This window comes from Enterobacter soli (genome assembly GCF_964208575.1).
Classification (GTDB): Bacteria; Pseudomonadota; Gammaproteobacteria; order Enterobacterales; family Enterobacteriaceae; genus Enterobacter; species Enterobacter soli_A.
On sequence record NZ_CAXOFU010000009.1, the window covers coordinates 1 to 55,941 of the forward strand.

At 57.1% G+C, this 55,941-nt stretch carries 56 protein-coding genes (1 of these 56 only partly in view); 27 read left to right on the forward strand and 29 right to left on the reverse strand.

What is annotated here, in order from left to right:
• Nucleotides 1-43: 43 nt before the first annotated feature.
• From AB6V08_RS11035 to AB6V08_RS11055, 5 genes are all read right to left on the reverse strand, one after another.
• Nucleotides 44-1,423 carry a carbohydrate porin gene (locus tag AB6V08_RS11035; RefSeq protein ID WP_368542696.1) on the reverse strand — a complete coding sequence of 460 codons (1,380 nt, stop codon included), beginning with the start codon at nucleotides 1,421-1,423 and terminating at the stop codon, nucleotides 44-46.
• A 143-nt stretch (nucleotides 1,424-1,566) separates the two neighbouring features.
• Nucleotides 1,567-1,869, reverse strand: coding sequence for a PTS lactose/cellobiose transporter subunit IIA (locus AB6V08_RS11040; RefSeq protein ID WP_014168006.1), 303 nt, complete (start codon nucleotides 1,867-1,869; stop codon nucleotides 1,567-1,569).
• Between the two features lie 17 nt (nucleotides 1,870-1,886).
• The gene (locus AB6V08_RS11045; RefSeq protein WP_368542697.1) at nucleotides 1,887-3,260 is read right to left on the reverse strand and encodes a glycoside hydrolase family 1 protein; all 1,374 of its coding nucleotides are present in this window, start codon (nucleotides 3,258-3,260) and stop codon (nucleotides 1,887-1,889) included.
• Nucleotides 3,261-3,277: 17 nt separating this feature from the next.
• Nucleotides 3,278-4,603, reverse strand: coding sequence for a PTS sugar transporter subunit IIC (locus AB6V08_RS11050; RefSeq protein WP_368542698.1), 1,326 nt, complete (start codon nucleotides 4,601-4,603; stop codon nucleotides 3,278-3,280).
• Nucleotides 4,604-4,614: 11 nt separating this feature from the next.
• Nucleotides 4,615-4,929 (reverse strand): PTS sugar transporter subunit IIB, encoded by a 315-nt coding sequence (locus AB6V08_RS11055; protein ID WP_368542699.1) that lies wholly within the window; start codon nucleotides 4,927-4,929, stop codon nucleotides 4,615-4,617.
• Between the two features lie 293 nt (nucleotides 4,930-5,222).
• Here AB6V08_RS11055 and AB6V08_RS11060 point away from each other — a divergent pair, with 293 nt between their 5' ends.
• Nucleotides 5,223-6,173 carry a LacI family DNA-binding transcriptional regulator gene (locus AB6V08_RS11060; RefSeq protein WP_368542700.1) on the forward strand — a complete coding sequence of 317 codons (951 nt, stop codon included), beginning with the start codon at nucleotides 5,223-5,225 and terminating at the stop codon, nucleotides 6,171-6,173.
• A 27-nt stretch (nucleotides 6,174-6,200) separates the two neighbouring features.
• Here the strand turns inward: AB6V08_RS11060 and AB6V08_RS11065 are convergent, their stop codons facing one another.
• The 6 genes from AB6V08_RS11065 to AB6V08_RS11090 form a co-directional block, all read right to left on the reverse strand.
• Nucleotides 6,201-6,497, reverse strand: a complete 297-nt coding sequence (locus tag AB6V08_RS11065) for a YicS family protein (RefSeq protein ID WP_368542701.1) — start codon at nucleotides 6,495-6,497, stop codon at nucleotides 6,201-6,203.
• An 83-nt stretch (nucleotides 6,498-6,580) separates the two neighbouring features.
• Nucleotides 6,581-7,738: a multidrug effflux MFS transporter gene (locus tag AB6V08_RS11070; RefSeq protein WP_368542702.1), complete on the reverse strand. Its 1,158-nt coding sequence runs from the start codon at nucleotides 7,736-7,738 to the stop codon at nucleotides 6,581-6,583.
• A gap of 49 nt (nucleotides 7,739-7,787) precedes the next feature.
• Nucleotides 7,788-9,152, reverse strand: coding sequence for an efflux transporter outer membrane subunit (locus tag AB6V08_RS11075; RefSeq protein ID WP_368542703.1), 1,365 nt, complete (start codon nucleotides 9,150-9,152; stop codon nucleotides 7,788-7,790).
• A complete protein-coding gene (locus tag AB6V08_RS11080) occupies nucleotides 9,152-12,262 on the reverse strand; it encodes an efflux RND transporter permease subunit (RefSeq protein ID WP_368542704.1) in 3,111 nt (1,036 codons plus the stop codon). The genes AB6V08_RS11075 and AB6V08_RS11080 overlap by 1 nt, the downstream gene beginning before the upstream one ends.
• Entirely contained in the window at nucleotides 12,262-13,383 is a 1,122-nt protein-coding gene (locus AB6V08_RS11085; RefSeq protein ID WP_368542705.1) for an efflux RND transporter periplasmic adaptor subunit, read from the reverse strand. Before AB6V08_RS11085 ends, AB6V08_RS11080 begins: the two co-directional genes overlap by 1 nt.
• A gap of 148 nt (nucleotides 13,384-13,531) precedes the next feature.
• A complete protein-coding gene (locus AB6V08_RS11090) occupies nucleotides 13,532-14,101 on the reverse strand; it encodes a TetR/AcrR family transcriptional regulator (RefSeq protein WP_368542706.1) in 570 nt (189 codons plus the stop codon).
• Nucleotides 14,102-14,287: 186 nt separating this feature from the next.
• Between AB6V08_RS11090 and AB6V08_RS11095 the strand changes: the two genes are divergently transcribed.
• The gene (locus AB6V08_RS11095) at nucleotides 14,288-14,707 is read left to right on the forward strand and encodes a GNAT family N-acetyltransferase (RefSeq protein ID WP_368542707.1); all 420 of its coding nucleotides are present in this window, start codon (nucleotides 14,288-14,290) and stop codon (nucleotides 14,705-14,707) included.
• On the opposite strand, the gene AB6V08_RS11100 is transcribed toward AB6V08_RS11095, so the two are convergent.
• Nucleotides 14,704-15,351, reverse strand: coding sequence for a TetR/AcrR family transcriptional regulator (locus tag AB6V08_RS11100; protein ID WP_368542708.1), 648 nt, complete (start codon nucleotides 15,349-15,351; stop codon nucleotides 14,704-14,706). The genes AB6V08_RS11095 and AB6V08_RS11100 overlap by 4 nt on opposite strands.
• Before the next feature lie 78 nt (nucleotides 15,352-15,429).
• Here AB6V08_RS11100 and AB6V08_RS11105 point away from each other — a divergent pair, with 78 nt between their 5' ends.
• The 4 genes from AB6V08_RS11105 (at nucleotide 15,430) to nlpA (ending at nucleotide 18,642) form a co-directional block, all read left to right on the forward strand.
• Nucleotides 15,430-16,938: an MDR family MFS transporter gene (locus AB6V08_RS11105; protein ID WP_439649877.1), complete on the forward strand. Its 1,509-nt coding sequence runs from the start codon at nucleotides 15,430-15,432 to the stop codon at nucleotides 16,936-16,938.
• Nucleotides 16,939-17,049: 111 nt separating this feature from the next.
• A complete protein-coding gene (locus AB6V08_RS11110; protein ID WP_368542710.1) occupies nucleotides 17,050-17,316 on the forward strand; it encodes an antitoxin in 267 nt (88 codons plus the stop codon).
• Nucleotides 17,313-17,711: a type II toxin-antitoxin system VapC family toxin gene (locus AB6V08_RS11115; RefSeq protein ID WP_368542711.1), complete on the forward strand. Its 399-nt coding sequence runs from the start codon at nucleotides 17,313-17,315 to the stop codon at nucleotides 17,709-17,711. Before AB6V08_RS11110 ends, AB6V08_RS11115 begins: the two co-directional genes overlap by 4 nt.
• Nucleotides 17,712-17,841: 130 nt before the next feature.
• Entirely contained in the window at nucleotides 17,842-18,642 is an 801-nt protein-coding gene (gene nlpA / locus AB6V08_RS11120) for a lipoprotein NlpA (RefSeq protein WP_368542712.1), read from the forward strand.
• Nucleotides 18,643-18,675: 33 nt separating this feature from the next.
• On the opposite strand, the gene AB6V08_RS11125 is transcribed toward nlpA, so the two are convergent.
• Nucleotides 18,676-19,356 (reverse strand): EAL domain-containing protein, encoded by a 681-nt coding sequence (locus tag AB6V08_RS11125; protein WP_368542713.1) that lies wholly within the window; start codon nucleotides 19,354-19,356, stop codon nucleotides 18,676-18,678.
• A 69-nt stretch (nucleotides 19,357-19,425) separates the two neighbouring features.
• Nucleotides 19,426-20,043: a helix-turn-helix transcriptional regulator gene (locus tag AB6V08_RS11130; protein WP_368542714.1), complete on the reverse strand. Its 618-nt coding sequence runs from the start codon at nucleotides 20,041-20,043 to the stop codon at nucleotides 19,426-19,428.
• 453 nt (nucleotides 20,044-20,496) lie between these two features.
• Between AB6V08_RS11130 and AB6V08_RS11135 the strand changes: the two genes are divergently transcribed.
• A complete protein-coding gene (locus AB6V08_RS11135) occupies nucleotides 20,497-21,162 on the forward strand; it encodes a LuxR C-terminal-related transcriptional regulator (protein ID WP_368542715.1) in 666 nt (221 codons plus the stop codon).
• Between the two features lie 25 nt (nucleotides 21,163-21,187).
• Here the strand turns inward: AB6V08_RS11135 and AB6V08_RS11140 are convergent, their stop codons facing one another.
• The 4 genes from AB6V08_RS11140 to AB6V08_RS11155 are packed head-to-tail and all read right to left on the reverse strand — an operon-like array spanning nucleotide 21,188 to nucleotide 26,105.
• Nucleotides 21,188-22,252 carry a fimbrial protein gene (locus AB6V08_RS11140; protein ID WP_368542716.1) on the reverse strand — a complete coding sequence of 355 codons (1,065 nt, stop codon included), beginning with the start codon at nucleotides 22,250-22,252 and terminating at the stop codon, nucleotides 21,188-21,190.
• Nucleotides 22,253-22,264: 12 nt separating this feature from the next.
• Nucleotides 22,265-24,760, reverse strand: a complete 2,496-nt coding sequence (locus tag AB6V08_RS11145) for a fimbria/pilus outer membrane usher protein (protein ID WP_368542717.1) — start codon at nucleotides 24,758-24,760, stop codon at nucleotides 22,265-22,267.
• Between the two features lie 15 nt (nucleotides 24,761-24,775).
• A complete protein-coding gene (locus AB6V08_RS11150) occupies nucleotides 24,776-25,468 on the reverse strand; it encodes a molecular chaperone (protein WP_368542718.1) in 693 nt (230 codons plus the stop codon).
• A gap of 52 nt (nucleotides 25,469-25,520) precedes the next feature.
• A complete protein-coding gene (locus tag AB6V08_RS11155) occupies nucleotides 25,521-26,105 on the reverse strand; it encodes a fimbrial protein (protein ID WP_368542719.1) in 585 nt (194 codons plus the stop codon).
• Nucleotides 26,106-26,480: 375 nt separating this feature from the next.
• On the opposite strand from AB6V08_RS11155, the gene AB6V08_RS11160 reads away from it, so the two are divergent.
• From AB6V08_RS11160 to AB6V08_RS11225, 14 genes are all read left to right on the forward strand, one after another.
• Nucleotides 26,481-27,284 (forward strand): transcriptional regulator, encoded by an 804-nt coding sequence (locus tag AB6V08_RS11160; protein WP_368542720.1) that lies wholly within the window; start codon nucleotides 26,481-26,483, stop codon nucleotides 27,282-27,284.
• 4 nt (nucleotides 27,285-27,288) lie between these two features.
• The gene (locus tag AB6V08_RS11165) at nucleotides 27,289-27,774 is read left to right on the forward strand and encodes a hypothetical protein (protein ID WP_368542721.1); all 486 of its coding nucleotides are present in this window, start codon (nucleotides 27,289-27,291) and stop codon (nucleotides 27,772-27,774) included.
• A gap of 230 nt (nucleotides 27,775-28,004) precedes the next feature.
• On the forward strand, nucleotides 28,005-28,628 hold the full coding sequence (locus AB6V08_RS11170) for a common pilus major fimbrillin subunit EcpA (protein ID WP_368542722.1): 624 nt from the start codon (nucleotides 28,005-28,007) through the stop codon (nucleotides 28,626-28,628).
• Between the two features lie 45 nt (nucleotides 28,629-28,673).
• Nucleotides 28,674-29,351 (forward strand): fimbria/pilus periplasmic chaperone, encoded by a 678-nt coding sequence (locus AB6V08_RS11175; protein WP_368542723.1) that lies wholly within the window; start codon nucleotides 28,674-28,676, stop codon nucleotides 29,349-29,351.
• Nucleotides 29,352-29,357: 6 nt separating this feature from the next.
• A complete protein-coding gene (locus tag AB6V08_RS11180) occupies nucleotides 29,358-31,952 on the forward strand; it encodes a CS1-pili formation C-terminal domain-containing protein (RefSeq protein ID WP_368542724.1) in 2,595 nt (864 codons plus the stop codon).
• Nucleotides 31,930-33,528: a receptor gene (locus tag AB6V08_RS11185; RefSeq protein WP_368542725.1), complete on the forward strand. Its 1,599-nt coding sequence runs from the start codon at nucleotides 31,930-31,932 to the stop codon at nucleotides 33,526-33,528. Before AB6V08_RS11180 ends, AB6V08_RS11185 begins: the two co-directional genes overlap by 23 nt.
• Before the next feature lie 3 nt (nucleotides 33,529-33,531).
• Complete coding sequence (locus tag AB6V08_RS11190) at nucleotides 33,532-34,188, forward strand: hypothetical protein (RefSeq protein ID WP_368542726.1); 657 nt, start codon at nucleotides 33,532-33,534, stop codon at nucleotides 34,186-34,188.
• Between the two features lie 71 nt (nucleotides 34,189-34,259).
• Nucleotides 34,260-34,454 carry a hypothetical protein gene (locus tag AB6V08_RS11195; protein WP_022646586.1) on the forward strand — a complete coding sequence of 65 codons (195 nt, stop codon included), beginning with the start codon at nucleotides 34,260-34,262 and terminating at the stop codon, nucleotides 34,452-34,454.
• Nucleotides 34,455-34,477: 23 nt separating this feature from the next.
• A complete protein-coding gene (locus AB6V08_RS11200; RefSeq protein ID WP_013094847.1) occupies nucleotides 34,478-34,663 on the forward strand; it encodes a hypothetical protein in 186 nt (61 codons plus the stop codon).
• A gap of 66 nt (nucleotides 34,664-34,729) precedes the next feature.
• Nucleotides 34,730-36,826, forward strand: a complete 2,097-nt coding sequence (locus AB6V08_RS11205; RefSeq protein ID WP_368542727.1) for a peptidase domain-containing ABC transporter — start codon at nucleotides 34,730-34,732, stop codon at nucleotides 36,824-36,826.
• A complete protein-coding gene (locus tag AB6V08_RS11210; protein WP_368542728.1) occupies nucleotides 36,823-37,572 on the forward strand; it encodes a hypothetical protein in 750 nt (249 codons plus the stop codon). Before AB6V08_RS11205 ends, AB6V08_RS11210 begins: the two co-directional genes overlap by 4 nt.
• 6 nt (nucleotides 37,573-37,578) lie before the next feature.
• The gene (locus AB6V08_RS11215; protein ID WP_368542729.1) at nucleotides 37,579-38,829 is read left to right on the forward strand and encodes an HlyD family secretion protein; all 1,251 of its coding nucleotides are present in this window, start codon (nucleotides 37,579-37,581) and stop codon (nucleotides 38,827-38,829) included.
• 89 nt (nucleotides 38,830-38,918) lie between these two features.
• Entirely contained in the window at nucleotides 38,919-39,698 is a 780-nt protein-coding gene (locus AB6V08_RS11220) for an MBL fold metallo-hydrolase (protein ID WP_368542730.1), read from the forward strand.
• Nucleotides 39,699-39,725: 27 nt separating this feature from the next.
• Entirely contained in the window at nucleotides 39,726-40,679 is a 954-nt protein-coding gene (locus AB6V08_RS11225) for a GlxA family transcriptional regulator (RefSeq protein WP_368542731.1), read from the forward strand.
• Between the two features lie 8 nt (nucleotides 40,680-40,687).
• On the opposite strand, the gene AB6V08_RS11230 is transcribed toward AB6V08_RS11225, so the two are convergent.
• From AB6V08_RS11230 to AB6V08_RS11245, 4 genes are all read right to left on the reverse strand, one after another.
• On the reverse strand, nucleotides 40,688-41,776 hold the full coding sequence (locus AB6V08_RS11230; RefSeq protein ID WP_368542732.1) for an AAA family ATPase: 1,089 nt from the start codon (nucleotides 41,774-41,776) through the stop codon (nucleotides 40,688-40,690).
• A 147-nt stretch (nucleotides 41,777-41,923) separates the two neighbouring features.
• Nucleotides 41,924-42,883, reverse strand: a complete 960-nt coding sequence (locus tag AB6V08_RS11235) for a YbgA family protein (protein ID WP_368542733.1) — start codon at nucleotides 42,881-42,883, stop codon at nucleotides 41,924-41,926.
• A 101-nt stretch (nucleotides 42,884-42,984) separates the two neighbouring features.
• Nucleotides 42,985-43,395: a hydroxyisourate hydrolase gene (uraH, locus tag AB6V08_RS11240; RefSeq protein WP_368542734.1), complete on the reverse strand. Its 411-nt coding sequence runs from the start codon at nucleotides 43,393-43,395 to the stop codon at nucleotides 42,985-42,987.
• A 99-nt stretch (nucleotides 43,396-43,494) separates the two neighbouring features.
• Complete coding sequence (locus AB6V08_RS11245; protein ID WP_368542735.1) at nucleotides 43,495-44,220, reverse strand: MerR family transcriptional regulator; 726 nt, start codon at nucleotides 44,218-44,220, stop codon at nucleotides 43,495-43,497.
• A 117-nt stretch (nucleotides 44,221-44,337) separates the two neighbouring features.
• Here AB6V08_RS11245 and AB6V08_RS11250 point away from each other — a divergent pair, with 117 nt between their 5' ends.
• Nucleotides 44,338-44,862, forward strand: a complete 525-nt coding sequence (locus AB6V08_RS11250; protein WP_368542736.1) for a lipocalin family protein — start codon at nucleotides 44,338-44,340, stop codon at nucleotides 44,860-44,862.
• Nucleotides 44,863-44,865: 3 nt separating this feature from the next.
• Here the strand turns inward: AB6V08_RS11250 and AB6V08_RS11255 are convergent, their stop codons facing one another.
• Genes AB6V08_RS11255 through AB6V08_RS11280 form a run of 6 tightly spaced genes read right to left on the reverse strand, consistent with a single transcriptional unit; the run spans nucleotide 44,866 to nucleotide 50,901 of the window.
• Nucleotides 44,866-45,873: a fimbrial protein gene (locus AB6V08_RS11255; RefSeq protein ID WP_368542737.1), complete on the reverse strand. Its 1,008-nt coding sequence runs from the start codon at nucleotides 45,871-45,873 to the stop codon at nucleotides 44,866-44,868.
• Nucleotides 45,873-46,391, reverse strand: coding sequence for a fimbrial protein (locus AB6V08_RS11260; RefSeq protein ID WP_368542738.1), 519 nt, complete (start codon nucleotides 46,389-46,391; stop codon nucleotides 45,873-45,875). Before AB6V08_RS11260 ends, AB6V08_RS11255 begins: the two co-directional genes overlap by 1 nt.
• A complete protein-coding gene (locus tag AB6V08_RS11265; protein WP_368542739.1) occupies nucleotides 46,382-48,907 on the reverse strand; it encodes a fimbria/pilus outer membrane usher protein in 2,526 nt (841 codons plus the stop codon). Before AB6V08_RS11265 ends, AB6V08_RS11260 begins: the two co-directional genes overlap by 10 nt.
• 23 nt (nucleotides 48,908-48,930) lie before the next feature.
• Complete coding sequence (locus AB6V08_RS11270) at nucleotides 48,931-49,608, reverse strand: fimbria/pilus periplasmic chaperone (protein WP_368542740.1); 678 nt, start codon at nucleotides 49,606-49,608, stop codon at nucleotides 48,931-48,933.
• Nucleotides 49,609-49,660: 52 nt separating this feature from the next.
• Complete coding sequence (locus AB6V08_RS11275; RefSeq protein ID WP_368542741.1) at nucleotides 49,661-50,245, reverse strand: fimbrial protein; 585 nt, start codon at nucleotides 50,243-50,245, stop codon at nucleotides 49,661-49,663.
• Nucleotides 50,246-50,298: 53 nt separating this feature from the next.
• The gene (locus AB6V08_RS11280; protein WP_368542742.1) at nucleotides 50,299-50,901 is read right to left on the reverse strand and encodes a helix-turn-helix transcriptional regulator; all 603 of its coding nucleotides are present in this window, start codon (nucleotides 50,899-50,901) and stop codon (nucleotides 50,299-50,301) included.
• A gap of 704 nt (nucleotides 50,902-51,605) precedes the next feature.
• Here AB6V08_RS11280 and AB6V08_RS11285 point away from each other — a divergent pair.
• The 5 genes from AB6V08_RS11285 (at nucleotide 51,606) to AB6V08_RS11305 (ending at nucleotide 55,572) form a co-directional block, all read left to right on the forward strand.
• On the forward strand, nucleotides 51,606-52,394 hold the full coding sequence (locus AB6V08_RS11285; RefSeq protein WP_368542743.1) for a transcriptional regulator: 789 nt from the start codon (nucleotides 51,606-51,608) through the stop codon (nucleotides 52,392-52,394).
• Between the two features lies 1 nt (nucleotide 52,395).
• On the forward strand, nucleotides 52,396-52,875 hold the full coding sequence (locus AB6V08_RS11290) for a hypothetical protein (RefSeq protein WP_368542744.1): 480 nt from the start codon (nucleotides 52,396-52,398) through the stop codon (nucleotides 52,873-52,875).
• 129 nt (nucleotides 52,876-53,004) lie between these two features.
• Nucleotides 53,005-54,003, forward strand: coding sequence for a GlxA family transcriptional regulator (locus AB6V08_RS11295; protein ID WP_368542745.1), 999 nt, complete (start codon nucleotides 53,005-53,007; stop codon nucleotides 54,001-54,003).
• Nucleotides 54,004-54,087: 84 nt separating this feature from the next.
• On the forward strand, nucleotides 54,088-55,086 hold the full coding sequence (locus AB6V08_RS11300) for a class I SAM-dependent methyltransferase (protein ID WP_368542746.1): 999 nt from the start codon (nucleotides 54,088-54,090) through the stop codon (nucleotides 55,084-55,086).
• A gap of 48 nt (nucleotides 55,087-55,134) precedes the next feature.
• A complete protein-coding gene (locus AB6V08_RS11305; protein WP_368542747.1) occupies nucleotides 55,135-55,572 on the forward strand; it encodes an acetyltransferase in 438 nt (145 codons plus the stop codon).
• Between the two features lie 93 nt (nucleotides 55,573-55,665).
• Here AB6V08_RS11305 and AB6V08_RS11310 read toward each other — a convergent pair whose 3' ends face one another.
• Nucleotides 55,666-55,941: the 3' portion of a helix-turn-helix domain-containing protein gene (locus tag AB6V08_RS11310; protein WP_315687450.1), read on the reverse strand. 24 nt of this gene lie beyond the right edge of the window; 276 of the gene's 300 nt are visible here — the last part of the coding sequence; the start codon falls outside the window, past its right edge — the gene reads right to left on this strand; it ends in the stop codon at nucleotides 55,666-55,668.

Below are 55,941 nucleotides of genomic sequence, written 5' to 3' on the forward strand. Positions count from 1 at the left end.
AAACACTAAAAACGGCAACGAGAGTTGCCGTTTTGCTTTTATTTCAGAACCACGCCTCCCACATCGCGCCGACGTTGAAGTCGTCGAGCGTCTCGTCTTTGGTGCCGTTCACGCGCGCGGTGCGTTCGTTATCCACTTTGCCGCCGGTCACGTAGAAGCGCAGCATCGGGCGGAACTCCGGCCCCATGGCGATGGACATGTTCTGCGACAGGGTCAGCTTCCAGCCCTTATTGTCGCCGCCGTTGTCGTAATCCACGTGCTGCCAGCCCGCTTCCAGCCAGGTGGAGTGAACGTCGTTCCACCAGTGCATCGGGCGCACGATGGCGTTGTAGTTCTTGCGGTTGTCGGTGCTATCGCGGCTGTTGTCGTAGTCGTGGAAGGCGAGGATGTACTCCACCTGCGTGGCCTGGGTGAATTTGTACAGCCCTTCGAAGCTGGCGTACACCGTGGTCAGATCCTCGGTTTTGTTGAACACGCTGTTGTCCGAGTTATCGGAGTAGCGGGCAATCACCTTGTTCACGCCGCTGTCGTTGGTGTGGCTCAGCACCACGCCGCCCTGCCACGCGTTGAGGCGCTCGTCGCTCTCGATCGCTTTGGAGTCAAAGCCGTAGTTGGCGTACAGCTCCAGATCCAGCGGGCCCACCTTCATGCCGTGGATTTTTGAGGTCGCGGCGTAGTTGCCTTTATCGCCCGTGCCGGAGCCGCCGGTACAGGTAATGCGCGACGGGTTGGCTTCGTCTTCCATCACCTCCGGGCTGCAGGATTCCACCGCCGCCACGGCGGCCATGTCAAACTGCACGCCGCCGATGTCGAAGTTCTTCACCCCGGCGCCCTGGCCGTCGTGGTTCATCCAGAAGTAATCGTTGATGCCCTGCTGCGGACGCTGGTGGAAATCGCGGCCCGCCCAGAAGTAGGCGTTCGGGTTGGAGGCCATAATATTGGTCACCCCGGCGTAGGCTTTTTTCAGGTTAACCTCGTCGCCCCAGTGGTCGATCATCACGTTGATGTCCCAGATGGCGCCGTTTTCACCCTTGAAGGCTTTTGAAAGCTGGAATTCACCGCCGTTGCCTTCGTTACCCAGACGACCAATCGCGGACGCGCCGTTGTAAGAGCCGTCTACCGCCACGTATTTCTGATCGGCGGCCTGGAAGTGCGCGCCGTAGCGGGCGTAGCCGGTAAATTTAATGCCGAAAGGAATCGCCATATCCGGGGACTGCGCCGCGCTTTGCGGCTCGGTCACCACGTCCGCTTTTTTCGCCACCGCGGCGTCCATTTTGGCCTGACGCTCGGCCAGCGCCTTATCCACCGCTTTGGCGACAATGGCGTCGATTTGCTCCTGGGTGAATTCTTGTGCGAGCACGGAAATTGGGCAAAGCGCGGCGATAACCGCCATTGTTAATGGAAGTTTTTTACTGTTTTTCATTGTCATCTCTATTAATTTACATTTTATTCAGACAATAACCATCCCGCTCCGATCTGACAGAGTATGTCGCTATCATCAGAAACAGATTGATATCTATTTGTAGGTACAGAGGTATTACACGAGCGTTTTTATTTCCCCATAGATTATCTCTGGTATAAATGAATTATTTCTTCGGATAATTCACGCGCGAGCAGGGAATTCATTAAATGATCCTGAGCGTGAACCATAATTAACGTCATCGGCTGGCGGGCTTCGCCCGCATCCTGTTCGATCAGTTTGGTTTGCATCTTGTGGGCCTGGCGCGCGTAACCGTCGGCTTCGCGCAGCAGGCTTTTGGCCTCGTCAAGGTTGCCCTGCCGCGCAGCATGCAGTGCTTCAAAGCACAGGCTGCGCGACTGACCAGCATTGACGATGATTTCCATTACCGCTTCTTCTAAGGCAATCATCATCTTTCACTCTTTCGCTAGATATCGAAACTATTATTCAGAGAGGTGGCGGCAAACCACTCCCCGCTCTTTTTAACGGTGCGCTGCTGGGTCTCTAAATCGAGCTGGATAAATCCGTAGCGATTTTTATACGCATTACACCATGACCAGTTATCAATAAATGTCCACATATGGTAGCCAAGGCAATTACTGCCTTCGCTAATCCCTTTGTGCAGCCATTTAAGATGGTTGGAAATAAACTCAATACGGTATTGATCGTTTATTTGGCCGTTTTCAATAAAGCGCTGTTCATTTTCAACGCCCATGCCGTTTTCAGAAATAAAGCAGCGAGGGTTGTCGTAATTATCGCGCAGGTTAATCAGGATATCGTAAATACCCGGCTCGTAAATTTCCCAGCCGCGGTACGGGTTCATCTTGCGGCCCGGCATTTCGTAGTTATCAAAGAACCACTCCGGCATAAACGGCGCCTGCGGGTTCACCGCGCTGTCGCGCGCCTTCACGCGACGCGGCTGATAGTAGTTAATGCCGAGCAGGTCGATTTTCCCTTCGGCAATCAGCGCGCTGTCTTCCGGCTTGCAGGCAGGGAGCTGATCGTAGGCTTTCAGCAGGCTGACCAGATCCGCCGGGTACTCGCCGCGCAGCACCGGGTCGAGGAAGCTGCGGTTAAACATCAGGTCTGCAATGTGCGCGGCCTTGACGTCAGCCGGGTTCTGCGAGCGCGGGTATGACGGGGTAAGGTTCAGCACGATGCCAATCTCACCGGCGTAATGCCCGGCGCGATAGGCGCGAACCGCCAGCGCGTGCGCCAGCACGGTGTGGAAGGCCACGGTCGCGGCACGGCGGAAATCCACCACGTTCGGATAGTGGAAGTCGTACAGATACCCACCTTCCACCGGGACAATCGGCTCGTTGAAGGTGAACCAGTGCAGCACGCGATCGCCAAACAGCTCGAAGCAAATCTGCGCGTAGCGGGCGTAAGCTTCAACCACATCGCGGTTTTCCCAGCCCCCAATCTCCTGCATCGCCATCGGCATGTCGAAATGGAACAGGGTGATAAACGGCGTGATGCCCTGTTCGATCAGCTCATCAATGACCTGATTATAAAAATCGACCGCCTCCGGGTTCACTTCACCGACGCCGTCGGGGATCAGGCGCGCCCAGCTAATCGAGGTGCGAAAGCTGTTGTGGTTCAGCTGCTTTAATAGCTGAATATCCGTTTTCCAGTGCTGGTAAAACGTGGAGGTGTGCTGCGGCCCCACGCCGTTGTGAAAACGGTTTGGCTCGCGGGAGAACCAGTAATCCCATGTGGTTTCGCCCTGTCTTGTCCCTTCGGTCTGGAGTGCGGAGCTTGCGCTGCCCCACCAGAAATGCTCGGGAAATGAATATTTCATAACGCTTCCTCTTTGACTTAATTGCTGGCTGTTTCAGCAGAACCTACAGAAGCCTGGGCTTTTTGCTCTTCGCTTTTCATCAGCGAACGCTCGTAAGCGCGCAGGAAAGGTAAATACATCACAGCTGACATCACCATACAAATGACGCACATCACAACTGGACTAAATGCCCAGTTTGCCGCCCAGGATGCACCGATTGGCGCAGGGGTGGTCCACGGCGTTAACGACACCACCTGTGCCAGCCAGCCGAGCCGGGTGGCGGCATACGCCAGGCAGGCGTTCACCAGCGGTACGCACACGAACGGGATGAACAGCATCGGGTTCATGATGATTGGCGCGCCGAACAGGATCGGTTCGTTGATGTTAAAGAAGCTAGGCACCACGCCCATTTTGCCGATGGTGCGCAGGTGGGTGACGCGGCTGCGCAGCAGCAGGAAGGCCAGCGGCAGGGTCGAGCCTACGCCGCCAATCAGCAGGTAGTGATCCCAGAAGCCCTGCAGATAGACGTGCGGCAGCGCCGCGCCCGCCGCCAGCGCTGCCTGGTTTGCCGACAGGTTCGCCATCCAGAACGGGTTCATGATGCCGGTGACAATCAGCGAGCCGTGGATACCGGCGAACCAGAAGATCTGGCACAGCAGGACGGAAAGCAGAATGGCTGGCAGGGAGTCAGACGCCGACACCAGCGGCTCCAGCAGGTGCATAATCGCCTGCGGGATAATCATCCCGGTCTGAGCTTCGATAAACAGGTTCAGCGGGTGCAGCGTGCCGATCACCACCATCACCGGAATGAGGATCTCAAACGAACGCGCCACGCCGGTGGGCACTTCTTTTGGCAGGCGAATGGTCACGTTGTTCTGCTTCAGCCACGCGTAAACGCGGGTGGCGTAGATCGCGGTAATCAGCGCGGTGAAAATACCCTGGCCGGAGAGATACTGAGTGGAGATTTTGCCGTCGGCGTAGGGGGCGGCCACCAGCAGGAAGGCCATAAAGGCCAGCAGGCCGGACATCACCGGGTCGAGATTAAACTGACGCCCGAGGCTTGCCCCAATCCCCACCGAAATGAAGAAGGTCATGACGCCCATGCTGAGGTTAAACGGCAGCATCAGCTGTTCACGGTAGGTCTGGGAGAAATCCAGCCAGCCGCGGGCGAAGCTGTTGGTGGTATCTGCCGAGAACGGCGGGAAGATAAACACCAGCATAAACGAGCCGATGATCATAAACGGCAGCGCGGCGGTAAAGCCGTCGCGGATAGCAATGACATACTTCTGCTGGCCGAGCTTTGCCGCCAGCGGGGTAATAGATTGCTCAATCACCGCGACCATTGATTGATATAACGAACTCATGTGAACACCTTTTAGTGTGCCGCTTCGATGAGCGACAGTGCAAAGTCCAGTACCTTGTCGCCGCGTTGCATCCCGTAGTCCATCATGTCGATGGGCTGCACCGGAATGCCCTGCGTCGCCGCCTTGTCTGAGAGTGTCTTTAACATGTATTTCACTTGCGGGCCGAGAAGCACGACCTGGTATTGCGGAAACTGCGTATCAAATTCGGAAACGCCGTACGCATCAATCTTCACCGCTAAACCGCGCTCTTTGGCAACATCGACCATTTTGCTGACCAGCAGGCTGGTGGACATCCCGGCAGAGCAGCACAGCATAATCTTGAACATCGACAACCATCCTCAAAGTGTAAAAAGTTATTGCGGAGATGATTGGACATCATACGGAAACCGGTTTCCATTTATAAAAGACAGAATTGTGACTCCCATCAAGAAGCTGTACTTATGGGGCTTATTACCACGATCGGCCTCACAGAATTTGGCGATCCTGACGTCATTTTGAGTGGAAACGGAAAATCGGTTTCCATGAAAAACGGAAACGGATATACTCCGTTCTGGCTATAATGTGAGCCGAAGCGGTAATGGAATTTGCAGGCGCGAGGACTGCCTGCCAGGGGAGAGAGATGTCTACAATCAACGATGTATCACGTCTGGCCGGGGTGTCCAAAGCCACGGTATCACGGGTGTTGAGCGGGTCGCGTGGCGTAAAGGAAGCCAGCCGTCAGGCCGTACTGAAAGCGGTGGACGAGCTGAACTATCGCCCCAACGTGATCGCACAGTCGCTGTTAAGCCAGTCCACCGGCTGTATCGGCGTGATCTGCGCGCACGACAATATCAACCAGACCACGGGGTACCTGTACGCGCTGGAAAAACAGCTCAGCCAGCATCAAAAGCACCTGCTGCTGCGCTTTGCGAATACCAAAGCGGAAGTGATGCACGCCCTCGACGAACTCTCCTGCGGCTTATGCGACGATATCCTGGTGATTGGCGCGCGTTTCCCGCTGGATATCGACATGGAAAACGTCATTCTGGTCGACTGCATGGCGTCGGATAACGCCAACAGCATCCAGTTCGATCACGCCTTTGCCGCCGAAACTGCCTGTAACTATCTCACCAGCCAGGGCCGCCGCCAGATTGCGCTGATCCACCCGCACGGCAGCGGTTTCGCTGACCTGGTGCTGCTCGGCTACAAGCACGCGCTGGAGAAAAATTTCCTGCCGTTTAACCGTAATCTCGTCTTTATGGACGCCACCTCCTCGTCCGTTGCGCTCCAGGAGCTGCTCAATAATGCCTCCACCCTGAACTTCAACGCCCTGCTGGTGGCGGACGAGCAGGAAGCCCAGCGGGTGATCCCGCAGCTGCAGGCGTTTAATAAGTCCGTGCCGGAAGACATTATGGTCTTTAGCCTCGCAGGATCGCTGCATCTGCCGGGCGTTCCGGTGATCCCGGCCATTGAGTATTCGATGGACGCCATGGCCGCGAGAATAGTGACCTGGCTGAATGAGAAAACGCAGATGCTGGGTTCGTATGTGCTGCGCGGGGACTTAATTATTCCGGATATCCGCAAGCGTTAAAAAAAGCGTGAAGCTCAGGCTTCACGCTTAGTAATCTTCCATGCAATCCACCTTACTCACCGCGTCCCAGTAGGCATCCAGATTGTCGCGCTTCACCGCGGTGACGGCGTTTTTGATCAGCAGCTGGTTGGCCTCCGACGACAAAATCATGGCCTGCCACGCCTTATCGCTCTGCTTCTTCTGCGGCGTGCAGGTTTTTTTCACATCTTTGAGCACCTGCTGTTTGATTTGCGCGTCCTTCGCCGGGCTCTCTTCATCCTGAGCGTGGACGAACGCGGCGAACAGCAGGCAAACCATCAGGCAAAAAAGGTGTGCGAATTTCATAGAAACCCCCATTAGAAAGCCACGTGCTTCCCATGAAATATATCGTTACATTCAGTGTAGCGACTCCATTCGAAAGTATGAATTTATGCATTCTGCGTACGGTATCCGATCGCCAGTGCAATGCCGTAGCTCACCCACACCGCGAGGCTCATTTTCAGCATCGTTTCTCCTCCGATACCCGCGAGAGGCGCTGCGATCCCGCCGAATAAAAACATCAGCATGCCCAGAATGGCCGACGCTGTGCCGGACTCCTTCGCGTCGACTGCGCTCATCGCTTCTGAACCCGCAAGAGTGCTGATCCCGCTGTTAAATGCGACGGTGAAAAAGAGAGCAATCAGTGCCGGAACGGAAAGCTGCATCCACGCTAAGAGCAACGTCAGCCCCGCGCAGGACACCGCCAGAACCAGGCCTGTTCGCATCAATCTTTCCGCCAGATGTCGGCGCGCCAGGCGGGAGAAAATCAGCGCCGAGACGATCAGCCCGATACCGTTCACACCGAACAGCAGGCTGAACTGCATTGCACTCAGGCCATACTCGTTTTGCATCACAAAGGAGGATGCCCCGATATAGGAGAACAGCCCCGCCAGCATGAAGGCCTGGATCAGGCAGTAGCGCATAAAGCGACGATTTTTAAGTACCGTCCTGGCGGTTTGCGCCAGCGATCCCCCGCTCTGTTTCTCTGTGAGGGACTCGCGGATAAAAAGCTGGCTGGCGATCAGCAGCGCGAGCCCCGCCCCTGCCATTATCCAGAACAGCATTCGCCAGTCGAAATGCGACGCGATATAGCCACCGAGGACCGGAGACACGACGGGCGCGATGCCGTTGACCGTCATCAGTAGGGCAAAAAATTGCGTTAGCATCGTGCCATGATAGTTATCACGCGCGATGGAGCGGGCCAGTACGGAGCCGCCCGCCCCGGCAATGCCCTGAACAAATCGCCAGCCGATCAGGGCGTAAATATTCTGCGTGATGGCGCAAAGCACTGAAGCCAGCACAAAAAGCAAAAGTGACAACAGCAGCGGCGCTTTACGTCCGATGCGATCGCTTAGCGGGCCGAAAAAGAGTTGTCCCAGCCCCAGGCCAATCAGCGCCGAGGTGAGAGAAAGCTGCGTCAGCGTTGTGGAGGTGTTGAGTTGGGTGGCGATCTCCGGCAGCGCCGGAAGATAAAAATCGGAACACAGCGGCCCGATCGCCGTCAGCAGGCCAAGGATGGCCGAGAAAGAAAAAGAGAGTTTTGCCATAGGTATCTACTCTGATGGCCGGGCAACGCTGCGCCGCCCGGCAGTGATGTTACTGAATCCCGCCGCCCAGCGACTGCCACAGCGTGATGCGGTTCTCCAGGTCGGTTTGCTGCAGCGCGATCAGCGATTCCTGCGCCGACCACAGCGACCGCTGCGCGGTGAGTACCGTCAGATAATCCCCGGCACCTGCCCGGTAGCTGCGGGTCGCCACGTCCAGCGTTTTTTGCTCCGCCGCCACGTATTCGCGCTGGGCGTCGAGCTGCTCGCCGAGCGTTTCACGGCGCGCCAGCGCATCCGCGACGTCCTTAAACGCGCTCTGGATAGCTTTCTCATAGGTGGCGATCAGCCCCTTCTTCTCCGCTTCCGCGTAGCGCAGCTGCGCCATATTGTTGCCACCGCTAAACAGCGGCAGGGTGATGGACGGCGCGAACGACCAGACCTTCATGCCGTGGCTGAACAGGGATGAGAGCGAATCGCTGCCGACGCCCGCGCTGGCAGTGAGCGAAATCGACGGGAAGAAGTTAGCGCGTGCCGCGCCGATACTGGCATTGGCGCTCAGCAGGTTATGCTCGGCTTCCTGAATGTCCGGACGACGCAGCAGCACGCTGGAGCTGACGCCCGCCGGGATCAGCGTGATGGCATTATCGCTCAGGCTCTCCAGGGTGCCGGGCAGCAGGTTGTCCGGCACCGTGTCGCCCGCCAGCAGGTTGAGGGCATTTTTGTCCTGCATCACCAGCGTCTGGTAGCTTGCCACGCTGGCGCGCGCCTGCTGGTAAACCGCCATCGCTTCGCTGACGTCCGTCGCCGCCGCCACGCCGACCTCCCGCTGGCGCTTCACAATCCTGAGCGAGTTCGCCGCGCTCTCCATCGTGGATTTCGCCAGCGCCAGGTTGCTGTTATCCGCCGCCAGCGTCACCCAGGCGGTGGTCAACTCGCTGACCATCGTCAGGCGCGTGTTCTGGGCGGTGAACTCGCTGGCGAGCCAGGTTTCACGCGCCGCGCGCGACAGGCTCTGGTTACGGCCAAACAGATCCAGCTCGAAGCTGGAGACCGCGCCGTTGGCCTCATCGCTTGTCGCGACGCCGCTGGCCAGCGTGCGGCTGCGGGTGTGGCTCAGCTCGGCGTCCACCGTCGGGAACAGGGACGATCGCGTTTCGCCGTACTGGGCTCGCGCGGCGTCGATATCGGCAATCGCTTTTTGCACGTCGCGGTTGCTGTTCAGCGCCATCGTCACCACGCTTTTCAGCCGCGCATCGTTCATCACCTGCTGCCACTGGCTCACCACGGCGGTGGCTTCGCCGTGCGCGCCGGGTAACGTCGCCGGGACGGGGGCGTCCGGGCGTTGATACGTTGGGTCTAACGACACACAGCCTGCGCTCAGCAGGGCTAACGCTAAAATAGATACACGAAACATTATGACCTCCGGTTGGCGTGCTTACCGGAGAACAGACGTTTCACCAGTACGAAGAATAGGGGAACGAAGAAGATCGCCAGCAGCGTTGCGGCCAGCGTCCCGCCGATGATGCCTGTCCCAATGGCCACGCGGCTGTTGGCGCCTGCACCGGTGGCTATTGCCAGCGGCGTCACGCCTGCGATAAACGCCAGCGAGGTCATGATGATGGGGCGCAGACGCGTTTGGGCGGCACGCAGCGCGGCGCGCGTCAGGGAGTAACCCTCTGCGACTTTGGCTTCGGCAAACTCCACAATCAGAATGGCGTTCTTCGACGACAGGCCGATGGTGGTGAGCAGCGCCACCTGGAAGTAGACGTCATTGCTCAGGCCGCGCAGTGAGGCGGCAAGCGCCGCACCCAGCACGCCAAGCGGGATCACCAGAATGACGGAAATCGGCACCGACCAGCTTTCATAAAGCGCCGCCAGGCACAGGAACACCACCAGGATCGAGAGGGCATAGAGGCTCATCGCCTGACCGCTTGCCAGTTTTTCCTGCAGGGACAACCCGCTCCACGCCCAGGTGCTGCCGGACGGCAGGTTATTCGCCAACTGCTCCATGGTGCTCATCGCCGTACCGGAGCTGGCGCCGCTGGCGTTTTCGCCCTGAATTTCATACGCCGCCGAGCCGTTGTAACGCACCAGGCTTTCCGGACCATACTCCCAGCGCGTGGTGGCAAAGGCGGAGAACGGCGTCATGGTGCTGTCGCTGCCGCGCACGTACCATTTGTTGAGATCCGACGGCACGGCACGGGTGTCGCTGTCGCCCTGAATGTAGACCTTTTTCACGCGGCCGCGGTCGATGAAGTCGTTCACGTAGGTTCCGCCCCAGGCGCTGGAGAGGGTGCTGGTAACATCGCTCAGGGACAGCCCCAGCGACACGGCCTTGTTGTTATCGATATCCACCTGAAGCTGCGGCATCTGCGGCAGATCGTTGGCGCGCACGGCGTGCAGCGAGCCGTTCTGATTGGCTTCACCAATCAGCTGGTTACGCAGTTTCAGCAGCGCGTCGCGGTCGGTGCCGCCGCTGGCCATCAGTTCAAAGGTAAAGCCGTTGCTCTGGCCCAGGCCGTCCACCGCCGGTGGCGTCATGGCAAAGATGGTGGCATCGCGGATGGTGCTCAGCTCCTGCGTGGCGCGCAGGGCAATGGCCTGAGCGGTGTTTTCCTCGCCCTTACGTTCGGACCAGTTTTTCAGGGAGACAAACGCCATCCCGGCGTTCTGGCCGCTGCCGCTGAAGCTGAAGCCCTCAATGGTGAAGATCACGTTGGTGTTGGCTTTCTCTTTGGTAAGGAACCACTCGCGTACCTGGCGGCTGACTTCGGCAGTACGGACCGTCGTCGCGCCTGCTGGCAGGGTGTACTGCACCATGATTTCGCCCTGGTCTTCCGTCGGCAGGAAGCTGCCGGGCAGTTTTAGCATCGCGAACCCCATCGCGCCGCAGAGCAGGGCGTAGATGACCAGCATGCCGCCGGAGCGGCGCAGCGCGCGCAGCACCTTGTTCTGATAGCCATGCTCGGTCCTGCTGTAGAAGCGGTTAAAGGCGCCGAAGAACCCTTTTTTGTGCGGGGGCGTATGTCTCAGAATCGATCCGCAGAGCGCGGGCGTCAGGGTTAACGCCACGACCACGGAGAGGAACATCGCGGAGATGATAGTGACAGAGAACTGACGGTAAATGACCCCGGTAGACCCGCCGAAGAAGGCCATCGGCAGGAATACCGCAGAGAGCACCAGCGCAATGGCGATCAGCGCGCCGGAGATTTCGCCCATTGATTTTTCGGTGGCCTCCCGGGCGGGCAGCCCCTCGTCGCGCATAATACGCTCGACGTTTTCTACCACCACGATGGCGTCATCCACCAAAAGCCCGATCGCCAGCACCATCGCAAACAGCGTCAGGGTGTTGATGGAATAGCCGAACAGCGCCAGTACGCCGAAGGTGCCCAGCAGAACGACAGGGACAGCCAGCGCCGGGATCAGCGTGGCGCGGAGGTTTTGCAGGAACAGGTACATCACCACCACCACGAGGATAATGGCTTCGAACAGGGTCTGAATGACGTCCTCAACCGAGATCTTGATGAACTCGGTGCTGTCTTTCGGGTAGGCCACGTCGTAGCCCTGCGGCATCGACTTTTTGAACTCGGCGATTTTATCTTTTACCGCCGTGGCGGTGTTGAGCGCGTTCGCACCCGGAGAGAGCATCACCGCCATACCCGCGGCCGGGTGGCCGTTCAGCTTCGCGGTGGCGGTATAATCTTCGCTGCCCATCTCCACGCGGGCGACGTCGCTAATGTGCACCACCGCGCCGTTGGACTGGCTCTTCACGATGATATTTTTAAACTGATCGACCGTTTGCAGGCGCGACTGGGCGCGGACGGTGGCGGTCAGCTGCTGGGCGTTCGACGAGGGCAGCGCACCGATTTTACCGGCGGAGACCTGAACGTTCTGCGCTTCAATCGCGCTCTGCACGTCGGACGGCATCAGCGAGTAGGAGGCCAGCTTCGCCGGGTCGAGCCAGATGCGCATCGCGTATTCCGCACCGAACACCTGAAGGCTCCCGACGCCCTCCACGCGCGCCAGCGGATCCTGCATATTACTCACCAACCAGTCGGCGATATCCGAGCTGCTGGCGGTATCGGTTTTATCGTACACGCCCATGATCAGCAGGAAGTTGCTCTGGGATTTCTCGACGGTAATGCCGGACTGCTGTACCTCGGTCGGCAGGCGCGATTCCGCCTGCTGAACCTTGTTCTGCACCTGTACCTGCGCGGTGTCCGGGTCGGTTCCCTGCTCGAAGGTGACGTTGATGCTTACCGACCCGTCCGAACTGCTGGTGGAGGTGAAGTAAAGCAGGTTATCCAGCCCGGTGAGCTGCTGCTCGATCACCTGAGTTACGCTGTTTTCCAGCGTCTGCGCGGAGGCGCCGGTGTAGGTGGCCGAGATTTTGATCGACGGCGGGGCGACGTCCGGGTACTGCGCCACCGGCAGCGTGCGGATCGCCAGCATCCCGGCGAGCATGATGAGAATGGCGATCACCCAGGCAAAGACCGGGCGGCGCACGAAGAAACGTGAAAACATCAGGCGTTCCCTCCGGCGTTTTTCATCTCTTCGGCCTTCACTTCCTGCCCGGCGGTCACTTTGTCGGTGCCTTCGACGATCAGCTTATCGCCCGCCTTCAGGCCGCTCAGCACCAGCCATTTGTCGCCGTAGGTGTCGCCCGTTTCCAGCTGACGCTGCTCGACTTTGTTGCTGGCGTTCACCACCAGCGCGGTGGCCGTGCCTTTGGCGTCGCGGGTGATGCCCTGCTGTGGCGCAAGGATCGCGTCATCCATCACGCCCTCATCCACTTTGGCGCGGACAAACATGCCGGGCAGAAGCTGATGCTGCGGGTTCGGGAAGACGGCGCGCAGGGTAACCGATCCGGTAGACTCATCCACTGCCACTTCGGTCAGCGCCAGGCGGCCTTTTTCACCGTAGGTACTGCCGTCTTCGAGGATTAAGGACACGCTTAGCGTATCGCTATTGGTGGCGAGGGTTTGCTTACGTAAGCGCAGCAGGTCGGCGCTGGAGCGCGTTAAATCGACGTACATTTGGTCCAGCCCGCGAATGGTGGCGAGCGCGGTGTCCTGCTGAGCGGTCACCAGCGCGCCGGGCGTGACGGAGGAGATACCGATGCGTCCGGCAATCGGCGCGGTGACGGTAGTCCAGTCGAGGTTAATGCGCGCGCTCTCCTGCGCGGCTTTCTTTGACTCTACGCTGGCCTTGTCCTGCGCGCAGGTCGATTTCGCGTCTTCGGCATCCTGACGCGACACGCCGTCGTCTTTCACCAGCTGCGCATAGCGCTGGGCTTTCTGGCAGTCGGCCTGCACCAGCGCCTGCGCCTGTTTCAGCGCCGCGGCGGCTTCATCAAATGCGGCGCGGTAGCTGGCAGGATCGATTTGATACAGCGCCTGTCCGGCTTTGACGGTATCGCCTTCGGTGAACAGCCGCTTCTGGATAATGCCGCCTACCTGCGGGCGCACTTCGGCGCTCATCGCGGCGGTGGTGCGTCCAGTGAGCTCGCTGACGACGGATACCGGCTGGCTTATGAGCGTGACAATCCCCACTTCCGGTAGAGGATGCTGGGGAGCAGATGTTTGTGCATTATCGCACCCTGTCAGGAGGAGTAATGCTGCGATGGAGGTTGTTATGGTTTTCATAATCTTTTTCCAGGGTGAACGAAGCCTGCCCTGTTAAATGCTTAACAGGGAGGAGGGCTATTTAAAGGCACAGCGATACCGCATCTCTGGCTGAACCAGAAATGTTAAAACGAGAAATGACTTATCTCATTTAATTATTCACATGCGATTACTTCGCAGTGAAAAGTAAATTTAAAATATCCTGATAAACGGGCTCTAATTGTTCTGACGGTACTTTTAATGGCGTGAGTCGACGATAAATGGTGCCTTCGATCATCACGGCGGTAATCTCCACGCAGCAGCGAATATGTTCATCGCTCAGGTGCGGAAACTGCTTTTTCAGGTGCGTACAGGCGTTGGCGAACATACGTGATTCGGCTTCTATCAGCATGGCGGCAACCTGAGGGTTTCGCGTGGCCTCGGCGGACATTTCCAGCATTAGCGCATCGTCGTCTTCGTTGAGCGTCTGTCGCCAGGCAAGCGCCTGCGGCATCCCCTCTACCAGCGTTTTACCCTGCATCTCCTCGATGCGTGAGTCGATGATGCGGCGGATCATCTCTTCAATAATCGCGTCTTTATTACTGAAATAACGGTAAATCTGCCCGACGCTGAGCTTCGCCTCGCTGGCGATCTGCGACATGCTGGCCGCGTGAAACCCGCTGGCGCGAAAGCAGCGGCGCGCGGCGGTGACGATCTCGTCCTGGCGCAGTTTTTGTCGTTCTTCCAGCGTTGTGCTCATCTTAGGCTACCGTGTAAAAGTGAGAATGATCGTTCTCATTATACGTTTTGAGCCCCTTTTGGAAAGGCTTTTTTTATTTACATATTGAATGAATATTTCCTGGTTTAAACAATGGAGGAAATAAGGAGTTTTTATGAAGGTTAAGCTGTGAGATATTCAGATTGCGCTGAAAATAAGGAGAATAATATGCACCTGAGCATTACCCATAAAGTTACACCCGACGAGAAAGAAGAGTTATTAACGGGATTAAGGGCTTTTAACAGCCGGTTCCTCGATATGGCCACCTTCAGCAATGATATTGGCGTCTACGTGCGAAACGACGAGGGCGTCATGCTTGGCGGGTTAATTGGCACCCGCAAAGGGGAGTGGCTGAACATTGATTATCTGTGGGTCAGCGATGACGTGCGGGGCTCCGGCGTGGGCAGCCAGCTTATTAAAGCTGCCGAGGATGACGCCAGGCGTCTGGGCTGCAGGCATTCGCTGGTGGACACCGCCAGCTTCCAGGCGCGTCCGTTTTATGAGAAGCAGGGCTATCAGCTGCTGATGTCGATTCAGGACTATCCGCATCAGGGAATGCAGCGGCACTACCTGACGAAGCCTCTCTAACCGCCAATCCCGCCGCTAATCACCGCCAAAGCGTGACGCACAACGATCTCCGGCGAGAGGGCTTGCAGCCTCTCGTCATTGCGCATGCGTGAAAACGGCACCAGCACCAGGCTTAGCAGGGTGGTAAAGAGCAGTTCCGGTGCCAGCGAGGGGTTAAGCTTCCCGTCCTGCTGCCAGCCTTTGAGGGTGGCGAGCGTCGCCTGATACTTCTCATCGCCAAACCGCGCGTGCAGATGGGTACGCAGCACCGGCATTTCGCCGATCACCTCCTGCATCCACAGCGGCGCAAACCAGCGGTGCTGTTCCGCCAGTTCAGCAAGCACCTTCACCATCTCCGTTAACGCATCGACCGGAGAATCCGGGTTTTCCGCGAAAATAGCGCCGATCCTGCTGCGTAACGGCAGGAAACGCTCCTCAATCATCGCATCCAGCAGCTGTTCCCGGGAGTTGAAATAGTAGTGCAGCATGGCCGGCGTCACGCCCGCTTCTTTGGCGATGGCGTTGAGCGAGGTGTTGGCGATCCCCTGACGGGAAAAGAGGTTCAGGGCGATATCCAGCAGCTGTTCGCGGCTGGCGGTAACGCGTTTGCCACCGCGCGGGCGCCCCGGGCGGCGGGGTTCAGAATTGTCCTTTTGTGCTGGCATGGTCACAGTATCTCTTGATCTTATTCATCACTTCCACAAATATTAATTATACGATTAATTAATTTCAAGTGATGTGTTATGGAGTCCGACGTAATGGCTCAACCCGCGCAGAAAGCGCCGTCTATCAAGCTGCTGTTCAGCGCCCTGCTGTTGGTGATGCTGCTTTCGGCGCTGGATCAAACGATTGTCTCCACGGCGCTGCCGACCATTGTCGGCGAACTGGGGGGCCTGGATAAACTCTCCTGGGTGGTCACGGCCTACATTCTCAGCTCCACCATCGTGGTCCCGCTGTACGGCAAATTTGGCGATCTGTTTGGGCGTAAAATCGTCCTGCAAATCGCCATTGTGCTGTTCCTGGTGGGCTCCGCGCTGTGCGGGCTGGCGCAAAACATGACCCAGCTGGTGCTGATGCGCGCCCTGCAGGGGCTGGGGGGCGGTGGCCTGATGGTGATCAGCATGGCGGCGGTGGCGGACGTGATCCCGCCTGCCGATCGCGGTCGCTATCAGGGCCTGTTCGGCGGGGTGTTTGGGCTGGCAACGGTGATTGGCCCGCTGATCGGCGGGTTTATCGTTCAGCACGCCTCCTGGCGCTGGATTTTCTACATCAACCTGCCGCTCGGCCTGTTTGCCCTGCTGGTGATTGGCGCGGTGTTCCACGGCAGCGCGCGGCGCAGCAAGCATGAGATTGACTATCTGGGGGCGATTTACCTCAGCATGGCGCTGCTGTGCATCATTCTGTTCACCACCGAAGGCGGCACCGTGCGCCAGTGGAGCGACCCGCAGCTGTGGTGCATTCTGGCCTTTGGCCTGACGGGGATTGCCGGGTTTATCTACGAGGAGCGGCTGGCCTGGGAGCCAATCATTCCGCTGTCGCTGTTCCGCGACCGCAGCTTCCTGCTCTGTAGCCTGATTGGCTTTATCATCGGCATGTCGCTGTTTGGCTCGGTGACCTTCCTGCCGCTCTATTTGCAGGTGGTGAAAGACGCCACGCCAACGCAGGCCGGCTTGCAGCTTATTCCGCTGATGGGCGGCCTGCTGCTGACCTCGATTATCAGCGGGCGCATTATCAGCCATACCGGGAGATACCGCCTGTTCCCGATCCTCGGCACCCTGCTCGGCGTGGTGGGGATGTTCTTACTGACGCGCATTTCAATCACCTCCCCAACCTGGCAGCTGTATCTGTTTACCAGCGTGCTGGGCATGGGGCTGGGTCTGGTGATGCAGGTGCTGGTGCTGGCGGTGCAGAACAGCGTGTCGGCGGATCAATACGGGGTGGCGACCTCGGGCGTGACGCTGTTCCGCTCCATCGGCGGGGCCATCGGCGTGGCGCTGTTCGGTGCGGTGTTCACCCATGTTCTTCAGTCGGGGCTGGCTAACAGTCTGCCGGAAGGCGCTGAGCTGCCGCGCGAGTTAAACCCGGTGGCGATTCACCATCTGCCAGATGCCCTGCGCCTGGACTACCTGGATGCGTTCGGCTCCGCCATTCATGCGGTGTTCCTGCTGGCGGCGGGGATCATGGTGCTGGCGTTTGCGCTGTCGTGGTTTTTACGCGAAGCGCCGCTGCGCAGAGGGGAGGCGAAAGGGTAGGCGTTCGTCTATTAATTGCGAGTCGCTTTCCGATTTTGAACGGCGGTGCTTGTCTTCCCGAGCGCCGCTGGCGCATGATGCGGCCTGGTCAATAAACCGACAGGGATAGCAATGGAACGCACAGCGAAACTGTTTAAAAAGGGTAAAAATCAGGCGGTTGTTCTGCCGGATGAGTTCGCATTTGATGCGGAGAGCGTCTACATCCGGCGGGATGAGGCGGGGAATGTGGTGTTGACGGCAAAGCCTGCTAAGGCAAAAAGTTGGGACAATTTTTTCAGGCTGCTGGAGAACACGACTGTCTCCGATTCATTTCTCAGTAAGGAGGAGAGAAATCAGAGCATGACAAAAAGGGATCCTCTCGATGGAGTTCAGGCATGAGGCATATGCTGGATACAAATATTGTGAGCCATCTTTTTAAAAAGCACCCTGGCGTAGTGAACAGAATGGCTTGCCTGACTCCAGATGACGTTTGCATTTCAAGCATCACGGAAGCGGAGTTGCTCTATGGTGCGGATAAAAAGCAGAGTCGCGGGCTGAAAGAAACGATACACGAGTTTCTGAGCACCATCACCATTTGCGACTGGGACAGCGAAGCCGCGGCCACCTACGGCGAGCTGCGTGCCGCAATGGAAAAGAGAGGGAAAGTGATGGGCGATCTCGACCAGCTGATTGCCGCACACGCCATCAGCCGGGGTACAACCATCGTGACCAACGATCGTGCGTTCGGGATGGTTCAGGAGCTTACCGTTGAGGACTGGACGACCGCAGCCTGACCCCTTCGCCCGGTGGCGCCGCGCTGACCGGGCATATAACCTATCCTTCTTATTGATTCTTTTTCGTTTTTTAGCCCGCCGCGCCGTTGTCGATATAGTCTGGAAAACGTTTATCAAAAGGAACTGTCTCGTGAAACTTAAACTGGGTGCGCTTCTCCTGACTGGCCTGCTGCTCGCGGGCTGTGACCAAAGCGGCAGTGATGCCAAACACATTAAGGTGGGCGTCATCAACGGCGCCGAGCAGGACGTGGCGGAGGTCGCCAAAAAGGTGGCGAAAGAGAAATACGGCCTGGACGTGGAGCTGGTGGGGTTCAGCGGTTCGCTGCTGCCAAACGACGCCACTAACCAGGGAGAGCTGGATGCCAACGTCTTCCAGCATCGTCCGTTCCTCGCAGAAGATAACAAGGCGCACAATTACAAGCTGGTCGCGGTGGCCAATACCTTCGTCTTCCCGATGGCAGGCTATTCCCGCAAAATCAAATCCGTGTCTGACCTGAAGGACGGGGCGACCATCGCCATTCCAAACGATCCGACCAACCTGGGGCGCGCGCTGCTGCTGCTGCAAAAAGAGAAGCTGATTACCCTGAAGCCGGACACCGGCCTGCTGCCGACGGCGCTGGATATCACCGCTAACCCCAAAAATCTCAAGATCATGGAGCTTGAAGGCGCGCAGCTCCCGCGAGTACTGGATGACCCGAAAGTGGATGTCGCCATTATCAGCACCACCTATCTTCAGCAAACCGGGCTGTCGCCGGTGCATGACAGCGTCTTCATTGAAGACAAAAACTCGCCGTACGTGAACATCGTGGTCACGCGCGAAGACAACAAAGACGCGGAGAACGTGAAGGAATTTATCCAGTCTTATCAGTCGCCTGAAGTGGCAAAAGCGGCTGAGACTATCTTCAACGGCGGGGCGGTACCCGGCTGGTAATAGGGTAAAATGCCAACCCGATGCCGCCGGATTTCACGCCGTCACGACGGCGTCTATCCGGCTTTCCGGCCAGAGAAAACCCTGGCCAAACTGGGCTCCCGACGCGCAGGCACGCTGCAGATCCTGCGCGGTTTCAATCCCTTCAACGACGACAGCCCCGGCAATCTTATCTCTGACGACGTGAACGAATGCGTCGAATCGGCCAGGGATGTTTAGCTCCGAGCGGTCAAGCTTGATGCCGTCAAACGGCAGGGCGAGTCGCGCATAGTCGTCTGCCAGCTCGTAGGTCAGATCGTCCAGCCAGATTTTCCAGCCCGCGGCTTTAAGCCGGTGCAGATTGTTATGGACGCTGCGTTGCTCAAGGCGACTCATGCGGGTCAGGGTGAGCGGGTCCTGAATCTCAATCGTTAATCGCCGCTGGTGGCGTAGCGCAAGCAGCAGTTCCATGGCGTTGGGATCAAGCAGCTTATCTGCCGGGAAGTTAAGCCAGTACTGGCCCTTATCCTGCATCTTTAAAAGCGTATTGGCCTGCCAGAAAAAGATTTGCAGCGCACAGCGGGTGGGCAACGAGGCGAAGAGCACATCAAGATTGACGTTGCGGATCTCCACAAGAACCTCATGCGCCACGGCCTGGCCGGAGTGAAAATCCACGATTGGCTGAAACCGCAGCCCCGTGATGGTATGCAGCATGGGTGAGGGAAGCACGGTATACATGACGAGACCTTCAGAAAAAAAGGTTCCCGCGGACGCGGGAACAAAGGCAAACGACACACGGTCGAACGGTCAATTCAATATCCAGCGAATGCTCTCGTAGAACGAGGGGCCCCGCACGGCCTTGAGCTTGTACATGGCGCTGTTTTTATAGAAGTAAACCAGCCTGACGTTGCAGCCCAGCTGGCGGGCAATTTGCTTGGTTTTCAGATTCGAGGAGTAACCCCTCAGCACGCTGGCTTCCTCATTAGAAAGTCTTGCAGGGCGCTGCTGCGTGGTGATGCTTACGTTGTAAGTGTTCAACGACCTGGGCGTCTGGCTCATCAGGATTTGCCACATCGCCTTGATATCCCCCAGCGAAACGCGCTTATTGATCACCCCGTCGACATGCTTAAACTTCAGGAAACCGGCGGATAACGAGTAAATATAAATTCTCGCGTCAGGCTGGGTTTCTTTAATGCGCAGAATGTCCTCATTCGGCGTAATCATAAAATTGCCGGTGTTCAGCGGATCGTATATGACGATATCCCAGGTCTGATTGCTGAGAAGAAAACTTTCAATGTTGCTGAACCCCTCGAAAACAATATCCCGATGCTCGTCAGGTTCGCGATTGCCAAGATATTGCAGGCCAATCATTGTGAATTCACAACTATCAACCACGGCAACATATATTTTTTCCTTCATGGTCATTCTCCTTTATCTGAGCACCATGTCCCTGTAAGAAAAACAGTCTTTGAATGTTGTGTTCACCCATTATTTGTTTGGTGGGATGATGCGTAAAATGTAAGTCAGAGAAACATATCGAGTAAAGGGGATGTTATTTATTGGTATGAAATAAAATTGAAAAGATATTTTAATGTCAGAACTAACACCTTTAATCTTATAATAACGTTAGATGTAGTATTTTATTCTAAAAAGTCGAGAAATTTAAGATTTGCTCTGGTTATGGAAGGCTTCGCAGGCCGCACCGGGCGGGTTTTATGCGTTTTTTTGGCTCTGGTTAACCTGATTTAAGAGAGTGGCGTTCCTCCGCTACAGATTTTTATCATTATGACCAGGTAAAATCCTGGCGGGAATAAGTTGTGAGCGCGGGTGTATTAAATTACTATCGCTCCCCTTTATTCGTGTTAATAATGAAATTATATGATTTGTACTGAGTTAACCGTCAGGGTTCTTGTGTTTTATCGAATCAATATTCTGCACGAGGCGATAGGCGATGCGCTGCAAAAACTACTGCCAGAATATTCTCTGAGCGTATCGATAGTGGAATCCATAGATCGGCTTTTTGATGCGATTGACGATCGCCAGGTTGATATTGTGATAGTCGAGTTCAGCCATCTTTTTAATCAGCGATCGTGGGGAGTGCAAACCAGCAACAGACTTCATGCGCTATGTAATATGCACAACGTAAAGCGCGTTCTTTTTGTTCCAGAATTACAGTACGGATTATTAAAAAAAGTCCTGGAGATGAAGTATGAGCTGACGCTCTCTTTGCAGGACACCCCCGCAGAGTTGAGAACGCAATTGCAGGCGCTGCTGGGAACAGAGGACGTTAAGCCGCGTATCTCTTCTTTTCTTAAGGGGGCGATGCGCACCGGCGCGCGTTCGCGTTCGGTGCTTTCCGCGCGGGAATGGGAGGTGCTGCATCTTATTGTGGAAGGCTACACGGTGACCGAAATCGCCCGGCTGCGAAGCCGCTCGGTCAGTACCATCGCGACGCAAAAGCACAATGCGATGAAGAAGCTCAACCTCGCCAACCACAGTGAACTGATCAAATACCTGCAGATGGCGGGGAAGATTGGGAGTTAAGCGACGGTGTTCCGCACGGTGCGCACTACGGATAGATAATATTCAGCGTGGCCGAGGTATTCAGCTTGCCCTGGCTGACCTTCGCCGGTGCCCAGACATAATACGACGCCGCCATTGGCAGGGTGAACGTCTTGTTCAATGCCCCACCCGCCGCCACGCTAAACAGCAGCGTTGCGTTGCCGCGGCTGGCGGTGGAGGTCGAAAAGACCACTGGCTGCTGCGGATTGTTGCGCTGAATCACCCGCAGGCCAACGCCCTGCGCGGCGCCGCTGCTGGTATCGACCAGCACCGTGCTGTCGGTGGATAGCAGCTGACTGCTGGAGAGGAACATCTCGATGGCCCGGTCAGAATTGCCGCTCGCGCTCAGGTTCTGGCAGCTCATGTTGAGCGTGAAGGGGGTCAGCCCCGGCTGCGCGGAGGCGCTAAGCTGGGGAATGCCGAGCGTAGGCAGAGCCACCGTTAGCCCCGCGTTGTCGAACGAGCAGGTCGTCAGCTTTGGCGCATATTTGATGGTCATCGGCTGACCAAACATATCGCGGTTATCGTAGGGCCACTTAAAGCCGTTAAACAGCCACTGCACAATTTTCACCAGCTGGTTTATCGGCCAGGTAATGATCTCCCACAGCGACATGCCGCTCATATCGCTGACGAACAGCACGTCGCTCATGTTTGCCGTGTCGCCCGTGAGCGTGGTGCCGCTCTGGTTTACCAGCGTAAAGCGCACGGTAAAAGGGGTATTCAGCTCTGATGCCGTATGGCTACCGCCGGCGGCCAGCGTCTTGTTGGGCTGCGTGCTGGTGATCTCCGCCCGCACCATATATTTATTGTTGCTGAAGCCCAGAACGGTGGCGTAATTACTGTCGGTTGAGAGGATCGGCGTGTAGGAAAACTCGCTGTTACCGGTTGAGCAGTTGAACGAGCCGCTGTACTGGGTGGTGAAGCTGCCGGTCCAGGTTGGCGTGGCCGGCGTGAGCTTATCCGACAGATCGATGTTGATTGGCGGGCCATAGGAAATGCTGCCCCCGGAGCAGGTGGCATAGCTTGCGCCGCTGACGCAGGTGAGAAACAGAAAGGTCAGTAACCGTATCATGGTGATGTTCCGTTAGTAATGGCAAACAGAAGGCGGGCTATCCAGCCCCCACGCCGGAGCGGCGATGGTGCAGTTTCCGCCGCGCAGGTGAACGTTTAGCGCGCGTGGCTGTTGCTCCGCGCGGATGTAAAGCACGCTGGCCTGGCCGACATAGCCCACAGACTCGCCGCCCTCGTTCAGCACCTCGGTGCCAAACGGCAGGGGAGCTCCGTCGGGACGGGTGGCGCGAAGCATCCAGGACTGGCGCTGGTCGGTGTCGAAGCGGATGTAATTCACCGCGCCATCGTATGGCGCCACGTTAGCGATGTTGCCGCGTATTTCTGCCCCGCGGCTGTTCGCCGTTTCGGACAGGGTGATGGCGTTTTTACGGTACGGCGTGGCATAAGGCACCAGCGCCACGCCGTCACTGTTGGTCACGATGCTTTCATCCCCGTTGATCATCAGCCCTTCCGCCTTCGGCGCATCCACAATCGTCATGGTGGTGCCGGTTTCGTTCGAGGCAAGCACATGCCACGGCACGGCCACCAGGCTGCCGCGCCCGTTTAGCCCGGTCTGGCGGTAGTCGGAGGATTCACTGAACGATCCGCCGAGCGTGGCGAAGTTCGCGCGATACGCGGTGTTCACGCTGGCCGTGTTGTTTCCGCCCCGGGCATTGCTGCCGGAGAGCGTATAGCTCAGGCGATTCGACTCCAGCGCGTTGCCGCTCATGCTGATATTGCTCTGCTCATAGTGCGAATCGCTGGCCGTCAGGCTGGAGGTGATCCACGCGTTGTTATCAAACAGCGAGAACGGCAGGCTGAGGGAGAGGTAAAAGCGCGTCTCTTCTTCACGCTCGCTGTTGCGCACCCGGCTGGCGGAAACGGTATAGCTGGCCCGGCCGATGGCGTTGGAATAGCCAGCCTGATATTCGCGCGAGGTTTGCGTGGCGTTCCAGTAGTCGCGCTGGGTGCCGGAAATAAAGACCGTGCCCCAGTTGTTGAGCAGGCGCTGGTTCAGGTTAAGGGTGAAGGTATTTTTAGGCTGCGCGGCGCGCAGGGCATCCCAGGTGCTCATCGTCATCTCCGGGGCGACCCCGAAGCGATCCTCATAGTCGTCATACTGCGCCTTCAGGCGCTGATACCCTTCCCGGGAGTAGAGCGCGTCGCTAAAGCTGTAATAGCCTTTAGTGGAATAGCGGTAGGCCGCCAGCGTGAAGTTGGTGGCCGTCGTATCGATAAACTTACTGTACGACACGCGAAAGCTTTGGCCGCTGTCGGTTCTGTCCTGCAGCGTCGTCTTGGCGTGGGTCACGTCCACGGAGACCGCCCCGAACGGCAAGTTCCAGCCGGTGCCGATCAGCCCGGCCTGGTAGTTATCGCTCATGATGGTGCCGGTATAGCCGGTCATCAGGTTATTAAAGCCGTAGCGCAGCGTGGCCTGCAGGAAGGCGGGCTCTGCCTCGAGGGTGTTTTGATGCACTTTTCCCGCGACCACGCTGTATTCGCTCACGCCCTCTTTAAGCATGCCGGGCACGGCAGAGAAGGGCACGGTGAAGGACTGCTGTGAGCCATCGGCTTCACGCACCACCACCAGCAGGTCGCCGGCCGACCCGGTGGGTTGAATGCTGTCGAGGGTAAACTGTCCCGGCGGAACGTTCTCCTGATAGATGACGTTACCGTTCTGGATCACTTTTACCAGGGCGTTAGTGCGCGCCACCCCGTGTACCACCGGCGAAAAGCCCTGCTGCGAGTTAGGGCGCATTTTCAGATCGGACGCCAGCGAAACGCCGCGCACGCGCAGGGAATCAAACAGATCGCCTGGAATATAAAAGTCGCCCAGCGTCAGGTTGGATTTCAGCGCCGCCAGCGGACGGCGCACGTAGCGGGTATTGTTCTCCCAGCTGCTGTCGCCGCTCGCGGACTTGCGCCAGGTGCTGCTGTCGCGAAACTGCCAGCCCAGCAGGTTAGCACCGGAATCCAGTCCGGCGTAAAAATCGTCGTTGGTCTCTTTCTCCGAGCCTTTCGTCCGCGTGTTGTACCAGGTGGTATTCCAGGAGAGCATGAGCGCCGGGATCCCTTCATCCCAGAACTGGGGGGCAACATAGCCCTCTTCGGTGCGCAACACTGCTGCCTGCGGCACGGTGAGCGCCAGGCTCAGGGTGCCGGTGTCGGTCTTCACCTCGCCGCCCTGAACCAGGTCGCGCAGCTGCACCTGCCCCTGCGCAATGGCGGGCGCCGGAATGGCTTTGGTGTTGATCCCCAGCATCCGGGCATCTTTCCACGCAAGGCGAACGTTATCCTGCTGCTCGCCGTAGGTCACCGTATAGCGCCCCTTCCAGTCTCCGTTAACGTAAATATCCATCTCCTGTGGACCGGCAGGCATGGCGTTATTAACGTAAAAGCGCGACAGATCGGACTCGCCGGATGCGCCAGCAAGCAGGGAGGTATCAAAAGATACCGCTCCCGATTTTTGCGACAGCAGAAGCGAGCAGACGGCCAGCATGCAGAGCCTGTTTGGTTTCAATTTCATGGCGAGTCGTTCCGGTTACTGGCTGATGAGCGTGTGGGTTTTATAGGCACCCAAATCGTCCACATACATCAGCTGGTAGGGTTGGCCGCGTTTAACCGCAGTCCTGGTCGCAACGGTGAGCTCACCAAATGGCGAGACCATCGGCGACTCCTGCAATAATTTGGTTTTGCCCTGGGAAATATTGGCAACGGTAATATGGAAAGGGCTCTTATTTACTATGCGGAGCTGTTGACCGCTGGCAATCAGCGTCAGTTTTCCCGCCGCGTCGTCCAGCGTGCCGGTTAACGCGGCCGGGCGGTAAAATAGTTTGATGCGTGATTTAATCGCCAGCTGAACGGTATTCTGGTTTTGCATATTTTCCGGCTTCGGCGGAATATCGAGCACGTTCAGGAAAAAGACCGACTCGCGATCGGCGGGCAAATTCGCAGGCAGTTTTTTAATGCGCAGCTGCTGACCATTATGTTCGTTAACCTTCACCACCGGAGGGGATAAAAGAAAAGGCACTTTTGCCGTTTCCGGCGTCGAATTGATATCGCCGTCATCGATCCACGATTGCACCAGCGCAGGAGCATCTCCCGTATTAATTAGCTGAACAATAACCTCTTTGTTATTCTCAGAATAAAGAACACGCGTGCCATTAATAACAATATTGGCCCATGCGCTGCCCGCGCTGAGCAGCAGGAATGCCAGCAAAATAACCTTACGCATAATGGTAACCTTAAAAACAGGCTCCGCAGGAACGAAGCCTGATTAACTGAAATTACAGGTAGGAAATGGTGTACGTTACGTTAGAGCTCAGCGAACCTACCGTTGCGGCAGCGGCGTTCGTTTTGTAGTAATAAACGTCCAGGGTCAGCGTTTCTGAATCCGGTGCCGCTGCGGTACCCATAATGCTGGTGGTGTAAGCCTGATTAAGCGTCACAGGCGTTGATTTACCCGGCTCGACCAATGCGAAGCCTACGTTACGCGCCACGCTTGCATCGTTTTCATTTACGCTGTTATTCAGCAGGTATTTACCGTCGGTAGAAATATTATCGGCGCTGGAGAAGTACACCTTCAGCGGCGTGCCGGTATTTCCGGCCGCTGGCGTACAGCCCGAGAAGGTTAACGAAATGGATTTTTTATTCTTAGTAATCAGGCCAACCGTAGTGCCGGCGTCCTTAACCGAAATAGGAGAGAGCGCGACGGTCATATCGGCGCTTTTACCGCCATTAATAGTACAGGTGGTATCGGTGATGGCGCCGGTAAAGTTAATGACGCCACCGGCTGAGTTATCCGCGGCAATCGCGTGAGTAGAGGCAATGGCTGCGCCAAGCACAGATACGGTCATGATCGTCTTGAACATGATAAACTCCATAATGTTTTGTTTTATATAGAAAAAGAATGTTTTCCGGCTGCGCAACATACTGTTAACAGTTAACGCGCTTAGCGAGCTGAGTACGCGCCTTGACGATATTATGTTGCAGCAAAAATACGCATAACAAAATATTATTTTGGTTATCTGGATATTATAAGATTATAATCTTGCTATAATGTTATTTTTAAGATCATAATCCAGTGGGCAACACTCGGCGGTTTTTATTAATGGATTAATAATTGTTAATTAATGAAGTCTTCTATAGAAAGTACTTAATTAATATTTCATGACTTGACCACACATTCATTACACCTATTATTGCGAGGCAAATACGGCTTTTTAAGACAATGGTGTAATTATCATATGAAGTATCTTATTGATCTCGCAATGCTTTACGAAGTGGACGCCGGTGTGATCATGATTAATGGAGAAGAGGAATCTTCAATTAAGTTATCTAGCCAGGCGGCACGTTTGTTATATGAACTTATCATTAATAATGGCAAAACCCTGGACAGGGACGACCTGATTAAGAAAGTATGGGAAGACCACGGTTATTCCGGCTCCTCGGTTAGCCTGAATGTTGCCATAAGTGAAATCAGGAAAGCCTTTCGCAGTTTAGGCCGCGATCCGCTGCTGATTAAAACAATTCGTGGTAAAGGATTTAGCCTGGCCGCGCATATTGAACATCACACGGTGAGGCCACCCGTTCCGCCTGCGCCGGAGAAAATCGCGGTGGAGGTGCCCGATACCGCGACTCAACAGCAGGACGCGCCTGCGCCTTTGCAGCGTCGGGACAGAGGCTTTAGTTCACTCAGCGTGATGGCGCTGATCGCCATTGCCGGCATTGCTGCGCTGCTTTTGTATCAAATGACGCGCGGTGCCGAAGAATCTAAAGATGATGATATTCACCTGCTGGGCCAAATTGATCGCTGTAAGGTTTATCTTATCGACAACAACATGTATCAGCCGCAGCAGGCTTACCTTAACCGGGCAAAAGAGCTCATCGCGCGTCAGCACATCGACTGCAAACATCAGGCCGCTGATGCGTATTATTCAAAATTCAAAAAGCCACAGCTTGAAAATGACTTTCTGGCTATCTGCTATCTGCAGGATAGCGTTGATAGCTACAAAAACTGCATCTCATACCGAAGCCTGACAGGGAGTTAAGATTATGTCGAAGATGAACCTGACCCTATTACTGGGCATGATCGTGCTGATTTCTGGGGTTACCCTGTTCTTATTCTATCCTGAAAGACACCAGGAAGAGGGATTTGGCTGCCAGTCCGATACGGTTGCATGGAAAACGTATTCCACGGGCGATTCAGCAGGACTGTCATTAACGACGCTATTTCTTTTTAATAGCAAGGATGTTGCCACGGTCATTCACAAAGGGGTGTTCACCCGAGGCGATAAACGCTTACTCATTGATCGAAACTACGTCCTCAACGTGGAGAAAGTGGCCGGCGGAGATATTTACTATATAAAAGGAAAGAAGCTGAATAAATCTGAAGATGATGAGGCGCCGGACGGAATCGTCAATGAGCTGCTTCTGGATAGCATCGACTATTTTTATGTTTCTAAAATCAAAAGACAGGCGTGGATAATTAAAGGGCTGGTGCTGCCGATAATGATGTGTGTAGCCGTACCGACCTCCTGATATTCTCCAAAAAATCAAAATAGATGTTTTTCGATTAGTCGGAAAGTGTGCGTTTTATTCATTGTGTAACAATAAGATGCAGTCGCGTTTTGTTATTTTTAATCCTTTCTCCAGAGGGGGGTGAAATTTTCTGTATTGCCTCGCTATTTTTCGGCTGCCTATACTCCACCCCGAAAAAGGGGCTCCCCTTTTTTTAAAACATCTGGATTCTTTTTTGAAGGACTAAATAAATGAATAAACTGAACGCTATCGTTCTGGGCTCACTGCTGTCTCTTTCTGCCCTGAGCGCTGTTAATGCAGCGGAAACCACCGCTTCTGCAACCTGGCAGGCTTCTGCAACGAAAGACAGCGATTCCGATCTGGTTATTACGCCAACGCGTGCGCTTAATTTCGTTTATAGCGCAAATACGAAAGCCTTTAACACCGACACCGGTCTGTTTGATGTGGTTATTCGTGGCGATCACTCCTCTGCAACCAGCTTCAAGCTGGAAGCGATTGTCGACGACTCTGACAACACCCTGTTCAGCGTTGGCGGCGAATCCACCAAGCTGAAAGTGGGCGCGCGCTTTGCCGGAAACGATCTGGGCTCAATCGGTGGCACAGTGGGTGCGAAATCAACCGCATGGACCACGCTGGTTGACTCTTCAAACAACACCGGCGTCTCTTCAGGCCTGTGGAACCTGACCACCAGCGCAGGTGCGACGGCGAATACCGAAGTGACCGGCCAGGACAAATTTGTGTTCTACATCGACTCTGCACAGGACAACACCGGTGCTGCGAAAGAGTTCAAAGACCTGACCAACAGCCTGTGGGAAGGTACTGTCTCCGTTGCGTTCCGCGCAACCTGGGGCTAAGAGCTGACGGATACAGGGGCGTAAGCCCCTGTTTAGGGAAATATCATGTTTAGCCTCAAACCCATTTTCTTCTTTTTATTATTCGTCTCTTCTTCCGCGCTGGCGATTAACGTGGGCAAAGTCACCACGATTATTCCAGCCGATGCCGACTCCATCGCCAAGGAAATAAAAAACGAAGCGGATAGCGTGCGCATTATTTCCATCAGCGCCCAGCGTATCAGCAGCCCGATGGATGAAGGCGTGGTAATTAATCCGGAGAAAACAGACGAACTGTTGCTGACGCCCACGCGCATGGTCATGCCCGCCGGGACCAGCAATATCGTCAAATTTTACTATCACGGTAAGGACGATGACCGGGAGCGCTACTACCGCGTGACCTTCATTGATGAAGGGGTTAGCGAAGATCGGGATAACGGCTCGCAAAAGAATGGCAAAGGCATGACCCGCGCCGTGGTGAGCACCATTCTGGTGGTACAGCCCCGGAAGAAGAACCTCGATTTCGTCTACGTGGCCGGAAAAATCACCAATAAAGGCAATACCGCGTTTCGCGTGAACGCGAGCGGGACGTGCCTGAAGCCTAACCCGGAATCGCCGACCACGCCGTGCGTCAAAAACTTTTACCTGATGCCGGATACCTCTCGCGCGATCGAGGATATCAACGTTACGGACAGCCATTTTCATCTCGGAATTTGGGACCTGAAACAGTTCATTCCTGTTAAGTAAGGATGCATGGTGAAAAATAAATTAGTGTTGCCGGTGATGATGGCGTGCACATCCGGCCTCCTGCCCGCGTATGCGCATGCTGCCTCCAGCTCCGTGGTTATCGCTAATTACCGTTTTCCCGACGCGCTCTATGCCCTGCTGGAGCAGGGGATCAAAATCCCTGTTTATTTGGTGAATACCCGCCCGAATGCAACGCAAAAGGCGAGCGGCGCGCGTGACGTGAGCGAATACGTCCGTATTGGCGATGTGACGATTTACGCGAAAGATCTCCAGCTCGGGCTGCGCGATGTGCAGGTTCAGGAGTCTGACAACGGTATCCGTCTGTCGAAGGAGATGCGCACGCTGCTGCAAAGTATCAACGGCAAACAGTTTGACGAGCATATGCGTATTCCGGTGAGCGCCGGATCGGCGTTCGAGCTGGACCAGAAAAAGATGCGTCTGCTGCTCAACCTCTCCCGGCGCGACTACGGCGTCAATATTCGTCCGCGCGAGGTCGATATCGACGCCCCCGAGTCGGACGATCTGAGCGGCACGTTCTCCTATAACCTTGGCGCGTATCATACCGAGAGCGGCTACGGCAATAGCTGGTCATCCGGCTATCTCAACGCCAAAAGCTGGGTCTCAATGGGGGTCGATCACCTGCTGGTCGATGGCTCCGGCTATGTAAACGAGAGCAGCAGCGACACCCAGATGAACGCGGTGATGTGGGAGCGTGACTATCAGGGGATGCGCTACGCCGCCGGGATGCTGAACGGCTGGGCGATGCAGTCGCTGGCCAGCGTCAGCGGGATTTCCGGGGGCGAAGTGTACGGCGTATCGATGGGGAACCAGGCCAACTCGCGCAAGCGGGACAACACCCTCTCCCTGACGCCAGTGGTGGTCTATTTCCCGACGGCCGGGGAAGCCCGCATTCGCCGCGACGGCCAGCTTATTGGCATTCAGCGCTTTGACGTGGGTAACCACGAAATCGACACCAGCGCGCTGCCTTACGGGATCTACAGCGTGGAAGTCGAAGTGGTCAGCGGCAGCCGCACCGTGTCTCGCAGCATGTACACGGTGAATAAACCGTTTAGCAATAACGTGTCGGAATCGCTGCGCTGGCAGACGTGGGGCGGTATTTATAGCCGCGACAAATCGGTCGTCAACTATAAGAAGTACGCCAAAAAGAAAAACGAGCAGGACAACACCTACTACTACGATTACGACACCAAACATAAAGACACCATGTCGCTGGTCGGCGCCTCCTTCAGCAAGCGCAGCGGGATGGTCGACTGGAACGCCTCCGGCTATATGATGCGCGAACACGCGGTCAGCGAACTGTGGGCCTCCCTGAACCTGACCGGGTATTTCTCGGTGAATACCCAGACGATGGCCGCCTCTGACGGCACGTACCGCGCCAACTACGGGGCTAACCTCAGCCTGCCGTGGAATATCGGTTCCGTCTGGTACTCTCACGAGCAGCTCTCCAGCGGCAAGTTCCTCGATATCTATGAAAACAAAGGCAATACGTGGGGGGCGTCGTTCAGCCTGCCGTCGTTTGGCCTACCCTCCGCCGGGAACCTGAGCCTGATGCGGCAGGAAGACGACGTCTACCGCTACAAACGCTATCAGATTGACTACTCCCAGGGGCTGTACGCCGGGCGTTACGGCACGGCGCGCCTGCGGGTGGGGATGTCGCGCAATAAGTACGAAGGGTACTACGAAGAGAAAGACCGCTACGTGATGCTCGACTTCTCGATCCCGCTGGGTAACACGGTCTCGGTAGGCGTGTCCCATAACCGCGATACCGGCACGGCGCTCAACGTCAGCGCCAGCCGCCAGTTTGAGGGGGATTACCTGAAGTCGGTCACCGCCAACGTTTCAAGAGCCTTCAGCAGCAGCCAGGATCGCACGGTGAGCGGCGGCGGCAGCGTGAGCTTCGACACGCCGTGGAACAGCAACATCCTTAGCGTGCAGAGCGGCACCAGCAAAGGCTGGAACTCCACGCTGACCAGCGACGGCAGCGTCGGCTGGTCAAAAGAGGCGATTGCGGCAGGGAAAGGAACCGACAGCGCCGGGGTGATCGTCAGCACCGGCCTGAAGTCCGACGAGTCGCTCACGCTGAAGCTGAACGGCCGCACGGAGCGCATTAAGGGCGATAAAACCTGGCTGTCGCTGCCGGCCTACCAGGCCTATGACCTTGAGGTGATGAACAGCGAAACCGGTACGGAAAGCTACGACATCGGCGCGAATGCCCGTCGGCATATCACGGTCTACCCTGGTAACACAGTGGTCATGAAGCCGCAGGTGAAAAAAATCGTCACCCTGTTTGGTCGTCTGGTCGATGCCAGCGGCAATCCGGTGAGCGCCACGCAAATCAAAAACCACGTCGGGCTGACGCGCACGGAAAACGACGGTCGCTTCGTGATTGACGTGGACAAGAACAATCCGGTGCTCAGCATCGCCACGCCGGACGACAGCGTCTGCGAGGTGCGTCTGGATATCGAGTCCAACCGCGGCGCGCTGTGGCTGGGGGACATCTCCTGCGATAAGGGCGATTTCGTCTGGCAGGAAGCGAAAGGTACACAGGAACGTGAAGATGAAAAAGATATTCGCTCTTAATCTGCTGCTGATAAGCGCCGCTGCGCAGGCGCAGCAGATGCCCTATTTTGCGATTAACAATCCGGACAACAACGGCACGGGAAACACGGCGGCGCTGTTCAGCCTGAACAGCACCTCGACCGCGTTTTTACACGGCTCGCGGGAGTGGCCAACCCTGAGCGCCAAAACCAACAACGGGATTGCCACCTATATTCCGGATAACAGCTTTACCGGCCCTGCGGGAAGCGCGCTGACCATCAACTTCAGCGTCACCGGCTCCAGCGCCTCGCCGTTCTTTAAAGGCACCGCGTGCTCTTCAAGCTGCGGCACCACGGGCTATACCGCGACGACCAGCTACAGCGACACCGCGATGGTGGTGAAACCGCCGGTTATCGAACCCGGCACCTCCTATGGCCGCTGGGTGTTGGGGGATCCGTTCTTCGAGTATCTTCTCAACGCCGCGCCCGGCAACGAGGTGACGATTACCTCGACGCCGCAGATCACCTCTATCAACAAGGTGACCACCACCAACACGCTGCACAAGGTGGGAACCTTGACCATGACCAACTCGCGGGCGCTGGATCTGGGCATCGATCCCATCAGCGGCGAGGTGACGATTGTCGATGGTTCCACCGGGGCGACCTGTACCAAGTACACCCGCAATACGGTGTCGGGCGTGCTCTGCTCTCTGCTGGAATACACCTTTGTCGGGGAAGATATCACCGGCTACAACCCGGGGCTGGCGCTGACGTCCTCCCGCGTTAACGGCGTGCTGCAGTCGCACATGAACGGCGGAACGGGCCTGGCGGCGGAAATTACCTTCGACGAGAGCAACTGGTACAGCATCTCCGGCGGCATTTTGAGCGATACCCGCGTGCTGGCGAATTCCTTCCTCGCCGCGCCGCAAAAGAACGGCGGCAAGGCCAGCCTGAAAATCTTTTTACCGAAGGCGCTGATTTTGAGCGTGGCGCAGGCGGGGGATGGCAGCAACATTGGCAATATCGTCAGCCTGTGCCTGACGCCGGGCAACAGCTCGCTGGCGGCGGACTTCTGCTTCCAGCCGGGCGGCGGGCTGGTCATTAACCCTATCCAGCCGGGGCTGGCGATTGTGCCGGATAGCCCGGACTACACGCTCGATCCTAACGGCCTTGGCGGCTCCGGAAAGGGAACCATTGGCGAAGCGCCGATTGAGATCCCCTACACCATTACCTACAGCGGCGCGCAAAAAGACGCGGCCATTGCGGTCACGGTGAAGGTTACCGGGCCGACGCAGAGCCTGAACGGGGTGGATTACTGTGCCTTTAGCGGCAACGGCTTCACCGTGCCGATCCCCGGCAACGTGCTGGTGGGCAAAAGCCAGACGCTGATGGCGCATAACTGCAAAGGCGAAGCGCTGTCCATTCCCGCCCCCGCCACCCATGCGGAAGAGTGGGACAAGATAAGCTCCGGCGTAACGGACATGTGGCTGTGGAAAACGCCGCTGGTATTGCAGTTTGTGATGAATAACCCGGTATCGAAAACCACCTATGACGGTAATAGCTGGTTTGGTGAAGTCACGGCGCAGGGACGAATTGACGTCAGCGCATCCTGGAATTAAACAATGAAGACTGGAAAATTCCTGGCTATTTTCGCAATAAATTACTTCATTTCCGTAAGCGCAAATGCTTTAATTATTGAAAGTCTAAATATTGATTTTCTACCCGAAAAAGAAGTTGTTTTTCAGCCAATAAAAAATGATACCAGCGTCAGGCAGAATTATACTGTTTCGCTTATTCAGGTCGATGTGCCTAAAGAACACGGCAAAGAGACTGAAATAAAAGATGGCGAGGTGATGTTCTCGCCTAAACAGTTAACCCTGGAGAGCGGCGAGCGGGCCGGTTTTAAGTTTTATTACACCGGCCCGCACGACAGCAAAGAGCGCTATTATCGGGTTAAATTCACCGAAACGCCGCTCCAGGCGCGGGTTGTAATGAGCAAAGGCCAACGCATCCAGTCGGATGTGGTGGTTTCGCTTGAGGCTATTTTAATTGTCCGCCCATGGACAAGACATTTTGATTATGCGTTTAGCAACGGGGTGGTGAGTAATACCGGAAATACCTGGTTTAAATATGTCTCCTCGCAGGGATGTAGCTCACAATATAACGATTCAAAATATCTTCCGCCGGGTCAACGGCTGGAAATAGACAATTACGCGCAGCCGGCAAGGCGGATGATTATTTATGGAAATAAAATCATTCCGCTTTCAAGCTGCCCGTAACTACCGCTTCCTTCATAAAAGGAAATTAACCTTTGGCGCAAGCTGAAGATTTACAACTACAGGAGAATAAAATGAAAGCAATTTCATTCGTAGAAGCGAAAGACATTATCGGTGGTGCATTAAACCCGTTCGCTGGCCTCGTTAAAGGCGCACAGCTGGGTTATGACACCGGTGCAAGCATCATGGGCATGGTAGGTGGCGTGGTTGGCGGCGTTCTGGGTGGCGCAATGGGCTTCCTGGGTGCGCTGGTTGGCAGCTACAACTAATTCAGATTAACAGGAAGACAATCATGCAAGTTATCGATTTCAAAAAAGCACAGGCCATCATCGGTGGTTGGGATCCGTTCGCAGCTGCGCTTCAGGGCGCAAGCGCTGGCTATAACGCGGGCAGCCAGATGTTAGGCGCGCTGGGCGGCACCATCGGCGGCGTGTTTGGCCTGGTGGGCGGCTTCATCGGCGGCTTCTTCAGCGCATAAGTTATTGACCTATGCACCTATGGCCCGCATTGCCGGGCCATTTTTTTATTTCAGCCACGGATAATTATGTTTTCGCTTTTTCAGTATAAAAAAAAGGGTAAGACACCCGTTATTCGCCAGCATGAATTTACCGAGTGCGGGCTGGCCTGCCTGGCGATGGTGCTGGGGCACTATGAACACCATGTCTCCGTCAGCCAGCTGCGCAGGGAACTGTCGGTCTCCGCCGACGCGGGAACCTCGATGGCGGAGTTAATGACCCTCGCCAGCGATAAGAACATGACGGGCCGGGTGCTTAAGGGCGAAATCACTGAAATTGAAAGCGCCGAACTGCCGCTCATCGCCTTCTGGCGCGGCAATCACTTCGTGGTGATCGTGAAGGTCGACGGCCGCAGCGTCACGGTTCACGACCCGGCCAGCGGCGTGCGACGCTACAGCCTCAAGGAGGCGCAAAAACTCTTTTCCGGCTACGTGCTGGAGCTCAAGCCCACGCCGCGCTTCGACAAAAAAGCGCCCGACGACACGCTCACGCTGGGCCGCCTGGCCAATAAATCCCCCAGCCTGTTCCAGCGGCAGGTGCTGCTGTTTGTGCTCTCGATTTTTACCCTCATCACCATGCTGGCCAGCCCCACCTACGTGCAGCTGATCATGGACGAGGCCATCTCGCGCAACGACAACGATCTGGTGATATTACTCACCGCGATCTTCGCCATCGTCTTTATTTTTGAAGTCATCGGCAAGTTCCTCAAGCAGATACTTGAGATCCTGATGCGCAACATTGCCTATGACGACCTCAGCCAGTCGGTTCGCCGCTATATGCTGCGCACCCAGACCGGCTGGTTCCGCAGCCGCCCGCCGGGCATCGTGCTGGCGATTGAAAAATCGCTCCACGCCTGCGCGGAGTTCATCAGCAACGGCTATGTGCAGATCCTCTTTTCCAGCCTGATCGCCTTTACCAGCCTGCTGTTTATGCTGCTGTATAACGTGAAAATCGCGGTGCTGACGATGCTGCTGATGGGGGTGTTCTTCCTGATACGCTTCTCGCTGATTGGCCCGTACCAGCGCGCGGTGGACGACTCCATCGAGCGCACCGCGAAGTATGAATCGCTGCTGGTGGAGACGCAGAAGGGGATCATCACCCTGAAGGCCAACAACATGGAGCAGGCCCGGGACGCGGTGATGGACAAATCCCAGCGCGAACACATTGCCGGGCTGATGCGCAAAGAGCGCCTGCTGGCCCGCTTTGACGTCGCCTCGCTGCTGGTGATCAACGCCGAGCAGCTGCTGGTGGTCTGCTTCGGCGCCTGGCTGATTCTGGAAGGGCAGATGAGCATCGGGATGCTCTACGCCTACATCAGCTACAAACGCTATTTCTCCGATGCGATGGTGCAGGTGGCGCAAAAGCTGCTGGACAAAAACGCGCTGAAAGGGCCGCTGGATCGCGTTGGCGACCTGCTGTTTGCCCCCTCGGAAGCCAGCCAGTTTGGCCGCAAGATTGTGACCTCGCCCGTCAGCCTGAAATTTGAGGATGTCTCTTTTGCCTACCCGGGGCGCGAGGCGACGCTACGGCACATCAACATGACGCTGGAGCAGGGCGAGGAGGCGGTGATTGTCGGCCAGAGCGGGTCCGGGAAAACCACGCTGCTGCGCCTGATCTCCGGGATGCTGCTCTCCACCTCGGGCAGCCTGCGGATCAACGCGATCCCCATTACCGAATGCGATCTCTCCTCGCTGCGCCAGCATATCCGCATCGTACACGCGGACGATATTCTCTTTACCGGCTCAATCCTGGATAACCTCTCCTGTTTCGACAGCGCCCCGGACAAAGAGCGAGTGATTGCCGCCTGCCGCCTGGCGGAGATTGACCACGTTGTGGCGCGTCTGCCGCACGGCTATGAAACGGAGCTGCTGCCGGGGAACACCTTTTTCTCCGCCGGGGAGATGCAGCGCCTGGTGCTGGCGCGCGCCCTCTACAGCCAGCCGAAGCTGCTGCTGTGCGATGAAGTGACGGCAAACCTCGATAAAACCACCGCCCAGAAGGTGCTGGCGAACCTGCGGGGTCTGGGGATTGGCCTGGTGTTTGTCACCCACTCCCCGGAGGTGGTCGGCTGCCACGGGCGGCGCTACACCATGGAAAACGGCACGCTGCGGGAGAGTGAGCAATGATGTTTCTGCCCCGTCTGTACGCCCGGCTTTGCGCCCGGCAGGCCGGACGCACCCTGCTGGCAGGCCGGATAACGCAAAACTACAGCCAGTTTATGCGCTGCCCGGAGGCCGACGTTCCGGCCGATTTCCTGCGCCAGACCGCCCGGGAAATGAGCGGCTTTAACTTCGTGGAGCAGATCTTCCCGCCCGCGCTGTGGCGGCGCAACGTGCGCTTCGATCTTCACGCCCGCGTGGCGGACTTCACCCGCGAGCAGGATTTTTATGCCCGGCCTCGCACCCTGCTGCTCGGCATGCGCTGGGCCGGGTTTGGCCTGATCGCGGATGCGCTGCTCGCCACCGCGCCGGAAGACGTGCGCTTTCAGTTTGTCACCCGCCATCCCGCGCTGCACAAGCTGATGGCCGCGCACGAAGGGCGGCGCGCCGGGGCGTTTTTCGCGCCGCATCGGCTGGTGACCGTGCTGCTGATGGATGAACGCCTGCCGGATGCACCCCTGTTCATGACCCAGGCGGGCGACCAGAAGGCGTGGCTAACGGACGTATCGACGCGTTTTTTAACGCGCTACGGATACGCGGTTCGCACGCTGGTGCCCACCTGCTCGCTGCACGCGGCGGAGTTTGGGTTAGCGAGCCAGACGTATGCCCCCGCGGACTACCGCCAGGCCGCCACCGCCACGCTGAACGCGCTGCGCAACACCCCCACGCTGTGGAGTGCATGGGACGATCTTTCAGTGATTTATCATGGATGACATGTCGTGAAATTAAAAAACCGAAACCGACAACGTCGGGCGCTAATCCCGCACCATTTTTCAAAGAGCTACGAGATCAACGCCCCGCGCCTGAAGGGCGTGCTGACGCTGTTTATCTCCTTTTTCCTCTGCCTGCTGATCTTTTCCATCGTCTTTAATTTTTCGGAGACCACGCTGGCGCGCGGCGTGCTGATCCCGGCCCAGGGCGATGTGGAAGTCCGCGCCAGAGAGTCCGGCACGATTGTGGATTTTGCGGTGCGTCCGGGCCAGTACGTGAAAGAGAATGACCCGCTTTTTACCGTTTCGCAGGACTACGGCGGCAAGCAGGGGTCGGTGGTGCAGTTTGACCGCGAGCAGATGGAGGCGGAGAAAACGCGCAGCGAGCAGCGCGTGAAGACCATCGAGGATTCTATTGCCGCGTACCGCAAAAACCTGGCGCAGCAGCTGGATATTGCCGATCGGCAGATTGTGGTCTCCCGCGACAAGGTGAAAAAGCTGCGCGCGCTGCTCAAAAACAGCACCGACACCTACGAGGCGTGGAAGGCGATATCCGGCAAAGGGTATGTGTCAAAGGTGGATCTGGATAAAAGCCACAACGACGTGCTCAACGCCCAGCTTAACCTGACCCTGGAAGAGAGCACCATTCTCGACCTTGAGGCGCGCAAAACCAGCCTGACCGACAGCACCCAGTCGCAAATTGACTCCCTGAGCCAGGAGCAGCTGTACGTGAAGAACCGGATCAGCGAAATCGAACGCAACCTCTCCAGCCGGGGCAGCTCAACCATGGCCATGCTGGCGCCCGCCGATGGCTACGTAGTGGCGATCAACATCCCGCCGGGCCGGGCCATTACGCAAAACAGCGAAGTGGTGGTGGTGATCCGCAAAAACACCGCCGCCTCGATGGAGGGGTATCTCTACGTGCCCGCCACGGGAGTGGGCCGGGTCGCGAAGGGGGATAAGGTGAAGCTGCGCTTTGACTCCTGGCCGGTGGATAAATATGGCTCGGTCGAGGCAACCCTGTCCGATTTCTATGAGGTGAATATCGATGCCCATTCGGCGCTCATCCCGCTGCAGGAGGGGCAGAACTACTACCTGGCTAAAGTGCGGGTGCCGTCGTGGTTTACCGACCCGGACAAGAAAAAGCGCCTGCTGATGGGCGGAATGACGGTCAATGCCGATATCGTTATCGATCGTAAGCCGCTTATCAACCTGCTGATCGCGCCGCTGGAGCGGGTGCGCAAGCGGTTTATCGATTGACCCGATTTCATCGGTTATCGCCCTTTAACCCACATTGCTGAGCGGGGCAACGGGCTATCCTCCTTATCACACCCACTGGAGGATAGCCCATGAACATCACCCATATTCGCAACGCCACCCAGCTGATTACCTACGCCGGAAAACGCTTTTTAATCGACCCCATGCTCGCGCCGAAAGGGGCTTATCCGGGCTTCCCCGGCACGGCTTACGCGGAGGTTCGTAACCCGACGGTTGAGCTGCCCGTAGACGTCAATACGCTGCTGGACGCCGACGCGGTGATTGTGACCCATACCCATGACGATCACTGGGATCGGGACGCCGTTGCGCTGATCGCGAAAGACAAGCCGATCTACGTGCAAAACGACAGGGATGCCGCCCTGCTGCGCAGCCAGGGCTTTACCCATCTGACGGTCATGACCGACGACACGGCATTCGGCGATATCCGCATCGTTAAAACCCACGGCGGCCAGCACGGTACAGACCGCGCTTACGCCGTGCCGGAGCTGGCGGAGCGGCTGGGCGAGGCCTGCGGCGTGGTGCTGCGCCATCCCGCTGAGAAGACGCTCTATCTTGCCGGGGATACCGTCTGGCGCGACGAGGTGGCCGCCGATCTGCAAAAGCACCAGCCGGACGTGGTGGTCCTGAACGCCGGCTATGCCCACGTCATTGGTTTTGGGCCAATCATTATGGGCCAGGAAGACGTGCTCAACGTCCATTTCCTGCTGCCGCAGGCCAGCATTGTGGCGATCCACATGGAGGCCATCAACCACTGCCTGTTGACCCGCCGCGCGCTGCGCGAGTACGTTGAAGCCAACCAGGTGAGTGGCGCGGTGAGCATTCCCCAGGACGGTGAAACCGTTATATTCTGAGCGTATTAAAGGGAAGGGAGGGGACAGATGTCGCTAATCAACGTCGCCATTGTCGCGGTGGACGGGTTCAGCCCGTTTCACTACTCCGTTCCCTGCATTCTGTTTGGCGATTCGGTCTCCGGCGAAAAGCGCTTTAACGTCACGATCTGCGCCGAAACGCCCGGTTTTCTCACCTCTAAAGACGGATTTGCCCTCAACGCGACGGAGGACTACTCCGCCCTGGAGCGGGCCGATATCGTCGTCGTTCCCTACTGGCAGCACGTCCTTGAGCGTCCGCCCCAGTCGCTGATCGACGGCCTGGTGCGGGCAAGAGACGGCGGCGCGGAAATCGTCGGGCTGTGCCTGGGGTCGTTTGTGCTGGCCTATGCGGGCATTCTCGACGGCAAGCGCGCGGCCACCCACTGGGAGTTCGAACGCCAGTTTCAGTCGCTTTTCCCGAACGTCCGGCTGGATATCAACGCCCTCTACGTGGATGACGGCAACATCATCACTTCCGCAGGCACGGCCGCCGCGCTGGACTGCTGCCTGTACATCATTCGCCAGCGCTTCGGCAGCGTGGTCGCCAACCAGATTGCCCGGCGGATGATCGTGCCGCCGCACCGCGAGGGCGGGCAGGCGCAGTTCATTGCCCAGCCGGTGCCGAACACGACCCGGGACGGGCGAATAAACTGCCTGATCGACTATCTTCAGCAGCACATTACCGAACCCCATAGCCTGGACTCGCTGGCAGAGGTGGTCTCAATGAGCCGCCGCACCCTGACCCGCCATTTTGTTAAAGCGACGGGCATGAGCGTCGCCGACTGGCTGACCGCCGAGCGCCTGCGCCGCAGCCAGCTTCTGCTGGAAGCCGGGAACATGCCGGTTGAGAGCGTGGCGGAGCTGGTGGGGTTTAACTCCGCCGTCACCTGGCGCCAGCAGTTTAAGGCGCGCTTTGGGGTGAGCCCGGCGGAGTGGCGCAAGACCTTTCGGACTCGTTCGTAAGCGGGCGCTTACCCCAGCTTCTCCATCCGCGTTTCCCCTTCCACCATCGACAGCTGGTACAGCGAAAACGAACGGTGTTTCTCAATCAGCTGCGCCAGCTCCGGCGAGTGGCTGGTCAGCCAGATCTGCGAGTAGCGGCTGGCCTCGGCAATCAGGCTCGCCAGCGCGGGCAGCATCTGCGGGTGCAGGCTGTTTTCCGGTTCGTTGAGGGCGATAAACGCGGGCGGACGCGGGCTGAGCAGCGCCACCGCCAGGCACAGAAAGCGCAGCGTGCCGTCGGAGAACTCCGCCGGCTCCAGCGGTCGGGACAGTCCCTCGCGCTGCATCATCATGCGAAAACGGCCGTCCGGGTTATCGCTGTAAAACACGCAGCCGGGGAAGGCCTGGTCGAGAATGCGCATCAGCAGCAGCTCGTCGCCGATCTCGACGATAGTCTGAAAGGCGGCCGCCAGGTTTGCCCCGTCGCTGGCGAGCACCGGGGAGCGGAAACCCACCTGCGGAGCGCGAATGGCCGAGCCGGATGACACCGAAAACTCATGATAAAAGCGCCAGTTACGCAGGGACTCGCGCATCTGCGACACTTCCGGGTACAGGTGCGGCTCGCCGAGCTGCCCGAACACCGATTCGTTCTCATACAGCGTGCCGCTGTGGGTCACTTTTTCGTGATGCACGTTGTGTAAAAACACCGCCTGATTCTTGCGCTTCATCAGCTGCGACGACGGGCGGCGGTGGTGCCCGCTGAGCCAGATCGACTCTTCTTTGATCACCGGATCGAGCTGGAACTGCGAGGGATAGGGCAGCTTCTCGACAAAACCCACCTGCAGCTCGTACTCGTAGGTTTCCGTTTCTACCGCCAGGTTCATGCGCCGCAGCTGGTCGCTGCGGGTTTTGCCCGCCCAGAACACCTTTAAAATTCCGCCTTCATCCGCCAGCGCCTGGGAAAACTGCCCCTGCGCCGCGCTGTGCATCAGGTGGATCGCCTTATAGATATTCGATTTCCCGGTGCCGTTCGGGCCAAAAACGATGTTGAGCTGCTCCAGCTCCAGCGACATCCGGCGAATCGAGCGGTAGTTATCAATGTGCAGGGTTTTGATCATCGGCGTACTCAGCTTTGCGGTTTTAACCTGTACAGAATTACAGTGTTTTGCGCCGAGTGCAAAAAAAAAAGACGACAGTGAGGGTGTCGTCAAACGGGGTACTGCCTGGGGCCTCTTTCAAAAACTGGGCCCTTTGCATACTTTCTTTTACCTCACGGCAAGGCGCAGGCCGAGATCGTTCGGGTAGGGATCGAAGTAGTTTTGCGTCATCAGATACCGGTCAGGGTATTCCGCCATGTAGTGCTTGAGCAGCGTCAGCGGGGCGAGGATCGGCAGCAGTCCTTCACGGTAGTGCAGGATCACGTCGCGAAGCTCCACGCGCTGGCGGCTGTTCAGCTGGTTACGGAAATAGCCCTGAATATGCATCAGCACGTTGGTGTGATTTTTCCGCGACGCGGGATGCTTCAGGATCGTCATCAGCTTTTCGCGGTAGACCACGAAAAAGGCGTCCAGATCGTCCCACTGGTAGAGCGAGGCGACGAACGGCCCAATCGCCCGGTATCCGGCCTGATGGTGCGCCAGCAGCTGCAGCTTATAGCGGCTGTGGAAATCGAGCAGCGCGCGGCGGGTCAGGCCGTTGGCGCGCAGCGCGTTCAGCTCGTGCAGGGCGAACACGCGCTCGACAAAGTTCTCGCGCAGCACCGGGTCGTGCAGGCGACCGTCTTCCTCGACGGGCAGCCACGGATAGGTTTCAAGGAGAGCGGCGGTGAACAGCCCGACGCCCTCCTTGCGGCCCCGGTTGCCGTTTTCGTCATACAGCCGGACGCGCTCCATGCCGCAGCTGGGTGATTTCGCGCAGACGATAAAGCCGGACAGATCGCCGATTTTCGGCAGATAGTCTGCCGTGAAGTCCGCCATCTTCTGCGTAATGTCGTCATGAGGAGGCTTGCTGAACCGCAGTTCGGTTGCGCCATCCTCGGTAGGGATCAGGCGCAGCGCCGGGCGCGGCGTCGGCAGGCCGATTGCCATCTCGGGACACACCGGCCTGAAGCTCACCCACTGGGCCAGCTCATCCATGACAAAGCCCATACGCTTGTGTCCGCCATCGAAGCGAACGGCGGAGCCGGTTAAGCATCCGCTAATACCCAATATCGGTTTTGTGGTCATGGTATGCACCTCCAGAGTCCATACTTAAAACTTACACAACATTGCGATATTGTCCATGTATTAGCGGAGTGGATTTTATATATCGTTGAAATTAAGAATGTTTAACTGCCCTTGTAGGTGGAGTATCCGTACTGGCTCAGCAGCAGCGGAATGTGCAGTTTTTCATTGGTGCGGGTCACGGTGAACAGCACCGGGATCTCCGGGAAGAAGGTATCGAGCTTCTTGCCGTGGAAGTATTCCGCGGTTTTGAAGGTCACTTTGTAGACGCCCGGCTGCATATCCTTGTCTTCCGGATAGAGCGACTTAATGCGTCCGTCCTGGTCGGTTTTACCGCTGGCAAGGGTGGTCCAGGTGTTCTGCTGCTGCTTTTCGAGGGTCACGGTCACGCCCGGCGGCGGGGTGCCGGTCTGCTGGTCAAGCACATGCACGCTGAGGGTGCCGACGGGGGCGCTGAAAGCGGCAGGGGCGAAGGCCATCGCGGCGAGCGTTAACAGAGGGAGCGTTTTTTTCATTGTCTTTTCCTGTTGAGTGGTCAGTCACAGGAAAACGTTAGCACTCGCGGCGCGATAAAATATTCAACTTTTCGTGAACATTCCCGCAGGAGAAAATATTCAGAGGATAATTACCTCAAGGGAAAGCTGCTGCTGCCACTGCTCGACCTGCTTTTTGCGCGCGGCGGTCAGCTTGCCGCTGGTGACCAGCAGCCACTTCCGCTCGGGGAAAATTTCCGGCGCCAGCGCGGCGGGAGGCGTGGGCAGAATATCAATGCGGTGGCCCTGTCCGGTGCGGGTCAAGGCTTCGAGCCAGACTTCACAGGGGTCGTTCAGGTGCCAGCCGCTGAGCAGGAGATTATCCCCCGGCGCTTTTTTGTCGCCCTCCAGGCAAAACGAGGTGTAGGCGATGATGATGCCGTCGAGGATCTCGCGCAGGGTCATGGCGGCGGGCACGTTGGCGGACATCTGGCGGCGCATCGGGCGCAGCACGTGCGTGACCAGCTCAGGGCGAGGGTATTCGCGACCGGCGTCGTAAATCATCTGGCGCAGGGATTCGATTTTCCCCTCCTGTAAGCGCTGCAGGAGCGTGTCCTGCAACGTCTGCCAGTTGTTGGTGCGGCGCGGCGTGGGTCGCTCCAGCAGGGGTTTCACCTGGCCGATGGGCACGCCTTTTTTCACCCAGTCGAGGATTTTTAGCGCCTGCTGCACGTCCTCGTCGCTGTACTGACGATGGCCGCCGTCCGTGCGCTGCGGCTTGAGTAAACCGTAGCGGCGCTGCCAGGCGCGTAGCGTGGTGGCGGTGATGCCGCTGAGTCTGGCGAATTCGCCGATGGAGTAAGCCATGTCCGTGCCCGAGGAGGAAGAATAATCTCAATATACTACGAATTTCCGCTGTCGGGATGAAGCCCCGGCGCGCTGCACTACACTTAACATCCAACCGCACAAATGAAAGGAATTCTCATGAAGCTATGGCCTGTTGTGACCGGTGTCGCCATTGCACTGACCCTGGTGGCTTGTACTTCTCCCACGCCGCCAAAGGGCGTGCAGCCCATTTCCGGCTTTGACGCCAGCCGCTATCTCGGCAAATGGTACGAAATCGCCCGCCTGGAAAACCGCTTTGAACGCGGCATGGAGCAGGTCACGGCGACCTACGGCGAGCGCAGCGACGGCGGGATCAGCGTGCTTAACCGCGGCTACGACCCGGTGAAAGACAAGTGGAATGAGAGCGAAGGCAAAGCCTTCTTCACCGGTGAACCGACCACGGCGGCGCTGAAGGTGTCGTTCTTCGGCCCGTTCTACGGCGGCTATAACGTGATCAAGCTGGACGATCAGTACCAGTACGCGCTGGTCAGCGGCCCGAACCGCGACTATCTGTGGATCCTGTCGCGCACGCCGTCCATCCCGGACGCGGTGAAGCAGGATTACCTGAACACCGCGCGCAGCCTGGGCTTCCGGGTTGATCAGCTGGTGTGGGTCAAGCAGTAACGTCTACTGGTAGGAAAACGTAATGCTTGCCAGCGCGTTCGCCGAGCCGGGAACCAGCTCCCCGGTTCGGATGTATTGCGCCTGGAACGGCAGCGACAGGGTTTGTGCCGCCGAGGTGCTCTGGATAAAGAACTGGTTAGTGGTGCCCGCCGCCGAGCTGTCTGGCCCCATCATCAGCGGCCCGGTGCCGTTATAGAAAAACTGTACCCCCACGCCGGACGCGCTGGAGTCTCCGGTCAGGCTCACCACCGACGAGGTATTCGACGGCGTGGTCTGATCGGTCATTACCGCGTTCACCGCCACGTCCGCGTCGCAGGTCAGGCTGACGTTAAACGAGCCCGACGGGGAGGTGCTCCCCACTGCGGGCAGCGTATGGATATCAATATTGCCCAGCTCGACGTTCGCGCTTTTGGTGCCCACCGTACAGCCGCTTGCGGCGACCGTGATGCTGGTGGGGTCGATGATGACCTTCGCCGTTTTGACCTCGTTGTTGTAGGCGGTGAGGATCGCCGCGTCAATGGTCGGGGTCTGGTAGACGCCGGACTTGAGCGCTACGCCGGTTTTGATAAACGTGACTTTTGCCGACCAGCCCAGGCCGGTGGCGTAACCGTTTGTCCCGTCCGCCGGATAGCTCTGCGTAATGCCCGTCTGCATCGGAACATAGGTGGTGCCGTTAAAATCTTTTAGCCCAAGTATGAAGCCGATGCCGGGCACGCCCGTTTCAAACACCATGTAGCTTGCACCGTCCATCACGACCGTAATCCCGGTGGCCACCATGCTGCTGCTCGGCTCGAGCGTCCCCTTTGAGCAGGTAAATACCCAGCCGCACCAGAACACCTCCGACACGTTTGCCGTGGCGTTCCACTCAGAGCCGATGATCTTTCCCGGCTCGATGGAGTCTGCCGGGCCGGACCACGTCATCGGCGCTGGCGAAAGCGTGATATCGGATGTCCAGGAGAGCGCAAACGCCTGAGAGGTAACGAGCAGCAGGGTCAGAAACAGATAACGCATTATTGATACTCCGTGGTCCAGGTGGCGATTGCCGAAACGTCTCCGGCACTGATCGGCGCGCCCGTGGCGGCCAGCCGCGCATAGAAGGTCATTTTTACGCTGTCGTCCCCCGCAGAGCCGTAGGCGACGGTCTGGGTCTCCAGCGGGATCGGCACGCTGTCTTTATCGAGGATCTGCACCGCCACGCCGGTTGCGCCGCCGTCGGCAATTTTCAGCAGCTGCGGGTCGTCATCGTCCGGCGTGCCGCTAAAGCGGATTTTTACCCCCGAGAAGGTTGGCCCGCACTCTTCAAGCGTCAGCATAAAGGGGGTTTTGATATTGCTGACCGCCCCCGGGCGGGTGAATTGCTTCGCGCCAATGGTGCCCAGCGGAACGTCCTGCTCCTGAGAATCCGCCGCGACAATGCAGGTATTGCCAATTAAATTCCCGGTAACGGAAACCAGCACGTCGTAGCCGCGCACGGGAAGCGTGAAAATCAGCAGCAGAACGATGCCGGCCGTCCGAAGCGTCACTGACATACCACCTCCTGTGAATAAAGGCCTGTGCGGGCGTTATAGTTTTGCTTATTCAGCGCATAGTGAATGGTGCAGCGCTGGCCGCTGTTGCGGCCCCACACGGCGCTCAGCGTGCCCTTCTCGGACAAGCCGGACAGATACAGGCTGCCGCCGTCTCCGACGATGCCGCTGGTTTTGTCATCATTCAGCGAGACCAGCGTGCCGAACGGCAGCACGTCCTTGCCGTGCCGCACCACGAACATCGCTTTTGCCCCCCGGTGCGTGACGAAGGTGGCGCGTACCATCGCGCCGTCGGTAGGCGTTTTGTTGGCGATGGCGTTTTCCAGCTCCACGTCGTTGCCCACCGTGGTAACGTCCAGCGCGACCTGATTGACGCGGTACGGCGTGGCGTAGGGGATCACCGCGTAGCCCCGGCTGTCGGTTTTGATGCCCTTGTGGTTAAGCACGGAAACGTCGCTGGCGCCCGGCGCCTTCACCAGAATATTGGTGTTGCCGAGCGGCTGGCTCAGGGTCAGGCCGTCCTCATGCAGTACCGCGCCGCCGCTCATCCCGTAGCTGAGGTTGCGCGAGTCACGGGTATAGCTGTAGCCGAGGTTATAGTCCCCGCGCGCGCCTTCGTATTGCATCGCGACATCGCCGCCGTACTGCTGCTGTCGGCTGTAGCGCTGGTTAACGCTGTAATACAGGTTCTCCTCGCCCGGCAGATAGCCGCTCACCCCCGTGCTGGCGGTGGTGCCGGTTGAGTCCGCGTGGGTGGTGGTAAACCGGGCGCGGGTGGCGAGGTGCGGGTTGCCAAACGGCACCGACACGGACAGCGCCAGAATGTTGTCTTTTCGGTTGTCGTACAGGCTGGTGCTGCGCTGGGCGCTCACGCCAAGCGACACGTTCTGAAACGTGGCGTTCCACGCAAACTGCAGGCTTTGCGTGGTTTGCGACGTGTTCCAGTAGGTTTGCTGATCCCACGACAGCGACAGCGAGCCGTATTGCCCCATCGGCTGGGAGAGCAGCAGCTGGTTTTTGGCTTTGCGCGACATGCGCAGGTTATACACCTTGTCGTAGTGCGTGGTGACGGTGCCATCCTCTTCCACAACCTGCTTCGGCGCGCCGCCCGCCATCCCCTTGTAGGTGGTGTCGCTCAGGGTATAAAACCCCTTCGTGGAGTAGCGCAGCGAGAAGAAGTTAACCCGCGTGCCGATGTCGTTCAGCAGCTTGCTATAGCGCAGGCGCACCGAATCGCCGCTGTAGTGCCGATCGTCCGCCAGCTGGCTGCGGGCGTGGGTCAGGTCAATTGAATAGGCGCCAAACCGCCCCAGGTTCTGCCCCAGCCCGAAGGCTAAGCCGTTATAGCGATCGGCAACTTGCGCCCCGCCGTAAAACGTCAGGCCGTAGCGCCAGCCGTAGAAGAGTTCGCCCTGGGCAAAAGAGGGGGCGTCCTGATCCCCCGTCGGGCGATATTTTCCCGCGCCCAGGGCGTATTTCATCTGCCCGTTGCGCACCAGGTTTGGCACGCTGGCAAAGGGCAGCGTGTACTGCGTCCTGCTGCCGTCGCTCTCCTCAATGGTGACCGCCAGATCGCCCCCTGACGAGGTTGGATAGAGATCTTTCAGCACAAAGGCCCCCGGCGGAACCGAGGTTTGATAGATGATGTTGCCGTTCTGGCGAACCGTCACGGTGGCGTTGCCGCGCGCGATACCCCGGACTTCCGGCGCATAGCCGCTGAGGCTGGCGGGCAGCATGTTGTCATCGGTTTTCAGGGCGATACCGCGCAGCCCCACGGAGTCGAAAACCTGCGACGAGGTGTAGGTTTCCCCGGCGTACACCTGCGTGCGCAGGGCGCGGATGTCCCGCTGCAGCCAGGTTTGCACGTGGGTGAGCTCATTGCTCTCTTTCGTCCAGGTGGTGAAATCACGCAGCCGCCACGCGCCCAGGTTGACGGCGCTGTTGAGGCTCGCAAACAGCTGCCGATCGCGCGTGCGGGTTTCGCCCTGATAGTCATTGTTCGACCCATTCACCACGTAGTTCAGCCACGCGGCGGGAATGCCCGCCTCCCAGCTTTCCGGGCTGACGTACCCGCGCGGCAGATTGCGCATCGCACTTTGCGGCACGGTGAAGCTCAGGGTGAGGGTCTTCTGGTCGAGATCGAAGTGCGTGTCCGCATACGCCTTGCTTAAGACGATGCAGCGCTGGGTCGGCGGCAGCGCGCCGCCCTTCGCCTGATGGCTATCGATGCCCAGCGCGGCGAATTGTTCAGGCGTGAGGCAGGGCAGCGCTTCTCCCGCGCCGTCTTCCGCAATAAGGAACGTGACATTTCCCGTGAACGCGTAGTTGGTGTTGATGTACACGTTGAGGTTGTAATCGCCCGGCGGCAGCGCGCTCCCTGCGGTGACCCAGGCGAGATCGGCGCTGTTAGCGCTCTCGCCGTTGAGAAACGCGGGATTAAACTGCAGTTTGTTTTCCGCAGCCACGGCTTGCTGGCTCGCCAGAGAAATCACCGTGGCGCACAGGATTTTTATTTTCACGTGGTCACGCCTTACTGTTTTTATTATTGGGATAACGACGCGCGCGTGGCGGGAGTCCACGCCCCATAATCGTTAATCGTCTGGTAGCTCATGCTGCTCGCGTGGCTGAAGCTTTCGGCCAGGGTCACGCTGCTTTTCGGGGGCACCATCACTGGCAGCACGGGCCGACCGTCGATTTTGACGTTGATGGTGGTGAGGTAGTACGGCGTTGGGTTCGTGAGCGTGACTTTTCCCGCGCGATACGCGCCCGTCAGGCTTTTCCAGGCCTCCGAAGCGCCTTCTGCGAGGTTGTCCGGCCGATAAAAGACCTTGATACGGTTGGCCGAGGCAAACTGCAGCGAATTCCCGGCGCCATTTTTCACCTGCTGCGGGATGGCCTTTACCGTCATCCAGTAGAGCGTTTCCCGATCCCCGGGCAGCGCCTTGCCGTTAAACATGATTTTCACCGCGCTTTCGCTCGCGGGTTTCATGACGTACAGCGGCGGCGTGATCACGAAGTCGTTGGTGCGTTCCCCTTTCTCGTTCTCCATCCACGACTGGATCAGGAACGTCGCGTCAGGATGGGTGTTTCTCACCTGCATCATGGACTGGGTGGTGGCGCTGGAGTAGACCATTCGCGTTGCGCCCAACCCCACGCCGCCGGCATACGCGGCGGAGGAACATAACGCGCCCGCCAGGCAAATCCATGTATTTACGCGCATAGTGCTTCTCCTGAAAGAAAGGTCAGGCCCGGCCAGAAACCGGGCCTGAAAATTACGAATAGGTCACGGTGTAGGTGGCGACAGCGCTGGCATCACCCGCCGTGGCGTTGCCCTCAGGCGAGTAATATTTCGCGCTGAAGTTCAGGGTGTTTTCACCCTTACGCAGAGGGATGGCCGCAGCCGGTTCACCCAGCTTCACCACGTTGCCCTGTTCGTCATAGAGGCGGATCGCCACGTGCTGCGCGGAGTTGGCGCCACCGTTACCCCCAACGGCCAGGCTGTTGGCGTCCGTGTTGTCCGGCGTACCGGTGAAGGTCACCGCCACGGTAGTCGCGGCAATCGGGTTTTCTGGCGTTGAGGCCGAGGTATCGGCGATTTCACAATCTTCCAGAGTGATGGCAAAGGCTTTTGCCGTGCTGGCTTCGCTGCCCGCCGCCGCCAGCGTCGCGGTACGGACTTCACCCATATCAACGTCAATGTTGGCGCTGCCTGCGCTGATGGCGCAGGCGGAGGTCACCACTTTGCCGGTAAAGTTCACGGTTCCGCCGCTGGTGCTGGCAGCGAGTGCGGTCCCTGCTGGCAGTAATGCAGCAATAGCGATAGCGAGCAGCGTTTTGGTTTTATATTGAGCTTTCATTGTCTTGATTCCATTATGTTGTTATGTCGAGATTTGCTCTGAAAGCAGCAGGTCTAACTGGTTAAAAAGACCAGCAAATCTGTCTTGTTCCTGAGCCCGAGTTTTCTTATCGCTGAGCTTTTTAACGCGCTGACACGACGATAAGAAAGCTGCTCTGTTTCGGCGATGTAACGCATATCCAGACCCTTTCGTAGTTCCTTCAATACTCTCCATTCACCCGGCGTCAGCGATAACGCCGTGGGTTTCTTCACTGGGCGATAGCGGTTATCGACCATTTTTAATAAGGTGGCGCGCCAGTAATAAAGCGGCTCCTGGAGCGAGATATAGGCGTCAATATCTCCCCGGATCCACAGCCAGGAATTCGCCGGCGCGGAATACATGCAAATAAGCACGCCGGGAAAGAGAACGCGCATCCTTCTGATATATTTCAGGCAGTCATATCCCGCGTGATATTTATCCGTGCCGGACAAAAAAATCACGTCTAAAGGGGTGGCCTCCAGCGTTGTTTCAATCTCCGCGTAATCATCGCCCGACGCTTTTATTTGCGTATGCGGGGCGATATTTTTTAATAGCGCAGTAATCCCCTGACGTGCAAAGTGATCTCCGCCCAATAGCGCGATATTTAAATGACGGCGGTCGCTGCGTGTGTTCGCCATGTTATTCCCTCGATTTATAATTGTAATGAGACACGTCTGTCCGACAGAACGTTGTCTGTATTTTCGAAGCAATTAAGCATTGCACGTTGTGAGCTAACTATACTAAAGGCGTAAAAGAGGTAATCTGAATAAATCTTAATTTGTTTTAAGTGCAATTTACCCGCGGCGTATACTCTCCTGTATGAACCGGCGCTTGCTTATCTGCTTATAAATAAGCATACCCGGACTTTTTATTGAAAAGTTGGCTTTAATAAATGTTTTGTAAGGAAATAGTCCAGTCGCGTCATGGGATGGGCATGGTTACTGACGGTAACTAACAGTTTCGCGTTGAAATTGTTAATTTGCAGACCCTGTTTGAAGGCGGTCAAAACGTTGAAATTCGCCTGTATAGCGCGTGATGCCTGCTTTTCGCTAAACGTGACAAATTAGGCGCTCTGAATAATTCAGACAGCGATGGCTAAGGCGTTCAACGGCGGCTTTTGTCGAGTTTTGTCAGTGTCAAGGCGGCTGAAATGGCGATTAAGAAAAGTTCAGACGCATCTGAAAAACTCATAAGAAAATTAAGATTTTTCGCCAGGTGCCAGGATATACAGTTGCGCACTAATCCGTCACATTAATCTTAATCAGGTGAGGGATACGTCGGTTAACCGTGCAGGGAAGCGACATTAGTCACAGGCGTTGGCCGGAGGTATTAAGCCCAATCTATGCACAAGCATTACATTATTAATGGCCAGGTAGAGTTTCACCCGGCAGCCAGTACATTACGCGATCTCAACAATCCAGACCGGGTGGTGATATTAAATTCCCCGGCGGGCCGTTGTTTGTTGTTATTGATAGAACGCATCGGAACCATTGTGACGCAACAGGAGTGTATGGATATTGTCTGGCAGCGTCGGGGGATGCTGGTTTCGCCAAATACCTATTACCAGAATATTTCTATTCTGCGTAAAGGGCTAAAGAAAGTGGGTTTTGAACACGACCCGATCGTTACCATCCCGCGTATTGGACTGACGCTCGCAAGCGACACGAAAATCGTTATTAAAGAGGCGCCGGCGCAGAATACGGACGATGCGGAGGACGACGCGCCCGCGGTGGAAGAACCTGCTGCGCCGGAAATAGTTGAAGAGACCCCTGCTCCGGCGGCGTCGACGCGCCGCTTCTGGCTGCCGGGCGCGCTGGTGGCCTTGCTGGTGCTGGCTAGCATAAGCGTGCTCGGGCACAGCCAGCTGCGCGACAGCTATTTTGTGGACGGGTATCGCTTCACGAAGATGGTCGGCGAATGTCGGCTCTATTTTTCCCGCGATATTGAAACGCAGCGCGATCGGGATAAGGCGCTGGCCTACGCCACGCCCTTTAAGGATCAGTGCACGAACTATCCCTGGGTATACGTCAGCGGATACACCCATCTGCCGCGCGCGTCGGTGATCCGCTGCGACAGGCCGATGACTGAACCCAACCGCTGTATGTCTGATTATTTTATCGAGGATCATTAGTATGGTTCGCTACCGTCAAATGCTCTTTCCGCTCGGTCTGTGCCTGCTAATGGCGGTGGTGGCGGCGGGGTATTATCTCTGGCATCGCCATTACATTCAGCCCTTTTCCTGCCAGGTGAACTTTATCCAGCATCACCCGGATGAAACGCTCTCTCTATGGCTGAACTACACGGTAGAGGGCAGCACCGGCATACTCAGTATGAATGGCCGCTTGAAAAGCGATCCCGAGAAGGTCCTGAATCGTAAGATTTTCTTCCAGGTGGAGCGTAAAGACAGCGTCTATACCCTGACGTCCGTGCGTAATATGGCGTTCCCGGATGACAACATCAGCAACAGCTGGCTGGAGAAATACGAGCCGCTATTTTTTATCTACCCCAATAAGAGTATTTATATGCGAATTAAGCCGCAGCAGAATGACAGCTATTTATTTATTCTGGGGACGTTGCCGACCTATGTCTGCCATAAGTCTAAAAGCGAGTAGCTAATATAAAAAATATTTCTTATTTTTGCCGACGTCATTTATGCTTGATTGAACAGCTAAGATATACCTTAGAAATATAATAGCAGCAATAATGTTGCGACAATGTAAGTATTATTCTTCGGCAAGGTAATGAAAAATTTAATTGATGATCGCGGCAGAATGGCGCCTGCGCGGAATAAATCCCTGAATATGGGTTTACTCCTGTGGCCCCAGTTCTCGCTTCTGGCCTTTGCAGGGTTACTGGAGGCATTACGTATTGCCTCCAGCGTCCAGAAGCGTAGTAAGAAAATAACCTTTAAACTCAGCCTGATAAGTATTTCCCCTGACGAGCCGGTGGTAAGCAGTTCAGGTATCAGCGTGCTGCCGGAGGCGCCCCACGCCCCTCCCGACGCCTTCGACTACGTAGCCGTGATCGGCGGTAGCCTGGACCATCTTCACCTTGGGCATCGCGGCGACAGAGCGTTTCTCGCCAGGGCCCATGACCACAACATTCCCCTGATAGGTATCGGCACCGGCAGCTTTATTCTGGCAGAGGAGGGCTTGCTGAACGAGCGTCGCGCCTCGATTCATCCTCACCAACACGACGTTTTCACGCAGCGGTTCCCGCTGGTTTACGCAGAGCAAGGCCTCGATTTCATCGACGAAGGCGACGTGCTGACCTGCCCCGGCGGGATTTCGACGCTGACGCTGATCACGGCGCTGATCCGCGACCACGCGGGTAACGACATAGCGGCCACCACCTCCCGACGCCTGTCTCTTTCTCCCCATACTCTCGTCACGCCGCGGCCGGCGAACATTGCCCTGATCCCCGATTCGCGCCTGCGCAGGGCGGTGATGATTATCGAACAGTACCTGACGCACCCGCTCACGGCCGCCCGGCTCGCCGAGGACGTTAAGCTGAGCGAGCGGCAGCTGAACCGCCTGTTCCACGCCGAGTTTGGCAAAACCGCGCGGGAATTTATTCGCAGCGCCAGGCTGCGCTACGCCTGCTGGCTGCTGAAAAACTCCCAGCAAAGCGTGACGGATATCGCGAGGCGGATGCGGTTTAGCGACTGCGCCCACTTTATTCGTCATTTTCAGACCGAGTACGGCTGTACGCCCGGGGTATGGCGAACGTTGCAGAACTGACGGGCTGAATTCGTGCTTTCTTCGTAGGGTATTACCCGGCTGCCTGGATAGACTTCCGTTAACAGCGTGACGGGGGACAACGAGATGAACTGGCAGCCTTTTCGCGGTAATGCACCGGCAAACATGACCATTTACAGCGCCGCCTTCCCCGACGTGAGCGACCAGTGGCCGATGAAGGACGACACCGCCCGCGAGATCAACGCCCTCAACCAGGCGCTGAAAGCCGAGCCTGCTCTCCTGCCGCCGCTGCTGGAATCGGAAGAGGGCGGGCAGACGGTGCTGATCCCCCAGCACCGCTACTCTGAGCAGGCCTACCGCAACCGCCCGGCGCTGGCGGCCTGGCGCACGCGGCTTGTTCCCTCCGCGCTGGCGCTGTTTGCCGTGCAAAACCCCCTCGAAGAGCGCCTGCCGGAAGGCACTAAAATGGACAGCGAGAGCCGCCGGTGGTTTATCCACGCCAACGATGCCATCGGGATACGCTCCCGGGCGAAGGTGCTGGCGGCGATGGTGGAGAAATACATTCATAACGATATCGAAAACGGCTGGATAAGCCTCGCGAGCGGCGCGGCGATCCCCGTGCTGGAGGCGCTGCGCTCCGCGAAGCTGGACGGTCAGCAGGTCTTTTTGTCGCTGGTGGATAACGATCCCGTCGCCCTGCGCTGGGCAGAAACGATGGCGGCGCAGGAGGGCCTGACCGTCGGCGAACAGCTCACGCTGCTGCGGCGTAACCTGGTGCATACGCTGGTGCGCAGCGAGGATTTACTGCTGGAGCTGGGCGAGCATCAGGCCGAGCTGGTCGACGCGCTGGGGATTTTCGAATACTTCAACGACGTCGACGCGGTGATTTTCCTCCGGCGCGCCCTGCGGCTGGTCAAACCCGGCGGGGCGGTGATTGTGTCGAACATGCTCACGACCAGCCCGCAGATCGACTTCGCCCTGCGCTGCATCGGCTGGTCGCACATTTTCCCGCGCACCTTGCAGCAGCTTCAGGAGATCCACATCGCCGCGGGCGTGCCGGTGGAAAACGTCACCGTGGTGGTGCCGAAAGACGGGGTGTATGCGGTGATGGAGGTGCGGGTGTAGTCTGGTTGAATTTTGATTTAAACGGATTTTTATATCATCATCTTCATTATGAAAATTGAAACCGCAGTACCCGCACAGTTTGAACGACTCGTCGCGATCTGGGAGTCCTCCGTTCGCGCCACTCACCACTTCTTGCAGGAAAGCGATATTGCCGCCCTGCGGCCGCTGCTGCTCAACGCGTATTTACCCAACCTCAAGGTCGTTATTGCCCGCGATGAATCCGGCGTTATTCACGGCTTTTTAGGCGTGGATGAAAACCGCATTGAAATGCTGTTTGTCGACGACGCCAGCCGCGGCAAAGGCGTGGGCAAATTATTGCTTAATTACGCCGTCGAACACTTCGGCGCGAACGAGCTGGATGTTAACGAGCAAAACCCGCAGGGCGTCGCGTTTTATCAGCACATGGGGTTCGAGCAGATCGGGCGCTCAGAAGTGGACGGGCAGGGGAATCCGTTTCCGTTGCTGCATATGCGCTTGGGGAAATAGGGTTTGCTCAAATTGCAGTTGTTCGGCAAAAGCGAACAACTGCAATGTTACTTGTGGGAATTCAATCACTCTTTATTCATATCGTTCTGCTGCTTAAATATCAAACGCTATATGCTTACCGTCCGGAAGCTCCACATCGATGCGGAGTTTGCCGCCCATGGCTTCAATGTAGCGCTTAAGCGTGGCAATTTTTAGTTCATTGCCGCGCTGCTCCAGTTGTGTGATTGCGGGCTGGCTGATCCCCATGACGCTGGCGACGTGTTTTTGCGACAGCTTTAACTCTTCGCGAACCAGTTGCAGACCGGTTTCGAGAATTAATTCTTCAGCCATCCCTCTGATTCGCTGCTGGCTTTCGGGCGAACGGGATGC

Coding starts and splice junctions, on each gene's coding strand:
- AB6V08_RS11035 (WP_368542696.1), bottom strand. CDS start 1,423: ATGAAAAACAGTAAAAAACTTCCATTAACAATGGCGGTTATCGCCGCG.
- AB6V08_RS11040 (WP_014168006.1), bottom strand. CDS start 1,869: ATGATTGCCTTAGAAGAAGCGGTAATGGAAATCATCGTCAATGCTGGT.
- AB6V08_RS11045 (WP_368542697.1), bottom strand. CDS start 3,260: ATGAAATATTCATTTCCCGAGCATTTCTGGTGGGGCAGCGCAAGCTCC.
- AB6V08_RS11050 (WP_368542698.1), bottom strand. CDS start 4,603: ATGAGTTCGTTATATCAATCAATGGTCGCGGTGATTGAGCAATCTATT.
- AB6V08_RS11055 (WP_368542699.1), bottom strand. CDS start 4,929: ATGTTCAAGATTATGCTGTGCTGCTCTGCCGGGATGTCCACCAGCCTG.
- AB6V08_RS11060 (WP_368542700.1), top strand. CDS start 5,223: ATGTCTACAATCAACGATGTATCACGTCTGGCCGGGGTGTCCAAAGCC.
- AB6V08_RS11065 (WP_368542701.1), bottom strand. CDS start 6,497: ATGAAATTCGCACACCTTTTTTGCCTGATGGTTTGCCTGCTGTTCGCC.
- AB6V08_RS11070 (WP_368542702.1), bottom strand. CDS start 7,738: ATGGCAAAACTCTCTTTTTCTTTCTCGGCCATCCTTGGCCTGCTGACG.
- AB6V08_RS11075 (WP_368542703.1), bottom strand. CDS start 9,152: ATGTTTCGTGTATCTATTTTAGCGTTAGCCCTGCTGAGCGCAGGCTGT.
- AB6V08_RS11080 (WP_368542704.1), bottom strand. CDS start 12,262: ATGTTTTCACGTTTCTTCGTGCGCCGCCCGGTCTTTGCCTGGGTGATC.
- AB6V08_RS11085 (WP_368542705.1), bottom strand. CDS start 13,383: ATGAAAACCATAACAACCTCCATCGCAGCATTACTCCTCCTGACAGGG.
- AB6V08_RS11090 (WP_368542706.1), bottom strand. CDS start 14,101: ATGAGCACAACGCTGGAAGAACGACAAAAACTGCGCCAGGACGAGATC.
- AB6V08_RS11095 (WP_368542707.1), top strand. CDS start 14,288: ATGCACCTGAGCATTACCCATAAAGTTACACCCGACGAGAAAGAAGAG.
- AB6V08_RS11100 (WP_368542708.1), bottom strand. CDS start 15,351: ATGCCAGCACAAAAGGACAATTCTGAACCCCGCCGCCCGGGGCGCCCG.
- AB6V08_RS11105 (WP_439649877.1), top strand. CDS start 15,430: ATGGAGTCCGACGTAATGGCTCAACCCGCGCAGAAAGCGCCGTCTATC.
- AB6V08_RS11110 (WP_368542710.1), top strand. CDS start 17,050: ATGGAACGCACAGCGAAACTGTTTAAAAAGGGTAAAAATCAGGCGGTT.
- AB6V08_RS11115 (WP_368542711.1), top strand. CDS start 17,313: ATGAGGCATATGCTGGATACAAATATTGTGAGCCATCTTTTTAAAAAG.
- AB6V08_RS11125 (WP_368542713.1), bottom strand. CDS start 19,356: ATGTATACCGTGCTTCCCTCACCCATGCTGCATACCATCACGGGGCTG.
- AB6V08_RS11130 (WP_368542714.1), bottom strand. CDS start 20,043: ATGACCATGAAGGAAAAAATATATGTTGCCGTGGTTGATAGTTGTGAA.
- AB6V08_RS11135 (WP_368542715.1), top strand. CDS start 20,497: ATGATTTGTACTGAGTTAACCGTCAGGGTTCTTGTGTTTTATCGAATC.
- AB6V08_RS11140 (WP_368542716.1), bottom strand. CDS start 22,252: ATGATACGGTTACTGACCTTTCTGTTTCTCACCTGCGTCAGCGGCGCA.
- AB6V08_RS11145 (WP_368542717.1), bottom strand. CDS start 24,760: ATGAAATTGAAACCAAACAGGCTCTGCATGCTGGCCGTCTGCTCGCTT.
- AB6V08_RS11150 (WP_368542718.1), bottom strand. CDS start 25,468: ATGCGTAAGGTTATTTTGCTGGCATTCCTGCTGCTCAGCGCGGGCAGC.
- AB6V08_RS11155 (WP_368542719.1), bottom strand. CDS start 26,105: ATGTTCAAGACGATCATGACCGTATCTGTGCTTGGCGCAGCCATTGCC.
- AB6V08_RS11160 (WP_368542720.1), top strand. CDS start 26,481: ATGAAGTATCTTATTGATCTCGCAATGCTTTACGAAGTGGACGCCGGT.
- AB6V08_RS11165 (WP_368542721.1), top strand. CDS start 27,289: ATGTCGAAGATGAACCTGACCCTATTACTGGGCATGATCGTGCTGATT.
- AB6V08_RS11170 (WP_368542722.1), top strand. CDS start 28,005: ATGAATAAACTGAACGCTATCGTTCTGGGCTCACTGCTGTCTCTTTCT.
- AB6V08_RS11175 (WP_368542723.1), top strand. CDS start 28,674: ATGTTTAGCCTCAAACCCATTTTCTTCTTTTTATTATTCGTCTCTTCT.
- AB6V08_RS11180 (WP_368542724.1), top strand. CDS start 29,358: ATGGTGAAAAATAAATTAGTGTTGCCGGTGATGATGGCGTGCACATCC.
- AB6V08_RS11185 (WP_368542725.1), top strand. CDS start 31,930: ATGAAAAAGATATTCGCTCTTAATCTGCTGCTGATAAGCGCCGCTGCG.
- AB6V08_RS11190 (WP_368542726.1), top strand. CDS start 33,532: ATGAAGACTGGAAAATTCCTGGCTATTTTCGCAATAAATTACTTCATT.
- AB6V08_RS11195 (WP_022646586.1), top strand. CDS start 34,260: ATGAAAGCAATTTCATTCGTAGAAGCGAAAGACATTATCGGTGGTGCA.
- AB6V08_RS11200 (WP_013094847.1), top strand. CDS start 34,478: ATGCAAGTTATCGATTTCAAAAAAGCACAGGCCATCATCGGTGGTTGG.
- AB6V08_RS11205 (WP_368542727.1), top strand. CDS start 34,730: ATGTTTTCGCTTTTTCAGTATAAAAAAAAGGGTAAGACACCCGTTATT.
- AB6V08_RS11210 (WP_368542728.1), top strand. CDS start 36,823: ATGATGTTTCTGCCCCGTCTGTACGCCCGGCTTTGCGCCCGGCAGGCC.
- AB6V08_RS11220 (WP_368542730.1), top strand. CDS start 38,919: ATGAACATCACCCATATTCGCAACGCCACCCAGCTGATTACCTACGCC.
- AB6V08_RS11225 (WP_368542731.1), top strand. CDS start 39,726: ATGTCGCTAATCAACGTCGCCATTGTCGCGGTGGACGGGTTCAGCCCG.
- AB6V08_RS11230 (WP_368542732.1), bottom strand. CDS start 41,776: ATGATCAAAACCCTGCACATTGATAACTACCGCTCGATTCGCCGGATG.
- AB6V08_RS11235 (WP_368542733.1), bottom strand. CDS start 42,883: ATGACCACAAAACCGATATTGGGTATTAGCGGATGCTTAACCGGCTCC.
- uraH (WP_368542734.1), bottom strand. CDS start 43,395: ATGAAAAAAACGCTCCCTCTGTTAACGCTCGCCGCGATGGCCTTCGCC.
- AB6V08_RS11245 (WP_368542735.1), bottom strand. CDS start 44,220: ATGGCTTACTCCATCGGCGAATTCGCCAGACTCAGCGGCATCACCGCC.
- AB6V08_RS11250 (WP_368542736.1), top strand. CDS start 44,338: ATGAAGCTATGGCCTGTTGTGACCGGTGTCGCCATTGCACTGACCCTG.
- AB6V08_RS11255 (WP_368542737.1), bottom strand. CDS start 45,873: ATGCGTTATCTGTTTCTGACCCTGCTGCTCGTTACCTCTCAGGCGTTT.
- AB6V08_RS11260 (WP_368542738.1), bottom strand. CDS start 46,391: ATGTCAGTGACGCTTCGGACGGCCGGCATCGTTCTGCTGCTGATTTTC.
- AB6V08_RS11270 (WP_368542740.1), bottom strand. CDS start 49,608: ATGCGCGTAAATACATGGATTTGCCTGGCGGGCGCGTTATGTTCCTCC.
- AB6V08_RS11275 (WP_368542741.1), bottom strand. CDS start 50,245: ATGAAAGCTCAATATAAAACCAAAACGCTGCTCGCTATCGCTATTGCT.
- AB6V08_RS11280 (WP_368542742.1), bottom strand. CDS start 50,901: ATGGCGAACACACGCAGCGACCGCCGTCATTTAAATATCGCGCTATTG.
- AB6V08_RS11285 (WP_368542743.1), top strand. CDS start 51,606: ATGCACAAGCATTACATTATTAATGGCCAGGTAGAGTTTCACCCGGCA.
- AB6V08_RS11290 (WP_368542744.1), top strand. CDS start 52,396: ATGGTTCGCTACCGTCAAATGCTCTTTCCGCTCGGTCTGTGCCTGCTA.
- AB6V08_RS11295 (WP_368542745.1), top strand. CDS start 53,005: ATGAAAAATTTAATTGATGATCGCGGCAGAATGGCGCCTGCGCGGAAT.
- AB6V08_RS11300 (WP_368542746.1), top strand. CDS start 54,088: ATGAACTGGCAGCCTTTTCGCGGTAATGCACCGGCAAACATGACCATT.
- AB6V08_RS11305 (WP_368542747.1), top strand. CDS start 55,135: ATGAAAATTGAAACCGCAGTACCCGCACAGTTTGAACGACTCGTCGCG.